Annotated in this window: 52 protein-coding genes and 1 tRNA gene (1 of these 53 cut by a window edge); 33 read left to right on the top strand and 20 right to left on the bottom strand. The window is 63.8% G+C overall.

What is annotated here, in order from left to right; translation table 11 throughout:
- The 8 genes from ING15_RS02990 to ING15_RS02955 form a co-directional block, all read left to right on the top strand.
- Positions 1-562, top strand: the final stretch of a protein-coding gene (locus ING15_RS02990; RefSeq protein ID WP_332873757.1) for a mannose-1-phosphate guanylyltransferase/mannose-6-phosphate isomerase. Its footprint begins 869 nt before the window's first position; the window shows 562 of its 1,431 coding nt (coding positions 870-1,431); the start codon falls outside the window, past its left edge; its stop codon occupies positions 560-562.
- Positions 563-762: 200 nt separating this feature from the next.
- On the top strand, positions 763-1,422 hold the full coding sequence (locus tag ING15_RS19915) for a cell wall hydrolase (protein WP_408628668.1): 660 nt from the start codon (positions 763-765) through the stop codon (positions 1,420-1,422).
- 159 nt (positions 1,423-1,581) lie between these two features.
- Positions 1,582-3,399, top strand: a complete 1,818-nt coding sequence (locus ING15_RS02980; protein WP_206453298.1) for an IlvD/Edd family dehydratase — start codon at positions 1,582-1,584, stop codon at positions 3,397-3,399.
- Between the two features lie 38 nt (positions 3,400-3,437).
- Entirely contained in the window at positions 3,438-4,190 is a 753-nt protein-coding gene (locus ING15_RS02975) for an SDR family oxidoreductase (protein ID WP_206453297.1), read from the top strand.
- 23 nt (positions 4,191-4,213) lie between these two features.
- Positions 4,214-5,200: a D-erythronate dehydrogenase gene (denD, locus tag ING15_RS02970; RefSeq protein ID WP_206453296.1), complete on the top strand. Its 987-nt coding sequence runs from the start codon at positions 4,214-4,216 to the stop codon at positions 5,198-5,200.
- 28 nt (positions 5,201-5,228) lie between these two features.
- Positions 5,229-6,134: an NAD(P)-dependent oxidoreductase gene (locus tag ING15_RS02965; protein WP_206453295.1), complete on the top strand. Its 906-nt coding sequence runs from the start codon at positions 5,229-5,231 to the stop codon at positions 6,132-6,134.
- 151 nt (positions 6,135-6,285) lie between these two features.
- Positions 6,286-6,960, top strand: coding sequence for a GntR family transcriptional regulator (locus tag ING15_RS02960; RefSeq protein ID WP_206453294.1), 675 nt, complete (start codon positions 6,286-6,288; stop codon positions 6,958-6,960).
- Positions 6,961-7,034: 74 nt separating this feature from the next.
- The gene (locus ING15_RS02955; RefSeq protein WP_206453293.1) at positions 7,035-7,958 is read left to right on the top strand and encodes an NAD(P)-dependent oxidoreductase; all 924 of its coding nucleotides are present in this window, start codon (positions 7,035-7,037) and stop codon (positions 7,956-7,958) included.
- Between the two features lie 39 nt (positions 7,959-7,997).
- On the opposite strand, the gene galE is transcribed toward ING15_RS02955, so the two are convergent.
- Entirely contained in the window at positions 7,998-8,987 is a 990-nt protein-coding gene (gene galE / locus ING15_RS02950; protein ID WP_206453292.1) for a UDP-glucose 4-epimerase GalE, read from the bottom strand.
- Positions 8,988-9,291: 304 nt separating this feature from the next.
- Here galE and ING15_RS02945 point away from each other — a divergent pair, with 304 nt between their 5' ends.
- From ING15_RS02945 to ING15_RS02910, 8 genes are all read left to right on the top strand, one after another.
- Positions 9,292-9,981 (top strand): 50S ribosomal protein L21, encoded by a 690-nt coding sequence (locus ING15_RS02945; protein ID WP_206453291.1) that lies wholly within the window; start codon positions 9,292-9,294, stop codon positions 9,979-9,981.
- A 61-nt stretch (positions 9,982-10,042) separates the two neighbouring features.
- Complete coding sequence (rpmA, locus tag ING15_RS02940; protein WP_206453290.1) at positions 10,043-10,312, top strand: 50S ribosomal protein L27; 270 nt, start codon at positions 10,043-10,045, stop codon at positions 10,310-10,312.
- Between the two features lie 131 nt (positions 10,313-10,443).
- Entirely contained in the window at positions 10,444-11,022 is a 579-nt protein-coding gene (locus ING15_RS02935) for a GNAT family N-acetyltransferase (RefSeq protein WP_232845534.1), read from the top strand.
- Positions 11,019-11,603 carry a DUF3833 family protein gene (locus ING15_RS02930; protein WP_206453289.1) on the top strand — a complete coding sequence of 195 codons (585 nt, stop codon included), beginning with the start codon at positions 11,019-11,021 and terminating at the stop codon, positions 11,601-11,603. The genes ING15_RS02935 and ING15_RS02930 overlap by 4 nt, the downstream gene beginning before the upstream one ends.
- A 95-nt stretch (positions 11,604-11,698) precedes the next feature.
- Positions 11,699-12,754, top strand: a complete 1,056-nt coding sequence (obgE, locus tag ING15_RS02925; protein ID WP_206453288.1) for a GTPase ObgE — start codon at positions 11,699-11,701, stop codon at positions 12,752-12,754.
- Positions 12,751-13,905, top strand: a complete 1,155-nt coding sequence (gene proB / locus ING15_RS02920) for a glutamate 5-kinase (RefSeq protein ID WP_206453287.1) — start codon at positions 12,751-12,753, stop codon at positions 13,903-13,905. The genes obgE and proB overlap by 4 nt, the downstream gene beginning before the upstream one ends.
- 26 nt (positions 13,906-13,931) lie before the next feature.
- Positions 13,932-15,218 carry a glutamate-5-semialdehyde dehydrogenase gene (locus ING15_RS02915; RefSeq protein ID WP_206453286.1) on the top strand — a complete coding sequence of 429 codons (1,287 nt, stop codon included), beginning with the start codon at positions 13,932-13,934 and terminating at the stop codon, positions 15,216-15,218.
- Positions 15,219-15,229: 11 nt separating this feature from the next.
- Positions 15,230-15,865 carry a nicotinate-nucleotide adenylyltransferase gene (locus ING15_RS02910; protein ID WP_232845533.1) on the top strand — a complete coding sequence of 212 codons (636 nt, stop codon included), beginning with the start codon at positions 15,230-15,232 and terminating at the stop codon, positions 15,863-15,865.
- A 71-nt stretch (positions 15,866-15,936) separates the two neighbouring features.
- Here the strand turns inward: ING15_RS02910 and ING15_RS02905 are convergent, their stop codons facing one another.
- Entirely contained in the window at positions 15,937-16,665 is a 729-nt protein-coding gene (locus tag ING15_RS02905) for a FadR/GntR family transcriptional regulator (RefSeq protein WP_206453553.1), read from the bottom strand.
- A 153-nt stretch (positions 16,666-16,818) separates the two neighbouring features.
- Between ING15_RS02905 and ING15_RS02900 the strand changes: the two genes are divergently transcribed.
- Genes ING15_RS02900 through ING15_RS02880 form a run of 5 tightly spaced genes read left to right on the top strand, consistent with a single transcriptional unit; the run spans position 16,819 to position 20,960 of the window.
- On the top strand, positions 16,819-17,808 hold the full coding sequence (locus tag ING15_RS02900) for an ABC transporter substrate-binding protein (protein ID WP_206453285.1): 990 nt from the start codon (positions 16,819-16,821) through the stop codon (positions 17,806-17,808).
- A complete protein-coding gene (locus tag ING15_RS02895; protein WP_332873756.1) occupies positions 17,801-18,679 on the top strand; it encodes an ABC transporter permease in 879 nt (292 codons plus the stop codon). Before ING15_RS02900 ends, ING15_RS02895 begins: the two co-directional genes overlap by 8 nt.
- A complete protein-coding gene (locus tag ING15_RS02890) occupies positions 18,676-19,479 on the top strand; it encodes an ABC transporter ATP-binding protein (RefSeq protein WP_206453284.1) in 804 nt (267 codons plus the stop codon). Before ING15_RS02895 ends, ING15_RS02890 begins: the two co-directional genes overlap by 4 nt.
- Before the next feature lie 8 nt (positions 19,480-19,487).
- A complete protein-coding gene (locus ING15_RS02885; protein WP_206453283.1) occupies positions 19,488-20,243 on the top strand; it encodes an ABC transporter permease in 756 nt (251 codons plus the stop codon).
- A gap of 33 nt (positions 20,244-20,276) precedes the next feature.
- A complete protein-coding gene (locus ING15_RS02880) occupies positions 20,277-20,960 on the top strand; it encodes a fumarylacetoacetate hydrolase family protein (RefSeq protein WP_206453282.1) in 684 nt (227 codons plus the stop codon).
- 57 nt (positions 20,961-21,017) lie between these two features.
- Here ING15_RS02880 and ING15_RS02875 read toward each other — a convergent pair whose 3' ends face one another.
- Positions 21,018-21,443, bottom strand: coding sequence for a hypothetical protein (locus ING15_RS02875; RefSeq protein WP_206453281.1), 426 nt, complete (start codon positions 21,441-21,443; stop codon positions 21,018-21,020).
- Between the two features lie 237 nt (positions 21,444-21,680).
- Between ING15_RS02875 and ING15_RS19685 the strand changes: the two genes are divergently transcribed.
- Together ING15_RS19685 and ING15_RS02870 are read left to right on the top strand one after the other, a co-directional pair.
- Positions 21,681-21,809, top strand: a complete 129-nt coding sequence (locus ING15_RS19685; protein ID WP_269812722.1) for a hypothetical protein — start codon at positions 21,681-21,683, stop codon at positions 21,807-21,809.
- 6 nt (positions 21,810-21,815) lie between these two features.
- Positions 21,816-22,418, top strand: coding sequence for an outer membrane protein (locus ING15_RS02870; RefSeq protein ID WP_206453551.1), 603 nt, complete (start codon positions 21,816-21,818; stop codon positions 22,416-22,418).
- Positions 22,419-22,601: 183 nt separating this feature from the next.
- Here ING15_RS02870 and ING15_RS02865 read toward each other — a convergent pair whose 3' ends face one another.
- From ING15_RS02865 to ING15_RS02840, 7 genes are all read right to left on the bottom strand, one after another.
- Positions 22,602-22,790, bottom strand: coding sequence for a hypothetical protein (locus ING15_RS02865; protein WP_206453280.1), 189 nt, complete (start codon positions 22,788-22,790; stop codon positions 22,602-22,604).
- A gap of 124 nt (positions 22,791-22,914) precedes the next feature.
- On the bottom strand, positions 22,915-23,043 hold the full coding sequence (locus ING15_RS19680; protein ID WP_269812721.1) for a hypothetical protein: 129 nt from the start codon (positions 23,041-23,043) through the stop codon (positions 22,915-22,917).
- Complete coding sequence (locus tag ING15_RS02860; protein WP_232845549.1) at positions 23,040-24,254, bottom strand: formate dehydrogenase subunit gamma; 1,215 nt, start codon at positions 24,252-24,254, stop codon at positions 23,040-23,042. Before ING15_RS02860 ends, ING15_RS19680 begins: the two co-directional genes overlap by 4 nt.
- Before the next feature lie 20 nt (positions 24,255-24,274).
- Positions 24,275-24,871, bottom strand: coding sequence for a formate dehydrogenase FDH3 subunit beta (gene fdh3B, locus ING15_RS02855; RefSeq protein WP_206453278.1), 597 nt, complete (start codon positions 24,869-24,871; stop codon positions 24,275-24,277).
- A 10-nt stretch (positions 24,872-24,881) separates the two neighbouring features.
- A complete protein-coding gene (locus ING15_RS02850) occupies positions 24,882-28,088 on the bottom strand; it encodes a formate dehydrogenase subunit alpha (RefSeq protein WP_408628667.1) in 3,207 nt (1,068 codons plus the stop codon).
- Positions 28,089-28,112: 24 nt separating this feature from the next.
- Complete coding sequence (locus ING15_RS02845) at positions 28,113-28,352, bottom strand: hypothetical protein (protein WP_206453277.1); 240 nt, start codon at positions 28,350-28,352, stop codon at positions 28,113-28,115.
- 729 nt (positions 28,353-29,081) lie between these two features.
- Entirely contained in the window at positions 29,082-33,023 is a 3,942-nt protein-coding gene (locus ING15_RS02840) for a vitamin B12-dependent ribonucleotide reductase (RefSeq protein WP_206453550.1), read from the bottom strand.
- A 549-nt stretch (positions 33,024-33,572) separates the two neighbouring features.
- Here ING15_RS02840 and ING15_RS02835 point away from each other — a divergent pair.
- Positions 33,573-34,757 (top strand): sensor histidine kinase, encoded by a 1,185-nt coding sequence (locus ING15_RS02835; RefSeq protein ID WP_206453276.1) that lies wholly within the window; start codon positions 33,573-33,575, stop codon positions 34,755-34,757.
- 47 nt (positions 34,758-34,804) lie between these two features.
- Here the strand turns inward: ING15_RS02835 and gpt are convergent, their stop codons facing one another.
- From gpt to ING15_RS02810, 5 genes are all read right to left on the bottom strand, one after another.
- Positions 34,805-35,302 carry a xanthine phosphoribosyltransferase gene (gene gpt / locus ING15_RS02830; protein ID WP_206453275.1) on the bottom strand — a complete coding sequence of 166 codons (498 nt, stop codon included), beginning with the start codon at positions 35,300-35,302 and terminating at the stop codon, positions 34,805-34,807.
- 212 nt (positions 35,303-35,514) lie between these two features.
- Positions 35,515-36,438 (bottom strand): multicopper oxidase domain-containing protein, encoded by a 924-nt coding sequence (locus ING15_RS02825; protein WP_206453274.1) that lies wholly within the window; start codon positions 36,436-36,438, stop codon positions 35,515-35,517.
- A 13-nt stretch (positions 36,439-36,451) separates the two neighbouring features.
- On the bottom strand, positions 36,452-38,023 hold the full coding sequence (locus ING15_RS02820; RefSeq protein WP_206453273.1) for a cytochrome c oxidase subunit I: 1,572 nt from the start codon (positions 38,021-38,023) through the stop codon (positions 36,452-36,454).
- A 16-nt stretch (positions 38,024-38,039) separates the two neighbouring features.
- Positions 38,040-38,642: a cupredoxin domain-containing protein gene (locus ING15_RS02815; protein ID WP_206453272.1), complete on the bottom strand. Its 603-nt coding sequence runs from the start codon at positions 38,640-38,642 to the stop codon at positions 38,040-38,042.
- Between the two features lie 277 nt (positions 38,643-38,919).
- Positions 38,920-39,675, bottom strand: coding sequence for a competence/damage-inducible protein A (locus tag ING15_RS02810; protein WP_232845531.1), 756 nt, complete (start codon positions 39,673-39,675; stop codon positions 38,920-38,922).
- Positions 39,676-39,903: 228 nt separating this feature from the next.
- Between ING15_RS02810 and wrbA the strand changes: the two genes are divergently transcribed.
- Positions 39,904-40,503 carry an NAD(P)H:quinone oxidoreductase gene (gene wrbA / locus ING15_RS02805; protein WP_206453271.1) on the top strand — a complete coding sequence of 200 codons (600 nt, stop codon included), beginning with the start codon at positions 39,904-39,906 and terminating at the stop codon, positions 40,501-40,503.
- 120 nt (positions 40,504-40,623) lie between these two features.
- Here wrbA and ING15_RS02800 read toward each other — a convergent pair whose 3' ends face one another.
- On the bottom strand, positions 40,624-41,118 hold the full coding sequence (locus ING15_RS02800; RefSeq protein WP_206453270.1) for a 6-pyruvoyl trahydropterin synthase family protein: 495 nt from the start codon (positions 41,116-41,118) through the stop codon (positions 40,624-40,626).
- Between the two features lie 40 nt (positions 41,119-41,158).
- A complete protein-coding gene (folE, locus tag ING15_RS02795) occupies positions 41,159-41,830 on the bottom strand; it encodes a GTP cyclohydrolase I (protein WP_206453269.1) in 672 nt (223 codons plus the stop codon).
- A gap of 212 nt (positions 41,831-42,042) precedes the next feature.
- On the opposite strand from folE, the gene ING15_RS02790 reads away from it, so the two are divergent.
- Positions 42,043-42,528 (top strand): oxidoreductase, encoded by a 486-nt coding sequence (locus ING15_RS02790; RefSeq protein ID WP_206453548.1) that lies wholly within the window; start codon positions 42,043-42,045, stop codon positions 42,526-42,528.
- 25 nt (positions 42,529-42,553) lie between these two features.
- Positions 42,554-44,893, top strand: a complete 2,340-nt coding sequence (locus ING15_RS02785) for a putative bifunctional diguanylate cyclase/phosphodiesterase (RefSeq protein WP_206453268.1) — start codon at positions 42,554-42,556, stop codon at positions 44,891-44,893.
- A gap of 68 nt (positions 44,894-44,961) precedes the next feature.
- On the opposite strand, the gene ING15_RS02780 is transcribed toward ING15_RS02785, so the two are convergent.
- Positions 44,962-45,174 carry a hypothetical protein gene (locus ING15_RS02780; protein ID WP_206453267.1) on the bottom strand — a complete coding sequence of 71 codons (213 nt, stop codon included), beginning with the start codon at positions 45,172-45,174 and terminating at the stop codon, positions 44,962-44,964.
- 157 nt (positions 45,175-45,331) lie between these two features.
- Between ING15_RS02780 and ING15_RS02775 the strand changes: the two genes are divergently transcribed.
- A tRNA-Leu gene (locus ING15_RS02775) sits at positions 45,332-45,417 on the top strand.
- Between the two features lie 156 nt (positions 45,418-45,573).
- Positions 45,574-47,376, top strand: coding sequence for an adenine deaminase (gene ade, locus ING15_RS02770; RefSeq protein ID WP_206453266.1), 1,803 nt, complete (start codon positions 45,574-45,576; stop codon positions 47,374-47,376).
- Between the two features lie 40 nt (positions 47,377-47,416).
- Here ade and ING15_RS02765 read toward each other — a convergent pair whose 3' ends face one another.
- Positions 47,417-48,292: a GIY-YIG nuclease family protein gene (locus tag ING15_RS02765; RefSeq protein WP_206453265.1), complete on the bottom strand. Its 876-nt coding sequence runs from the start codon at positions 48,290-48,292 to the stop codon at positions 47,417-47,419.
- A gap of 468 nt (positions 48,293-48,760) precedes the next feature.
- On the opposite strand from ING15_RS02765, the gene ilvA reads away from it, so the two are divergent.
- The 4 genes from ilvA (at position 48,761) to fdhF (ending at position 56,215) form a co-directional block, all read left to right on the top strand.
- Positions 48,761-50,014 (top strand): threonine ammonia-lyase IlvA, encoded by a 1,254-nt coding sequence (ilvA, locus tag ING15_RS02760; protein ID WP_206453264.1) that lies wholly within the window; start codon positions 48,761-48,763, stop codon positions 50,012-50,014.
- Positions 50,015-50,059: 45 nt separating this feature from the next.
- On the top strand, positions 50,060-51,253 hold the full coding sequence (locus tag ING15_RS02755) for an MFS transporter (RefSeq protein WP_206453263.1): 1,194 nt from the start codon (positions 50,060-50,062) through the stop codon (positions 51,251-51,253).
- A 277-nt stretch (positions 51,254-51,530) separates the two neighbouring features.
- Positions 51,531-53,222, top strand: a complete 1,692-nt coding sequence (locus tag ING15_RS02750) for an NADH-ubiquinone oxidoreductase-F iron-sulfur binding region domain-containing protein (protein WP_206453262.1) — start codon at positions 51,531-51,533, stop codon at positions 53,220-53,222.
- Complete coding sequence (fdhF, locus tag ING15_RS02745) at positions 53,219-56,215, top strand: formate dehydrogenase subunit alpha (protein WP_206453261.1); 2,997 nt, start codon at positions 53,219-53,221, stop codon at positions 56,213-56,215. The genes ING15_RS02750 and fdhF overlap by 4 nt, the downstream gene beginning before the upstream one ends.
- Before the next feature lie 106 nt (positions 56,216-56,321).
- On the opposite strand, the gene ING15_RS02740 is transcribed toward fdhF, so the two are convergent.
- On the bottom strand, positions 56,322-57,302 hold the full coding sequence (locus ING15_RS02740) for an NAD(P)H-quinone oxidoreductase (RefSeq protein ID WP_232845530.1): 981 nt from the start codon (positions 57,300-57,302) through the stop codon (positions 56,322-56,324).
- Positions 57,303-57,541: the final 239 nt, after the last annotated feature.

Raw genomic sequence — 57,541 nt, 5'->3', positions numbered from 1 at the left:
CAACCGTCTCGAAGGCCACGTCGCCGTCCTCGACACGACGAACAGCTTCATCCGCAGCGAGGAGATGCTGACGGCCGCGGTCGGCCTCGACGGCGTGATCGTTGTGGCGACGCAGGACGCGGTCCTGGTCGCCGCCAAGAGCGAAGCCGGCCGCGTCAAGGATCTGGTCGCCGATATGAAGCGCGACGGCCGGCGCGAGGCGAGCGAGCATCTAAGGATCTATCGGCCTTGGGGCTGGTATCAGCGCATCGATATCGGCGAGCGCTTTCAGGTCAAGCATATCTGCGTCAAGCCCGGCGGGCTGTTGAGCCTGCAGCGCCACCACCATCGCGCCGAGCATTGGGTCGTGGTTCATGGCACGGCCGAGGTGACGATCGACGGCACGGTCTCGCTGTTCCACGAGAACGAATCGGCCTATCTGCCGATCGGCTGCGTCCACCGCCTGCACAATCCGGGCAAGATCGACCTCAAGCTGATCGAAATTCAGGTCGGCAGCTACACCGGTGAAGACGACATCGTGCGCATTGAGGACGTCTACGCCCGCGCCGATTCCGCCGTCTGATCCCGTGCGCGGACGGCTTGCGTTTGCGCGGGGCCGCTCCGGCGGAGCCGTGCGTCCGTTTCCCTCAAATTTTAGTCGATCCTTAACGGTGTTCGATCTTTTCGGCGCTCGCCGAGCGGGAGCGCACCACCCGTTAAGGCTTATTCCGCAGGCTCAGCCGATGCGAACGTGCCCGACGTTCCGACGCCAGAGACCCCGCGATGACTTTGACGACATCAACGATTCTTCGCCGCAACGCCTTGCTGCTGTCCATACTCGCTCTGTTCGGAGCCTGCGCCAGCGGCCCGCGCCTGCGCCCGATGACCGCCCATGAATGCATGACGCGGGTGATGTATTTCGAATCCAACCGTTCGAGCCCGGACGGCATGCTGGCGGTCGGCACCGTGGTGATGAACCGCCTCCAGAGCGGCCTTTATCCAAAGTCCGTCTGCGGCGTTGTTGGCCAGAAGAACCAGTTCGCGCCCGGCGTCCTTTCGAAGCCGATGCACAAGGGGCGCGATCTCGCCGCGAAAATGGCCACGCGGGTTCTCAGGGGCGAGCGGCATCCCGGCGTCAGCAAGGCGATGTTCTTCCATACCGCCGGCATGACCTTCCCTTACACCAACATGCACTACCTGGTCGAAGCGGGCGGCAACGTGTTCTACGAAAAGCGCAAAAATGCCCGCCGGATCGGCGATCCGCCGTTCCGCAATCCGTCATCGCGGACGGCGCAGACCAAACCGCATTTGATCCGCATCGCGGAGGAGCCGCGCTTTGCCAAGCCTGTGTCGGTATCACATCGGACCGCCGCGCCGGCCACCCATGGCGGGGCTCTCGCGCAGATGACCGTGGCTGATCTCATCGCCGCAAACGGTAACTGACCCGAACACCGGATTTCCCCCTTTCCCGTTCTCATCGCTCTCGCCTCTCACTGGAAGGCGGGATAAGAGTTTGAATGCCGAGCGGACTAATGTATACGTTATGCGGCGTGTCGTTGCGAAGGTGCAACGGCGGCGCATAGGGATGCATCCGGAGACTCGATGACAAACGACCTCAAGGCCGGCCAGCTACGCTCCCGCGCGTGGTTCGACAATCCGTCCAATCCGGACATGACGGCGCTCTATCTAGAACGCTACCTCAATTTCGGTCTCAGCCAGGAAGAGCTGCAGTCAGGCAAGCCGATCATCGGCATCGCCCAGACCGGCTCGGACCTCAGTCCCTGCAACCGGCATCATCTCGAACTCGCCAAGCGGGTGCGCGAGGGCATCCGGGAGGCGGGCGGCATCGCCATCGAGTTTCCGGTCCATCCGATTCAGGAAACCGGCAAGCGGCCCACCGCCGCGCTCGACCGCAATCTTGCCTATCTCGGGCTGGTCGAAGTGCTCTATGGCTACCCGCTCGACGGGGTGGTGCTGACCATCGGCTGCGACAAGACCACGCCCGCCTGCCTTATGGCGGCGGCGACCGTGAACCTCCCGGCGATCGCGTTGTCGGTCGGCCCGATGCTCAATGGCTGGTTCCGTGGCGAGCGCACCGGCTCCGGCACGATCGTTTGGAAAGCGCGGGAGATGATGGCGGCCGGCGAGATCGACTATGCCGGCTTCGTCAAGCTGGTCGCCTCGTCGGCGCCCTCCACCGGCTATTGCAACACGATGGGCACCGCGACGACGATGAATTCGCTCGCCGAGGCGCTCGGCATGCAATTGCCGGGCTCGGCGGCCATTCCCGCGCCCTATCGCGACCGGCAGGAGATTTCGTATCTCACAGGCAAGCGTATCGTCGAGATGGTGCATGAGGATCTCAAACCCACCGACATCATGACGCGCGACGCCTTCATCAATGCCATCCGTGTCAACTCGGCCATCGGCGGCTCGACCAATGCGCCGATCCATTTAAACGGTCTTGCGCGGCATCTTGGTGTCGATCTGTCGATCGACGATTGGCAGACCTACGGCGAGGAAATCCCGCTGCTGGTCAACCTGCAGCCGGCGGGCGAATATCTCGGCGAGGACTATTACCATGCCGGCGGCGTGCCAGCGGTGGTCAACCAGCTGATGAACCAGGGCCTGATCGCCGAGGACGCAATGACGGTGAATGGCCGGACGATCGGCGACAATTGCCGCGGCGCCGTCATCGAGGACGAGAACGTCATCCGGCCCATCGAGCGGCCGCTGCTGCCGCATGCCGGCTTCCGGGTGTTGAAGGGCAATCTGTTCGATTCGGCGATCATGAAGCTGTCGGTGATTTCGCCGGAGTTCCGCGACCGCTATCTGTCGAATCCGGACGATCCGATGGCTTTCGAGGGCAGGGCGGTGGTCTTCGACGGACCCGAGGATTACCACGCGCGGATCGACGATCCGGCGCTCGGCATCGACGAACACTGCATCCTGTTTATGCGCGGCGCCGGTCCGATCGGCTATCCGGGCGGCGCGGAAGTCGTAAACATGCGGGCGCCAGACTATCTGCTGAAGCGCGGCATCCACTCGCTGCCATGCGTCGGCGACGGGCGCCAGTCGGGCACCTCCGGCAGCCCCTCGATCCTCAACGCCTCGCCAGAGGCCGCAGCTGGCGGCGGACTGGCGGTGCTGGTTACCGGCGACCGCGTGCGGATCGATATGGGGCAGGGCAGCGCGAACATCCTCATTGCCGACCACGAGCTCCAGGCGCGTTTCGCGGCCCTTGCCGAAGCCGGCGGCTACGCCTATCCGGCGCATCAGACGCCCTGGCAGGAAATCCAGCGCGGCATGATCTCGCAGCTGGAGACCGGCATGGTGCTCGAGCCGGCCGTCTCCTATCGGCGACTGGCGCAGGGTGGGGTGGACGGCACCGGCGCCCGTGTGCCACGCGACAATCATTGAACAACCGTCCGACGGCGGACAGGGAGCAGGGAGTGAGCATGACGAAGCGTCTCGACGGCAAGGTGGCCGTCTGTACGGCGGCCGGGCAGGGGATCGGCCGCAAGGTCGCCGAAGCGTTTCTCGAGGCCGGCGCCAAGGTTTATGCGTCCGACCGCGACGCGGCGAAGCTGGACGGGCTGAAGGCCTTCGGTATCGTGGACACCGCCGGGCTGGACGTCACCGATTCCGCTGCTGTCGCGGCCTATCTGAAGCGGATCGACACGCCGGATATCCTGTTCAACTGCGCCGGTTTCGTCCACCACGGCACGGTGCTCGACTGCGACGAGGATGCCTGGGACTTTTCCTTCGACCTCAACGTCAAGGCGATGCATCGCACGATCTCAGGCCTGTTGCCGCGCATGGTGGAGGCCGGCGGTGGCTCGATCATCAACATGGCCTCAGCCGCGTCCTCGATCAAAGCTGCGCCGAATCGCTATGTCTACATGGCGACCAAGGCGGCGGTGATCGGCCTCACCCGCTCGGTGGCGATTGATTTCATCAAAAGCGGTATCCGCTGCAACGCGATCTGCCCCGGCACGATCGAATCGCCCTCGTTGGAGGGCCGGATCGAGGAACTCGGCAAGAGCGTCGGCGGCACCGAGAAGGCCAAGACGATGTTCATCGAGCGCCAGCCGATGGGCCGGCTCGGCACCCCCGAGGAGATTGCCCATCTTGCCGTCTATCTCGCCTCGGACGAAAGCCGTTTCACCACCGGCACCACCCAAGTGATCGACGGCGGCTGGTCGCTCTGACCCGTCCGCAGGGAGACTGATTGATGCGAATTCTGATTCTGGGTGCCGGCGGGATGGTCGGCCGGCGGCTCATCGACAAGCTTCTCGCCGACGGCAACCTTGCCGGCCAGCCAATCGAGGCGGTCGACGCCTTCGACGTCGTGGAACCGCGTTTCGACAACGCGTCCGGCACCGTTGCGATCGAATCGAGCGCGGGAGACATCGCCGATGCCGCCACCGTCGCGGCGCTGGTCGCCAGGCGACCGGAGATGATCTTCCATCTGGCGGCGATCGTTTCCGGCGAGGCCGAGGCCGATTTCGAGAAGGGCTATCGGATCAATCTCGACGGGATGTATCATCTTCTGGAGGCAATCCGCGCGCAGGGGGATGCCTATCGTCCCCGCCTCGTCTTCACTTCCTCGATCGCCGTCTTCGGTGCGCCCTTCGAGGATCCGATTTCCGACACCTTCCAGCAGGCGCCGCTGACCAGCTACGGGACCCAGAAAGCGATCTGCGAGTTGCTGCTGGCCGACTACACCCGCAAGGGCTTCGTCGATGGCGTCGGCATCCGCCTGCCGACAATCGTGGTGCGTCCCGGCAAGCCGAACAAGGCGGCATCGGGGTTCTTCTCCGGGATCATCCGCGAACCTCTGGCCGGCCACGAAGCCATCCTTCCGGTCGACGACGAGGTGCGCCACTGGGTCGCGAGCCCGGCGGCGGCGGTCGGCTTCCTACTCCATGCGGCGACGATGGACACCGAAATCCTGGGGCACCGCCGTTCGCTGACGATGCCGGGACTGTCGATCACCATCCGCGAGATGATCGAAGCGTTGCGCGAGGTGGCCGGTGACGAGGTAGCCGGCCGTATCCGCCGCGAGCCGGACGCCACGATCGAGAAGATCGTTTCGGGCTGGCCGCGCGACTTCAAGGCGGATCGGGCCATCGAGGCTGGTTTCGTCGCCGACACCGACTTCGCCGCGATCATTCGCGCCCACATCGCCGACGAGGCTGCCCGCCAGGGCGTCCAGTGACCGTCCTGTACCTGAAGAGGAACACACCATGACAGATCGTCCGCGCATCGGCTTCATCGGGGTCGGCCTGATGGGCCACGGCATGGCCAAGAATATCGTCGAAGGGGGCTACGCCCTGACGGTTCTCGCCCACCGCAATCGCAAGCCGGTCGACGATCTGACGTCGCGGGGAGCCGAGGAGGCCGCGAACGCCGCCGAGATGGCCGAAAAGGCGGAGATCGTCTTCCTGTGCCTGCCGGGCAGTCCGGAGGTCGAGGCGACCGTTGGCGAGATTCTCGACGCCAAGGGCGCCACGACGACGATCATCGACAGCTCCACCAGCAATCCGGTTTCCACGCGCACCCTGGCGGAGCGTTGCCGCGAGGCCGGTGTGACGCTGATCGACGCGCCGCTGTCGCGAACGCCGAAGGAAGCCTGGGAGGGCACGCTCGACACGATGGTGGGCGCCTCGGCCGGGGATTTCGAGCGTGTTCGTCCCATCCTCGACTGTTGGGCCGGCAAGGTCGTGCGCGTCGGCGAGACCGGCGCCGGTCACACGATGAAGCTCCTCAACAACTTCCTGTCGCTCGGCTATGCCTCGCTTTATTCCGAGGCGCTGGCGATCGGCGCGAAGAACGGCATCGACGCCAAGACGTTTCATGGCGTGATCAGCGGCGGTCGGATGGACTGCGGGTTCTACCAGACCTTCATGCAGTATGTCGTCCAACGCGACCGCGATGCCCATAAGTTCACCTTGCGCAATGCCCACAAGGACATGCGCTACGTCGTCTCGATGGCCAATGAAAGCGGCATCGCTTCGCATGTCTCGTCGAGCGTGAAAAATGGCCTGGCGACGGCCGAGGCCATCGGCCGCGGCGACGATTACCTGCCGATGCTATCCGACGTCGTGGCGGAATTGAACGGCATCGGGGCAGGGCGTCGCTCGAAAGAATGAGAAGATCACCGACGCCACAAAGGCGCCAACCCCAAGGGGAAATGAGCTGAGCAAGGCAGACGCCCCGAACGATATCGGCCGCAAACCGGCGGCACCCAGCACTGTGCCGGGCGGCTCGCGGCCACGGCCGACGCTACAGGGCGTCGCCAAGATGCCGGCGCGTGAGCGGGCCTATCACGAACTGAAGTTCCGGATCCTCGAGGGCCGTCTGCCGCCTGGCACGACGCTGTTGGAAACCGAGGTCGCCAATCTTTTGTCGCTCAGCCGCACGCCGATCCGCGAGGCGCTGATCCGGCTCGAGGAGGAGGGCCTTGTCGCGGTGCGGCCGCGCCACGGCATTACCGTGAAGGCCCAATCGCTCGACGATCTCGCCGATATCTACGAGGTTTTTTCCACCCTCGAGGTCAAGGCCGCGCAATTGGCCGCTCGCCGTGGTCTTTCAAAGTCCGAAGCCGATCGGCTGCGCACGCTCATGGGGCAGCTGGAGCGCGCGACACAGCGCGACGACATCGAGCAATGGTCCCGGCTGGACGACATCTTTCATGCCGAGATCGTCTCGTTCTGCGGCAATGCCAGACTGCAGGGGACGCTCCGGCAATATTGGGACCAACAATACCGCGCCCGCATGGCGATCATGCCGCTCCGTCCGCGCCCGACGCAATCGGACGAGGAGCACCAGGCGATCGTCGCGGCAATTTTGAGCGGCAACGAGGCTGAAACCAGGCGCCTGCATCAAGAGCATCGCGATCGCGCCGACCGGCAGGCGCTCGATCTCCTGCGTAGTCAGGCCGGCGGTTTGTCGGCCGGCGAAGCCAAGGGTCTCTAACGGCCATCTCATCCTGTTTGGGCATTGGCCGAAGTGGCCGGCTACCTTCCCCAAGACGTCAAGGAGTCCCTTCCATGAGCCTTAACAATATCACGCTGATCGGCACCGGCATCATGGGAGCGCCGATGGCGCGGAACATCGCCAAGGCCGGCTTCCGCGTGACGGTATGGAATCGGACGCGAGCCAAGGCCGAGGCGCTCGCCGACGTGGCGGCCGTCGCCGCCGATCCGCGAGAGGCCGTGGCCGGGGCCGACGCTGTCATCACCATGGTCGACAATTCGCCGATCGTGACGGAAATCTACTTCGGCGAAAGCGGAGTCGTCGCCGCCGCGCCGGAAAAAGCGCTGTTCATCGACATGTCGTCGATCCAGCCCAGCGTCGCGCGTGACCACGCTGTCGCTATCGAGAAGGCCGGGCGGCGCCATATCGATGCGCCGGTTTCGGGCGGCGAGAAGGGCGCGATCGAGGCGACGCTCGCCATCATGGCCGGCGGCCGGGCGGAGGATTTCGCCGAGGCGGAGCCGGTTTTGAAAGCGATGGGGCGGCCGACCCATGTCGGCGTCCATGGCGCCGGCCAGGTCGCCAAGCTCGCCAACCAGGCCATCGTCGCCGTCACCATCGGCGCCGTCGCCGAGGCGATGCTGCTCGCCCAGGAAGGCGGCTGCGACCCCGCCGCACTGCGCGACGCTCTGATGGGCGGCTTTGCCACCTCACGTATTCTCGACCTTCACGGCGAGCGGATGACCGAGCGCAACTGGGTTCCAGGCGGTCCGCTGGAACTGCAATTGAAGGATCTGGAAAACGCTCTGGAAGTGGCACGGGAGACAGGGCTGACCCTGCCGCTGACCGAAAAGGCGCGCGACGCCTTCCACGCCCTCGCCAAGGAGATGGAGATGGGCCGTCACGACCACGCCGCCTATCTGCGCTGGCTGGAAGCGATCAATCCCGGCAAGCGGCTCGGCGCCGGGCCCGATCGCGATCCGGGCGCCAACGCCTGACATCTGGCGTCCATGACGACGCCACCTCGCCGGTCGCGATCACCGATGATTGCGGCGGGCGAGGGCGCGTTCCCAGTCGAGCGCATGGTGGACGATTTTGCGCAAATCGTCGTATTCGGCGCGCCAGCCGAGCTCCTTTTGCGCGCGAGATGGATCGGCGACGATCGCGGCAGGGTCGCCCGGCCTGCGGCCCTCTATGCGGATATCGAAGTCCTTGCCGACGACGTCCTTGACGGCGTTCAGAACCTCCAGAACCGAATAGCCGCGCCCGTAGCCGCAATTGGCGACCATGCTGCCCCCTCCGCCGCGCAGCCGTTCGAGCGCCAGATAGTGGGCTTTGACGAGGTCGGTGACATGGATGTAGTCGCGCACGCAGGTGCCGTCGGGTGTCGGATAATCGGTGCCGTAGAGTTCGAGGAAGGCGCGTCTGCCGAGAGCGGTTTCGGACGCGACCTTGATCAGATGCGTTGCGCCCCTGGTCGACTCGCCGGTACGTCCCAACGGGTCGGCGCCCGCCACGTTGAAGTAGCGCAGCGCGGTATAGCAAAAATCATGCGCGGCGGCCGTGTCCCGCAGCATTATCTCGGTCATCAGCTTGGATGAGCCATAGGGCGATTCCGGACGCGTGGCGGCGTCTTCCGTGACCGGGATCGTGGCCGGAGAGCCGTAGACCGCCGCGGTCGAGGAAAAGATGAAATGCTTGACGCCGTTGCGGATCGCCGCCGCGATCAGCGCACGCGACCTGACCGTGTTGTTCTCGTAATAGCTTAGCGGATCGGCGACGGATTCCGGCACGATGATCGAGCCGGCGAAATGGATGATGGCATCGATGTCATGCGCCGCGATGGTGCGATCGAGGAGGTCGGCATCGCCGACATCGCCGACCACCAGTGGCGCCTCGGGCGGCACCGCCCAGTCGAAACCGGTCGATAGCCGGTCGAGGACGACGACGGTCTCGCCGCGATCCAGGAGTTCCCAGGCCATGTGACTGCCGATATAGCCGGCGCCGCCGGTGACGAGTATCGCCATGATCGGGTCCTGTTCTCCTGCTGTCTGCGCGGCACGACAGACTGCGACAATGCCGCATGTGCCGAGGTGACGGGGTCATGACCATTGTCGATCCCATATTCGGCGCGTGGAAGGCAAGCAAACGATCGACCTCAAGGCCGTCAAAGTTGACTTGACCTTGAGGACCCGGCCCGCTAGTGACGGGCATCAAATTGGGGCGTGGCTTGACCGCGCCCGTTTGTTTTCGCCCACTTCGCAACCGACTGACAAGAAGATGGCCCGGACCTTTCAGGGTGCGAGAGCCGATCGAACGAACGGAGATAAAATGTTCGCAGTCATCAAGACCGGTGGCAAGCAGTACCGCGTTGTCCCCGAAGACCAGTTCACCATCGAGCGTTTGCCTGGCGAGGCCGGCGATCTCGTGACCTTCAAGGAAGTGCTGATGGTCGGCTCGACCATCGGCGCGCCGTTCGTCGCGGGCGCCTCCGTCACCGCCGAGATCATCGGCCAGACGCGCGGCAAGAAGGTCATCTCCTTCAAGAAGCGCCGCCGGCAGAACTCCAAGCGTTCGCGCGGCCATCGCCAGGATCTGACGCTGATCCGCGTCGCCGAGATCCTGACCGACGGCAAGGCGCCGTCGAAGATGTCGGCCGCCCGGACGAAGCCTGCCAAGGCCGCGAAGCCTGTCGAGGAAAAGGCTAAGCCAGCCAAGGCGACCGAGGAAGCCGCGAAGCCGGTGAAGGTCGCCGAGACGGCGGCGGAGCCGAAGCAGGCAGCCGCATCCCCGTCGGCGACCCTGTTCACCGCGCCGAAGGGCGATGCCGACAAGCTGACCACGATCAAGGGCATCGGTCCGGTCGCCGAGAAGCAGCTCAACGAGCAGGGCATCACCACCTTTGCCCAGATCGCCAAGCTGAGCGACAAGGACGTGGCGCAGATCGACGAGCATATGCCGTTCAGTGCCGCCCAGATCGAAGATTGGCGCGAGCAGGCTAAAGAGCTGGCGAAGAAATAAGACCGGGGCGGATTTTTACCGCGAACCCGATCCGGTAGCCTGACAGGCAAGGAGACAGACGATGGCACATAAGAAAGCAGGCGGCTCTTCGCGCAACGGTCGCGATTCCGAATCCAAGCGCCTCGGCGTGAAGAAGTTCGGCGGCGAAGCCGTGATTCCCGGCAACATTCTCATCCGGCAGCGCGGCACGCGCTGGCATCCGGGCGCGAATGTCGGCATCGGCAAGGATCACACGCTCTTCGCCAAGGCCGAGGGTAACGTCGCGTTCCAGCACAAGGCGAACGGGCGAACCTACGTAGCCGTACTGCCGAAAGCAGAAGCCGCCGAGTGACCGGAGCTTCAGAGCGCCGGCGTTCCAACGACCCGGCCCTCTGATCCCTCCGAGACGCATCGGACCTCAGAGCGACAAAAGGGGAGATGGACCGCCATCTCCCCTTTTCGCGTCTCAGGAAGGACGATGCGATGACCGAGGACAGTCTGGACACGAGTCCCTTCGAAAACGACGAACGTCGGATCAGAACCACCCGGCTGGTGATGCGCAAGGTGATCGCGGCGGATGCTGCCGAAATCGCCCGGCAGGCCGGTGACAAGCAGATCGCGATGATGACTGCGCGGATTCCCCATCCCTATTCGCTCGCCGACGCCAAAGCCTTTATCGCCAAGCCCGGCGACGAGTTCGTCCGCGCCGTAACTCTCGTCTCGAACGGGTGTCTGGTCGGTGTGGCCGGACTGAAGCCCCACCGGGATGGTCGCGCCGTCGAGTTGGGATACTGGTTCGGCGCCGACCATTGGGGCAGGGGCTACGGCACCGAAGCGGCCCAGGCCTTCGTCGATTTCGCCTTCGTCTCGTCGGACATCGAATGCGTCTGGGCGCGGTGCCGGGTGATCAACGCTGCTTCGCGCCGCGTTCTGGAGAAATGCGGATTCCAGATGCGTCGGATGGGCATTTTGGATTCCGTTTGCGCGGGCCGCGTATCGACCGAGGATTATCATCTCGATCGGGGCGCCTGGACCGCTCTGAAGGCGTGGGGCGGCAAATGATCCGCACTCGTAGACGGCGAGGGAAAACGGCGCGGACTATTCTCGTCGTGCCGCTGCTTGGTCTTACCGTCCTCGGCGGCTGCGGCGTGCTTCCCGAACCCGATCCGGACGGCCTGTCGCTGCCGGATTTCTTCGAAGGCAAGTCGGTCTCGAAGGGCACGGTGACCACGGCCCTGGTTTTCACCGAGGCTTTCACGGCCGAATTCGACGGCGAGCAGACGGGCGACCGGTTCCGGCTCGACGAGCGTTTTGCCTTTGCCGATGGCAAGCGCCTGCAGCGCTGGGATCTGGTGCGGATCGGGCCAGGCCTTTACGGCGGAACCGTCACAACGGAGCTGAAGACGGGCAAGCTCGGGCGGCCGATGCCGGTGGTCGGCGTTCAGACGAAGAATGGCGCCGTTCTCGACTATGATGGCTATGCGCCCGGCGGCGGGAGCACGCTTCTGCATTTTCGCCACGAAATGACCGGTCGCGCGGATGGCACGATCGCCAACCACGTCATTGTCTCGAAATTCGGGATTCCGCTTGCTAACTCGAATGTGACCTTCGCCAAGAGCCGGGCTGGCCTCGCGCCATATTGAACCGATGACACGGGGTCGTTCCCATTGAGGGCCCGGACCGCTATGACAGGCTAGCCCGCTTTGCCGCGGCCCAAGAAGACGAAAGAACGCATACCATGAAGTTTCTCGACCAGGCCAAGGTCTATATCCGCTCCGGCGATGGCGGTGCCGGCTCGGTTTCGTTCCGCCGCGAGAAATTCATCGAATTCGGCGGTCCGGACGGCGGCGACGGGGGCAGGGGCGGCGATATCTTCATCGAGGCGGTGGCTGGCCTCAACACCCTGATCGACTATCGCTACCAGCAGCATTTCAAGGCCAAGACCGGCGGGCATGGCATGGGCCGCAACCGCACCGGTGCCAAGAGCCCCGACGTGACGCTGAAGGTGCCGGCCGGAACCCAGGTCTTTGCCGAAGACAACGAGACGCTGCTTTGCGATCTCACCCATGTCGGCGAGCGCCATCGGCTGGCCGCGGGCGGCAATGGCGGTTTCGGCAACGCGCATTTCAAGACCTCGGTGAACCAGGCGCCGCGCCGCGCCAATCCCGGTTTGGAGGGCGAGGAGCTGACGATCTGGCTGCGGCTGAAGCTGATCGCCGACGCCGGTCTGGTCGGGCTTCCCAACGCCGGCAAGTCGACGTTTCTCGCATCCGTCACGCGGGCGCGACCGAAGATCGCCGATTATCCGTTCACGACGCTGCATCCCGGCCTCGGAGTTGCGAAGATCGACGACGCCGAATTCGTCATCGCCGATATTCCCGGCCTGATCGAGGGCGCGCACGAGGGCGTCGGCATCGGCGACCGCTTCCTCGGCCATGTCGAGCGCACCAGCGTCCTGTTGCATCTTGTCTCCGCCAGCGAGGACGATGTCGCCGGCGCCTATCGCACCGTGCGGCGCGAGTTGGAGGCCTATGAGCACGGGCTGGCGGAAAAGCCCGAGATCGTGGCGCTGTCCAAGGTCGACACCCTGACCGACGAGGCGCGGGCGGAAAAGCTCGCCGAACTGGAGGCCGAGGTCGGAAGGCCGCCGCTGGCGCTCTCGGCGGTCAGCCGCGAGGGCATGACCGAGGCGCTGCGCCAGATGAAGAGTCGCATCGCCAGCCTCGCCCCCGCTACCGACGCGGACGAGCCGGATCGTTTCGCCGAGGCCCAGGCCGCCAGGGAGGAGCGATGACGAACCTCCTCGACGGCTACGCCCGCATCGTCGTCAAGATCGGCTCCTCGCTTCTCGTCGACCGTGAGAGCGGACTGAAGCGCACCTGGCTGGAATCGCTCGGCGAGGACGTTGCCCGTCTGAGCGGCGAGGGGCGGCAGATCCTCGTGGTCTCCTCCGGCGCGATCGCGCTCGGCCGCAAGCTCCTCAAGATGCCCGCCGGCCCGCTGCGGCTGGAGGAAAGCCAGGCGGCCGCGGCCGTCGGGCAGATCGCCCTGTCGCGCACCTATTCGGAGATTCTCGGCCGGCACGGCATTGAGACCGGACAGATTCTGCTCACCCTCGGCGACACCGAGGAGCGGCGGCGTTATCTGAACGCCCGCGCGACGATCTCGACCTTGCTGGGCTTCGGCGCGCTGCCGGTCATCAATGAGAACGACACGGTTGCGACGTCCGAAATCCGCTATGGCGACAATGATCGTCTGGCGGCCCGCGTCGCAACGATGATGGGTGCCGATCTGCTTGTTCTTTTGTCCGATGTCGACGGGCTTTACACGGCGCCGCCGGCACTCGATCCGTTGGCGCGGCATATTCCGCTGGTCGAGCGGATTTCGCCGGAGATCGAGGCGATGGCGGGAGCGGCCGGCTCGGAACTGTCGCGCGGCGGCATGAAGACCAAGATCGATGCCGGCAAGATCGCCACCGGTTCGGGCGCGGCGATGATCATCACGGCGGGCGACCGGCTGTTTCCGTTGAGCGCCATCGAGCGCGGCGAACGCGCGACATTGTTCAGAGCCGCCGGCAATCCGGTGACGGCGCGCAAGCGCTGGATCGCCGGACATCTCGGCTCCGCCGGCGGGCTCGTCGTAGACGCGGGCGCGGTCAAGGCGCTGTGCGCCGGCAAGAGCCTTTTGCCAGCCGGAATCGTTTCCGTCGATGGCGAATTCCGGCGCGGCGATACGATCGCCGTGCTGGACATTGCGGGCCGCCAGATCGCACGCGGCCTTGTCGCCTACGATTGTGATGACGCGCGTCGGATTGCCGGATTGCGCTCGGCGGAGGTGGCGACGGTGCTCGGCTATGAGGGGCGCACGGCGATGATCCATCGCGACGATCTGGTGATGGAGGCGGCGGCGGTGAATCCGGCTGACGAATCCCTTCCCATCGCGTGAACAGGACGAAGAGCGAAGAGGTGGACATGCTCGACAGGAGTGCAACGGAGGCGGGCTCGATCGAAGCGTTGATGGCCATGATCGGCCAGCGCGCGCGCCGTGCCGCGCGTAGCCTTGCCACGGCGCCGACGGAAGCAAAGAACGCCGCGCTGGAGGCGATGGCGGATTCGATCCTGCAGTCGCGGGAGACGATCCTGAGCGAAAACCGCGCCGATATCGAGCGGGCGAAGGAAAGCGGCATGGCCGCCTCCTTCATCGACCGGCTGACGCTGGACAAGGCGCGTCTCGGCGCGATCGCCGACGGTATTCGCGCGGTCGCCGCGCTGCCGGACCCCGTCGGTGCGACGACCGCCGCCTGGGAACGGCCCAACGGTCTCCAGATCGAGCGGGTGCGGACGCCGCTTGGCGTCGTCGGCGTCATCTATGAGAGCCGGCCGAACGTCACCGCCGATGCCGGCGCGCTTTGTCTGAAGTCCGGCAATTCGGTGATCCTGCGTGGCGGCTCTGATTCGGCCAGGTCCTCGGCCGCGGTCCGCGCCGCGCTGGCCGCCGGGCTTGCTCGCGCCGGTCTGCCGGAGGACGCGATCCAGATCGTGCCCTCGACCGACCGCGCCGCCGTCGGCGCGATGCTGAAAGGCCTCGACGGTGCCATCGACGTGATCGTGCCGCGCGGCGGCCGCTCGCTCGTCGCCCGCGTCCAGGACGAGGCGCGGGTGCCGGTCTTCGCGCATCTGGAAGGTCTGTGTCACGTCTATGTCGACGGTGCCGCCGACCTCGGCATGGCGATCGATGTCGTCGTCAATTCGAAGATGCGGCGGACAGGCATCTGCGGCGCGGCCGAAACGCTGCTGGTGGACCGGGCGGCGGCGAACACCCATCTCCTGCCGATTCTCGAGGCGCTGCGCACGGCGGGATGCGAAATCCGGGCCACCGACGAGGTGCGCCAGCGCTATCCGACCGCCGAGCCCGCTAGCGAGGAGGATTTCGACACCGAGTATCTCGACGCGATCATTTCGGTCGCCCTGGTCGACGGCGTGGACGGGGCGGTCGCCCATATCGAGCGGCATTCGTCCCACCACACCGAGGCGATCGTGACCGCCGACGCGGCCGTGGCGGCGGCGTTCTTCGCCGGCGTCGATTCGGCGATCCTTCTGCACAACGCCTCGACTCAGTTCGCCGATGGCGGCGAGTTCGGCATGGGCGCGGAAATCGGCATCGCCACCGGCAAGATGCACGCGCGCGGCCCGGTCGGCGTCGAGCAGCTGACGAGCTTCAACTACCGCGTCCGTGGGACCGGCCAGACCCGCCCGTGACGCAGCCCGACATGAGCGCCGGTTGGCCTGATGGCGTCGATCCGGCGGCGCTCGCCATGCCGCACACCGAGCCCGGCATGGTCATCGGGCTGTTCGGCGGTTCGTTCAATCCGCCGCATCAGGGCCATCGCATGGTTGCCGAGATCGCCCGGCGTCGCCTTCGGCTCGACCGCATCTGGTGGATGGTCACGCCCGGAAATCCGCTGAAGGACCACGGCCATTTGCGCCCGCTGAGCGAGAGGTTGGCGGCGGTCGAGGCGCTGGCCGGCGGGCCTCGGATCCATGTCACGGCCTTCGAGGCGGCGCATCGCATCCGCTATACGGCCGACACTCTGGCGCTTCTGCACAGAAAGCGTCCCGGCGTTCACTTCGTCTGGATCATGGGCGCCGACAGCTTTGCTTCCTTCCACCGCTGGCAGGATTGGCGGCGGATCGCCGAGACGTTCCCGATCGCCGTGGTCGACCGGCCGGGATCGACGCTCTCGGTCCTGTCGGCGCCGATGGCGCAGGCCTTCGCCCGCGCACGACTGACGGAGCGGGAGGCAGCGGCGCTGCCGTTCAGAAAGCCGCCGGCCTGGGTGTTCCTGCACGGTCCTCGCTCGCCGGTCTCCTCGACGCTCCTGAGGAATGGCGGCCAGGCAGGGTAGACCGCTGGATGGTGTAAACCAAAAGAGGATTGGTTAGAGCTTCGGTTCCGAGAGTCGATCGCTTCTCACGGTCACTCCGCCGCTGATTGGTGGCGGGCGATCAGGTCTGTCTGGACGTGCTGAAGATGCAGCCGCATGCCGGTGGCAGCGGCCACGAGATTGCGTTCCTCGATCGCATCCACGATCAATTCGTGCTCGGCGAAACTGTGGTGGTCGGCGGGCGGGTGCGGGAGATCGGTCCGCAGGCGACCCCATACCACCGTGCGCCGGACGAGGTTAATCGTGTCGAAAACGGCGAGAAGCAGGGCATTCTTGCCGGCCTCCGCGATCGTGCGGTGCAGCCGGTTGTCCCAGTTTTCGTATTGCCGCCAGGTCTCGGCCCGGCGCGCGCCGGAAACGCAGAGCCGCAGGGCGCGGATGTCGTCGGTGGTGGCGTGCAACGCGGCCTCGCGCGCGAGTTCCGGCTCGATGACCAGGCGCGCCCGCATCACCTCGGCGGGGCTCGTCTGATCGGCGATCATCGCGACGGAGGCCAGTTCGGCGACCGGGCGAGCACCGACGAACGTGCCCTTGCCGACGTGGCGCCAGAGTTCGCCCTGCTCCTCCAGCACGGCCAGCGCCTTGCGGAGGTCTCCGCGCGACACACCGACCAGTTCCGCCAGTTCGCGTTCCGGCGGCAGCCGCGCATTGAGGGCGAACTCCTTCTGCGCGAGGTAGGCGCGTAGCTGCACCAACGCGCTCTGCCCACCGTTGCGATCGGTCGCTGGCGGCGGGAAGACTCCCGGCTCGGACACTATCATTTCGCCCGGTTTGCGAGTTCTGTCAGTTGATTTTGTCTTGATCATTCATGCCTTATGCCTTAACCAATCGTGTATTGGCAAGAGATTGGCCCGTCAGCGGCCGGTGCGGCACTTAGAAGGCAGCAACCGAAACAAGCCAATTGGGAGGACATCATGAGAATTTGGACGAAGATGACCGGCACACTCGTCGCAGGGGCTGTTGCCGCGACGATTGGTTTCGGCATTCCGGCGGCCAGCGCCCAGGAAAAGGTCCGCGTCGCGCTCGGCGATGTGGTGTCGGTGGAAACGCTGGCGTTCCTCGTCGCGCTCGACCGGGCCAAGGAAAAAGGCCTCGACTACGAACTGACGTCCTTCGCGGAGGAGGAACTGGCGATCCAGGCGCTGGTCAGCGGCCAGGCCGACATCGGCGTCGGCACGCCCTACACGATCATCCAGAAGGCCAAGGTGCCGCTACGCGCCGTCTTCCAGATGTCGCGGCTGGTGTTCTTCCCGGTCGCGTCGAATGAATACCAGAGCTGGAAGGATCTCGACGGCGAGCCGTTCACCTTCCATGCGCGCGGCACGGGCACCGAGGCGATCGGTAACATCATCGCCGACCGCGAAGGGATCGAATTCGGTCAGCGCAATTACGTCCCCGGATCGGAGAACCGCATCATCGCGATGATGAACGGTACGATCAACGCGACAATCGTCGATCTCGCCAACAAGAACATTCTGATGGCGAAAGCCGGCGACAAGTTCCACGTTCTGCCCGGCCTCGACGCCAAGCCGAGCGACGAACTGATCTTCGCCTCTCAGCAATGGCTGACCGACAATCCGGAACAGGCGGATCTCCTGGTCGAGGAGTTGCTGGGACTGTGGAAGGAGATGAATGCGGATCCTTCCGTCATCGAAACCGAAAGAGCCAAGCGCGACCTGCTCTCCGACCAGCCGCAGGAAATTCTCGACGAGGTTACGCCCTTCTATACCGAGGGCGTGGAGAACGGCCTGTTCGACCCCCAGGGCGGCATGGACACCGCGAAGGCCGATTTCGAGTTCTATACCAAGGCAGGCCAGCTCGACGGTCCGGCCGACAGCCTGAAGGTCGAGGATTTCTGGGACCTCGGGCCGCTGCAGCGCGCGGAGCAGAAGCTCGGTGGCTGAGCATCGCGACATGGGGATGGAGCCTGCCGGGCTCCGCCTCTCCCGGTTCCTGCCCGTCGCAATGGGCGGGCAACCGTCCGCTCTCCGAGACCGGCAGCCCAATGCGGCATATACTTTCCTGACCCATCCGCTGACCCTGCGGATTCTTTCGGTGATCGTGTTCTGTGTCGCGTGGCAATGGGCCGGCCTTGTTCCGATCAGTCCGGCCTTTCCGACCTTCACCGAAACGATGGCCGCGCTCTGGGAGATGCTGGCCGACGGCTCGCTGATCACCGCCTTCTCGATCACGTTGCAGCCGCTGATACTCGGTCTTGTCATTTCCGCCATCTTCGGCGTTGCGGTCGGGGTCGCCATGGGTCTCAACTCCAAGGCTGAATGGGTGGCCTCGCCGATCTTCATCGTCGCGCAGGCAGCGCCGCTCGCCGCGCTCATCCCGCTGATCGTGTTCTCCTACGGCATCGGACTGACGTCGAAGACCATCGTCGTCTGCATCATGGCGATGCCAGTGATCGCGCTGAACTCCTATGCCGCGGTCCGTCATACGCCCGCGTCGCTGGTCGAGATGGGACGCTCGTTTCTCGCCCCGCGCTGGAAGGTGATCACGCGGATCATCCTGCCGGCGGCCAGCCCGGTGATCTTCGCCGGTCTTCGGCTCGGCGCCGCGTCGGGCTTCATCGGCGCAATCCTCGCTGAACTCTTGATCACCCCGACCGGTGTCGGCGACCTGATCACCTACAACCGCTCCATCGCGAACTATCCCGGCATGTATGCCGCCATCCTGTCCATCATCGTGTTTTCCGTGCTGTTCATCGAACTGATCGAGCGCGTCGAGGTCACGATCTTCAGACCCGAGAAGCGAGCCATTTCGTGAACGCCATCGCTCCACTTGCCTTTGCGACTCCGTCACCCGTCACCGATTCCGTCGTCGCCGTCCGCAATGTCAGCAAACTCTATGCTGGCGGGGTCCAGGCGCTGAAAGATGTCAGCGTCGACTTTCCCCGCGGCCAACTCACCTCGCTGCTTGGCCCGTCCGGTTGCGGGAAGACGACGCTTTTGAAGATCATCGCCGGGCTTCTACCGGCGACCGCGGGCGAGGTTCTGGTGAACGATCGGCCCGTCTCCGGCCCCGGTCCAGAACGCGCCTTCGTGTTCCAGGATTTCGCGCTGATGCCGTGGGCAACGGTACTGCGCAATGTCGCCTTCGGCCTCGAATTGCGCGGCATGTCGAAGGCCGATCGCGAGGAGGTTTCCCGCAAATACATCACCCAGGTTGGCCTCGGCGGCTTCGAGGAGCGCTATCCGCATGAGCTGTCCGGTGGTATGCGCCAGCGGGTCGGCCTCGCGCGGGCGCTGTCGGTCGATGCGGACGTCCTAATGATGGACGAGCCGTTCTCGGCCGTCGACGAGCAGACGCGCCGCAAGTTCCAGGAGGATCTGCTGACGCTGGTCGCCAACGAGAACAAGACCTTCATCTTCGTCACCCATTCGATCGAGGAGGCGGTCTACGTCTCCGACCGCATCGTGCTTCTGTCGCCACGGCCGGGCCGGATCGCCGAGATCATCGAGCCGGATATCAATCGCGACGGCGATGCCGACGCGATCCGCCGGCATCCAGTCTATCTCGATACGGTTGACGCCATCTGGCAGTCGCTCAAGACCTATCTGGACTGAGGCGCGGCATGATCATCTTCGGACATCGCATCCCTATGGTCGGCTCGCTCATCCTCTGGGCGATCCTGTGGGAAATCGTCGGCCAACTCGAGGTCACCATCCTGCTGCCGCCGCTGTCGGCCGTTCTCGTCACGCTCGTGGAAATCGTGCCCACCCGCAGCTTCATGTCGGCGCTCGGCGTCACCGCCTATGCCTTCGTCGTCGGCAATCTCATCGCGATCACTGTCGGGGTGCCGCTCGGCATCCTGATGGGCCGCTCGGTCATCGCCGACCGGATCTTCCTGCCCTGGGTCAACCTCTTCCTGTCGGCGCCGCTAACCGCGCTGGTGCCCGTGATCATGGTGCTGTTCGGTCTTGGCCAGACGACCATCATCCTCACCGTCGTCTTGTTCGCGATCTGGATCATCGTTCTCGATTCGCGGGCCGGCGTGCGCTCGATCTCGCCCTCCCTCGTCGAGATGGCCCATGTCTTCGGCGCCAGCCGCTGGCAGGCGTTCCGGCGCATCTACATCTGGGCGGCGCTGCCGGAGATCCTCGCCGGAATCCGTCTCGGCGTCATCCGCGCGGTCAAGGGCGTGATCATCGGCCAACTGCTGGTCTCGATCGTCGGATTCGGCGCGCTGTTCAAGCTCTACGGTTCGCGCTTCCTGATGGAGCATTTCTGGGCCGCGCTGCTGGTCCTGTTCGCGCTCGCCTTCATCCTGGCCGAAAGCCTCGCCTGGCTGGAACGGCGCGTCGACTTCTATGCCGCCAGCCGCGGCTAACCCAACCCCCATATCAAGCAAGGAAAATCGCTCATGTCCCACGTCTTCACGCCCGCCGCGATGCCGGCGCTGCCGGTCCGCGGCTCTACCCAGACGTTCCCGGTCCGGCGGGTCTATTGCGTCGGCCGCAACTATGCCGACCATGCGATCGAGATGGGGCACGACCCCAACAAGGAAGAACCGTTCTTCTTCCAGAAGAACCCGGATAATCTGACGACAAGCGGGACGTTTCCCTATCCCGGCAAGAGCGACGACGTGCATCACGAGATCGAGCTCGTCGTCTGTCTTGGCAAGGGCGGCGAGAATATCCCGCTCGAGGACGCGCTGTCCTGCGTCTATGGCTACGCGGTCGGTCTCGACATGACCCGGCGCGATTTACAGGGCGTCGCCAAGAAGCTGGGCCGGCCGTGGGAAGTCGGCAAGGCGTTCGAGGAATCCGCGCCGGTTTCCGAGATCGTTCCCGCATCGGAAATCGGTCATCCGGATTCTGGCGCGATCTGGCTCAAGATCAATGGCGAAACCCGCCAGAACGGCGACCTCAACCAGATGATCTGGAAGGTGGCGGAATCGATCTCCTACCTGTCCGGCCTGTTCCGGCTGGCGCCCGGCGACGTCATCATGACTGGCACGCCGGCGGGCGTCGGCGCGGTGCAGCGCGGCGACCGGCTCGAAGGCCATATCGACGGGATCGGCGATCTCAAGGTGACGGTGGCCTGAGACCGTAAGAGGGGCGAAGCGAGGGGGATTACCTCGCTCCTCAACGGACGGCCGCGCCTATTCGAAGGCGCGGCCGTTCCATTTCACCGAGCCCCGGCTGCCGCCATGCGCGTTCATCGAAATCGCCGGGACATTGCCGGCACCAACCGTGACGCCGCCGCCGAGCATTTCGTGGACGAGTTTCAGCAGCGGGCCGCGCCGCAGGTAGAACATCACCGAGCAGACCTGCATGCCGCAAAAAGTGCTGCGTCCGAACTGGCCGCCGCTCGCACAGGAAATCCACTCATGCGCGATGATCAAGTCGTCGCGCCCGTCGCCGTCGAGATCGCGCTCGACGATACCGGCCGGATCGATCGAGCCGCGCCCCCCGTCGCAGGCGCTGGCAATCTGCTCCTTGACCAGATAGGCGGCCGCCTTGGAGCGAGCGTCCGCGGGGGCGGCGAGCGCGAGAAGGACGAGGCACGTCAGGAGTCGGATCGACACGGGAGGAATTCTTCCGCTGCGGAACATCTTCTGAAGATGCGGCAGAGAGCAGGGGAAGGCAACAGCGAGTGACGACAGGTCAACGCTCTCATATCGAGCAGCACGGTCCCCGTCCAGAAATGTGGCGCTATCGCCACAATTGCTGATAACATGGAACTTTCAAATGCAACGGCTTGGTGTATCTCCTTGTTGCGCTGACGATTCGCGGCAAATCATTGACACCGAAGGGGATGAATTATGGGTGTGAAGTTGGTTGCTGCGCTGGCCACGGCCACGTTGATCGCGTCGGCAGCCAATGCGGCGGACGTCGTCACTGTGACCGATACGGCCCCGGTGTTCGAACCGGCTTCCACCTACAGCTTCTAGCTCGGGCTGAAGGGCGGTGCCGGGCCGATCATCGGTGATAACGACTTTACATCCGAGCCGACCGCTTTCCGAACGCAACGGATCGACGGCACGATCGATTACGACACCGGCTATGCAATCGCGGTCGAGGCGGGCGTCTATCTGACCCCTAATTGGCGCGCCGGCCTCGAACTAGCCTATGCGAAGATGGAGTCAGAAACACTGAACCAAGGGGTTTTCGCGCCCTACCGCGATAGTTTGAACGGCGATATCGAGGCTTATAACGTCTTCGCCGAGACAGCCTACGAGTTTGGGCCATCCGGCGTGTTCCGTCCCTATGTAAAGGCCGGTGTCGGCGCCGTCCACATCTCGCTCGACAACGTTACCTCGAGCGCGACCTTCCTCGGTGTCGCCGACGATTCCGATACCGTTTTCGCCGGCCGTATCGGCGCGGGCGCGGCGCTGGCGCTGTCGGAGCGGTTCGATCTGATCGCCGAATACGACTTCACCTACGGTGAGGACGCCGAGTTCGAGTTCAGGTTCCCGACGTTTCCGGGGACTGGCACGGCTCCATTCGAGGTGGAGGTCGCCGCGCATCGGGTTCTGGCAGGTATCCGCGCCCGATTCTAAGCGCCTGGAGACCGTACGCCGTAGGTGGGGGCGGACTTGTCGGCAATGGGCCTTTGGAATGACCCATCGACTCGCCCTCATCAGGGCGCCGTGTCGGAAGGGCAACGCTTGCAGCGGTCCGTTGAGCCGTATTTCCAGCCATGATCGCCGAAGCGAGAGCGTGGTCGAACGGTACCGGCGGCGTCAGGCGTTCTTGGTGTCGCGGCCGTCCGGCTCCCTGGCGACGCCCTTGAACTTGCCGTCGGACTGTTTGACCTCCATGAACTCGCCGGTCCGCTCGTCCCGCTTTTGGTGGGTGCCGTCCTCGCGTTCCACCTGAGTGCGGCCGGTGACGGAACCCTTGCGATAGCCTTCGCCGGTGTTGGTCGCCATATCGATCTCCCTTGATCCGGCAGGAAGCCGGATGGATTGCCAGATTGCGTCGATGGCAGACAACGCCGGGGGAGCGGTTTTGTTGCGCGCTGCACTGGTTTTGCCTGCTGCGGGCCGCCCGCGATCAGCGGGGTTCGTCAAGACGAACGTAGAAACTTTCCTCGGCGCTCGGCTGCTCGGCCACCGTAAACAACGCCATCGACAGTCCCGCCAGCACGAGCATAAGCGTGGCTCCGGCGAAAAAAGCCTTCATGTCGTCCGCTCCTCGGGCAATTGAGTGTCAGCGTCATGGTCGCCGGTAACCTTGCGATACCAGATGCTGTGATGCTCCTTCGCCCAGTTGCGGTCCACCTTGCCGGACCACATGGCCGAGAACGCTCCGACCATACCAATCGTGCCGATGTAGATGTGACCGAAAATGAGTGCGATCATGATCAAGGCGATGATCACATGCGAAATCTGTGCGGTCTGCATGGTGTCATAACCGAAGAACAGGAAGGGATACATCAGCACAAGGCCTGACACGAGCAGGGCGATCCCCCCGACGACAACGCCCCAGAAGACGATTTTCTGGCCGGCATTGAACTTGCGGGCCGGCGGATTTTCGCCGTCGTCGCGAAGCATTCCGCCGCCGCGCTTGAGCCATTCCCAGTCGAGGCGGGTAGGCAGATTATGGAGTAGCCAGAATACCACCATCAAGCTCACACCGATCACGAACGGAACGGCGGAGCCCATGTGAAGCCAGGCGCTTCCCCAGGCGAGATCGCTCAGGGCCGCTTCGCCGATCAGCGGCAGCAACACGGGCTTGCCGTAAAGGATGACGAGACCCGTCAGCGCCATGATCACGAAAGCGGAGGCCGTCATCCAGTGATTGGCGCGCTCGGTTGCAGAAAAGCGCTCGATCGTGATGCCGGCTTCTCCTTCGGCAATCTTGACGCGGCCGCGCGCGAAGAGAAACAACCCCAGCGCGGCGAGCACGCCGAAGATGATCCAGCCGCCGCCATAACGCACCGGATCATTGTGTAAGCTGCGCCATGTGCGTCCGCCCGGTTGTTCAAAGGAGGCGGCGTTGCGATAGGGCAGGGACGAGATGCCCTTGATTCGCTTGGCCTCGGGCAGGATTGGCGCTTCGCTTCCTCCAATCTGGAGCCACGAGGAAGCGAGCTGGCGCGGCGCCGCCACCCCGTTGCTAAATACCAGGTCGGCCCCGCCGCCGCCCCCATCGGTATCGACCGGCTCGCCCCGGGTGCTGCCCGCCTGGATGCGGTCTCCCAACAGGTTCGATCGCGCGATCAACGTTTCGGCGGCGACGAGCCGGCTTTCCACCCCATCGCGCGAACTCCCCGCGACGGAGACGTTCGGCTGAACCAGATTCTCACCGGTGAAGCTGATCACCACCACCACCGCGAGAAGCAGGCCGGCGATGAGGGCCACGATGCCGCCCGCTATGCGTGCTGCTGACATGTTCTGCACTCTCCCTGCGTTCAGGTGGCATCGGACGCATGGTAGGCCGTCGTCCACCCCCATGCGCCAGAGCCATATCCCCGGTGATCGGCACGCTCACGGTAGATATCGGAAATGACGTCGCCGTCGCCGGCCAGCAACGCCCGCGTCGAGCAAACCTCGGCGCAAAGCGGCAGCTTGCCTTCGGCAATCCGGTTGCGTCCGTATTTCTCGAACTCGGCCTGAGAGCCGGTCTCTTCCGGCCCGCCCGCGCAATAAGTGCACTTGTCCATCTTGCCGCGTGAGCCGAAATTGGTGTCGCGGGGATATTGCGGTGCGCCGAACGGGCAGGCGTAGAAGCAATAGCCACACCCGATGCACGTGTCCTTGTCGTGAAGGACGATGCCGATGTCGTTCTGATAGAGCGTCGAGACCGGGCAGACCGCGATGCACGGCGCGTCCGTACAGTGCATGCAGGAGATCGCGATCGACTTTTCGCCGGGGTTGCCGTCATTGAGGGTCACGACCCGGCGGCGCACCATTCCCCACGGCACTTCATTCTCGTTCTTGCAGGCCGTCGCGCAGGCGTTGCACTCGATGCAGCGCTCTGAATCGCAAAGAAATTTCATGCGAGCCATGGGATGCTCCTCAAGCGGGTTCGATCCGGCAAAGCGACGCCTTCGATTCCTGCATGAAGGTGACGACATCGTAGCCGTAGGTCATCGCCGTGTTGGCGGCTTCGCCGATGACATAGGGCACGGTGCCCTCCGGATAGCGCTCGGCGATGCTTTCGCCCATCCACATGCCGGCGAAATGGAAAGGCAGAAAGACCGTCCCTTCGTCGACGCGATTGGTCAGCATCGCGGCGACGCGGATGCGGGCACCCTCGGGTGTCGCGACCCAGACCGCGGCACCATCGGAAATCCCGGCGCGCGACGCATCGGCATGGTTGATCTCGGCGAACATCTCCTGCTGGAATTCGGCGAGCCACTTGTTCGCGCGGGTCTCGTCGCCGCCCCCCTCGAACTCGACCAGCCGGCCGCTTGTCAGTACCAGCGGAAACTGGACGCTGTGGTCGTTCTTCTGGACCGACCAATAGGCCGTCGGCAGCCGGAAATCGGTGCGATCCTCATAGGTCCGGTATTTCGGGATGAGGTCGCGGCGTGGCGTGTAGAGCGGCTCTCTGTGAATCGGGATCTGATCCGGGAAGTTCCAGACGATGGCCCGGGCCTTGCCGTTGCCGAACGGGGCGAGGCCATTCTTGATCGCGACACGCTGTATGCCGCCCGACAGATCGGTCTTCCAGTTGATGCGGAGAATCTTTTCGCGTAACGCGCCGCTTTCCGCCAGATCCTTCTGGTCCTTCCCGGCGGCCTTGCCTCCGCTGAACTCGGCTTCACCGATTTCCGCGTTCTTGTCACCGGATGGAGCCGCTCGCCGCCCTGCGCCCTTGCCGCCGGCGTTGTCATCCTTCTTGTGAGCGAGGTAGCCGGCGATCGCCCGCTGGGCCTTTTGCGACATATTCGGGAACTGTCGCCGGACGTTTTGAGCAGTGGCCTGCTCTTCCTTCGCCGTTTCCGACGACGTTGGCTCATCCATCTGCGCGAGAAGGCCCCGCGCCTCATCATCGCTCACTTCCAGTAAAGACGGATGATAGTTACCCATTCCGACCGCGACGACGATCAGTTGCTCGCGAGGCGTGAGCTGGTTCAGGTAGCCCAACTGCTCGAGAACAGCGATGGTCATCTCCGGATAGCCGTCCGGGATCGGTGATCCCTTCGGATAGCTATCCTCGGCCAGGAGGTTCCGGCCTTCGTGCTCGACGCCCCACCGGGCGCGGAACGGCAGCCCGCCCTCGGCGATGGTTTTCGACTGGTCATAGAGGATCGGCGTGCCCGGGTGCTTCATCTCGGGCGGGCCCCAGCAGGGCCACGGAAGGCCGTAATATTCACCCTTCACCGGGCCGCTCATCCCCATCAGGGTGGTCGGGTGGAACAGCTCCTGGTTCTGCATGTGCAGTTTGAGCCGCTCGGGGCTCTGGCCGGTGTAGCCGATGGTCCACATGCCGCGGTTGATCTCGCGAAGGATGTCTTCGGCAACCGGCTCGCCATTCTGGACGCTGATGTGCTTCAGCAATTGATCGGCATAACCCAGCTTTTCGGCGAACAGCCGCGCGATTTCATAGTCGGACTTCGCCTCGAACAGCGGCTCCACGACCTTTTCGCGCCATTGCAGCGACCGGTTGGAATTGGTCACCGAACCGGCACCTTCCATCGTGGATGCGGCGGGCAGAAGATAGATGCCGTCGGTGCGATCGCCCATGACGGCAGTGACCGTCGGCACCGGATCGACGATCACCACAAGATCGAGCTTTTCCAACCCCTTTTTCAGGTCGGGCCCGCGTGTCTGGGAGTTGGGCGCATGGCCCCAGAAGATCATGGCGCCGATGGCATTTGGCTGCTCGACATTTGCCATATCTTCCAGCACGCCGTCGAACCAACGAGAGACAGGAATGCCCTTCTGCTCCATCAGATCCTTCGAGGCGAACCGGTCGCGGACCCACTCATAATCGAGATCCCAGACCCTGGACCAGTGTTTCCAGGCGTTTTCACTGAGACCGTAATACCCAGGAAGGTTATCGCAGACGACGCCGAGGTCGGTTGCCCCCTGGACGTTGTCATGGCCGCGGAAGATGTTGGCGCCGCCGCCCGATTTGCCGATGTTGCCAAGCGCCAACTGGAAAATCGACGCGGCACGGGTCTTGTTGTTGCCGATGGTCGACTGGGTGAGCCCCATGCACCAGATCAAGGTCCCCGGACGGTCCTGCGCAACGATTTCTGCGACGCGCCGGATCTGGTCCTGCGGAATGCCGGTGATGTCGGCGACGATATCGAGCGGGTAGTTGGCAACTTCCTTGCGGATGTCCTCGAATCCGAACACGCGCTGCTTGATATACTCGGCGTCCTCCCATCCCTGCTCGAGGATATAATTCAGGACGCCCCACAGAAATGCCACGTCCGTTCCGGGACGAATGCGCACATACTCGTCGGCGTGGGCGGCTGTCCGGGTAAACCGCGGATCGACGACGATGAACTTCGCGCCGTTCTCTTTGGCGCGCAGGAGATGCTGCATGGAGACGGGGTGCGCCTCGGCGGGATTGCCGCCCAGCAGAAAGATGGATTTGGAATTGTGGATATCATTGAAGGTATTGGTCATCGCGCCGTAACCGTAGGTATTGGCGACGCCAGCCACGGTGGTGGAGTGACAGATCCGGGCTTGATGGTCGGTATTGTTGGAGCCCCACAAGGCGGTAAACTTGCGGTGCAGATAGGCCATTTCGTTGGAAAACTTCGCCGATCCGAGCCAATAGACGGAGTCTGGCCCCTTGCTTTTTCGAATTTCAAGCAGTTGGTCGCCGATCTCGTTGATCGCCTGTTCCCAGGTTATGCGCACCCATTTGCCGTTTTCGAGCTTGGTCGGGTATTTCAGACGCCGAGCGCCGATGGCCAGCTCTCGAGTAGCCGCGCCCTTCGCGCAATGGGTGCCGAGATTGATCGGGCTTTCGAAGGCAGGCTCCTGTCCGATCCAGACGCCGTTCTGGACTTCCGCCCAGATGGAGCAGCCCACCGCGCAAAACGGGCAGATGGTCTTCTTGACCTGCGTACCCGTTTCAGGAGCAGGTTGATTGTCAGTCTGCGCGCTTACCATCCCACTGCGCAGAGCGCTTGCTCCGGCAAGGCCTACAACGGCCAGCCCGGAGTTCCGCAGGAAGCTGCGACGGGAAACCGTCCCAGAGCCAGACCTCGGTGTGGTGCGGCAGGGGCTGCTTGCGGCGGAAGTTTTTTTCTGTAGCACGGTAACGATCCCTGGACTGGCGCCTCAAAAGCGCGACAGCTCGTAATAGCGGCGGATATGGCCGTTCTCCCGATACCCCTCCTGGCTTTCGACGCTGCGAGACTCCTCCGCATCCGCGTCCGCGCTGACGAGGAGACCGCCCACGACCAAGCCGCTCCCCGAGATGCCGCGCAAGAAGGCGCGGCGACTTCTCGAAACAGGAGCGATTTGTCTGCTGTGATCGTCAGCCGGATTTTTCATCCTGACCTCCACTTTCTCCGTCAACCCCGCCAGACATATCGCTTCTCAATCGTCCGTCTAGGTTACCTTTCGAGATGGTAATCGAAATTCGAGGCTGCGCAGGAGCCCCCATCTTTGACCATGCCGATCGACGACGAAAACCATCGCGGCCGGGAACTTTGCGGCTCGCACGATGGGCTTTGCAACCGCTTTTTCCGGGTCGACTAGTTAGCCAGCACCACAAATACCTTGCCCCATGTCCCAGGAGGGCCAAAGATCAACCGATCAACCGATCAACCGATCAGCCGGTCAGCCGGTCAGGCGGTAGGACAGTTTTTCACCGCCAATGTCGATGAAGCCAAGCATGTCCTGCCAGTCGCCGATCACCACAGATCCGCCACCCGGCGTGCTCATGCCGCTGAATTCTCCTGGAACTTTGCCTTGGGCATCAACCAGGGTGGCACCTCTGTAGACGTTCGACACCGGCACCGGGCGGAGTTCCGACGTCTTGGCCGCCGCGAATCTGACACGGACGTCATCGAGGCGCTGCCGTGCCTCGTCCGCCCGGCCATTCTGGAGCAGGCGGCGAACGTCCTTGACGGCGCCTCGCCAGTAAGGAGAGCAGCGGGCTCCTCGGGGAGGGGCGCCCCGCGGACTCTCTCAGGTTCTCCGACTTTTTCATCGAGGTGAGCCAGCTCCATACGAAATCGAGCCAACCTTACGACGTAGAGCCAGATTCGGTGACGCGTCAGGTGACGCGTCAGGCCGACCCCTTCAGCTACAGCCGCTCGTCGACCCGCAGGTGTCGCATTTCAGGCAGGTGCCGTTGCGGACCATCGAGTAGTTGCCGCATTCGGCGCAGCTGTCGCCGGTATAGCCCTTCATCATTGCCATCGCCCGCCGCTCGGCGGTCGATGCCTTCGGCGCGGCCTTGTCCGCGATGTTGGCCGCGTCCTTGTCGCTCGCCGGATAGGCAAGCGGCTGGTCGAACAGCCCTTGCGCCGGAGTGACGTCAGCGGTCCGGGCGGGAGTGGCGACTGGCGCCTCCTCGTAGTTGCGCTTGAAAGCGATGGCCGAGGCCGTTGCCGGTGTTGCCGAGGCCGCCGCCGCGACCACACTGCCGCCCCGGCCGGAATTTGCGGCCGCAGCGACGTTGCCGCCGGGGCCGCTGGTGTTGGCGGCGGCGCGGGCCGAGGCCTTCACCGTCGCCGCGCCTTTCGCGGGCTCGCCGCCGCCGCGATCGCCGGGACCGGTAAGAGTGCCGCCGGCCGGTGATCCTGCCAGCGCGCCGGCCGGGTCATTCGAGACCAAACGGAACTTCGCGGTCTGGCCGCGCACCATGCCGTGCGAGACCGGCGAAACCGGCTGCGGCTTGTCACCATCGACGCCGCGGCCGAGACCCGAAGTGCCGAACTCCTCCGGCTGGACATGAGCGAGATCGTGCCGACCGAGATAGGAGACGGCTAGCTCCCGGAAGATGTAGTCGAGGATACTCGTGGCGTTCTTGATCGCCTCGTTGCCCTGGACCATGCCGGCCGGTTCGAACCGCGTGAAGGTGAACGCCTCGACATACTCTTCCAACGGCACGCCGAACTGCAGGCCGAGCGAGATGGCGATGGCGAAATTGTTCATCATCGCGCGGAAGGCGGCGCCCTCCTTGTGCATGTCGATGAAGATCTCGCCGATGCGCCCGTCGTCGAATTCGCCGGTGCGAAGATAGACCTTGTGGCCGCCGACGATCGCCTTCTGGGTGTAGCCCTTGCGCCGGTTCGGCAGTTTCTCGCGGTCGCGCACCACCCGTTCGACGATGCGCTCCACGATCCGCTCGGCGACCTCGGCCGCGCGGGCGGGCGCCGAGGCGGCAATCAGCGCCGCCGTCGCCTCCTCGACGATGTCCTCGTCCTCGTCGTCATCGGCGATCAGCGAGGCGTTGAGCGGCTGCGAGAGCTTGGAGCCGTCGCGGTAGAGCGCGTTGGCCTTCAGCGCCAGCTTCCAAGACAGCATGTAGGCGGCGTTGCAATCCTCGACCGTCGCCTCGTTCGGCATGTTGATGGTCTTGGAGATGGCGCCGGAGATGAACGGCTGCGCCGCCGCCATCATCTTGATGTGGGATTCAACCGACAGATAGCGCTTGCCGATCCGCCCGCAGGGATTGGCGCAGTCGAACACCGGCAGATGCGCGTCTTTGAGGAACGGTGCGCCTTCCAGGGTCATCGCCCCGCAGACATGGACATTGGCGGCATCGATGTCCTTCTTCGAGAAACCCAGATGCAACAGCAGGTCGAAGGCCGGATCGGAGAGCTTTTCCTCCGGCACCATCAGGGCCGACATCTGCTCGTCGCCGATGGTCCAGCGGTTGAACACGAACTTGATGTCGAAGGCGCTCTTCAGCGACGCGTTGATCTTCTCGATCGTCGCATCGGCAAAGCCCTTGGCCTTCAGCGAGGAGGGATTGATCGCCGGCGCCTGGTCGAGATTGCCGTGGCCGACGGCGTAGGCCTCGATCTCGGCGATCTCGTGCGGGGCGTAGCCGAGCGAGGTGAGGGCCTCCGGCACGGCGCGATTGATGATCTTGAAATAGCCGCCGCCGGCGAGCTTCTTGAACTTGACCAGCGCGAAGTCGGGCTCGATGCCGGTGGTGTCGCAGTCCATCACCAGGCCGATCGTGCCGGTGGGCGCGATGACCGAGACCTGGGCGTTGCGGTAGCCGTTCTCGGAGCCGAGTTCGACGGCCTCGGTCCAGGCCGCCTTGGCGCGGCCGGAGAGGCGCTTGTCGTCGAGCGAGGCGTGATCGAGCGGCACCGGGTCGACCGACAGCGCCTCGTAGCCGTCGGGTAGGCCGTGAGCGGCGCGGGCATGATTGCGCATGACGCGCAGCATGGCGTCGGCGTTGCGCTCGTAGTCGGGGAAGGCGCCGAGATGACCGGCCATTTCGGCCGAGGTCCGGTAGGCGACGCCGGTCATCAGCGCCGAAATGGCGCCGCAGATCGACCGGCCCTCGTCGGAATCATACGGAATGCCGGCGGTCATCAACAGGCCGCCGATATTGGCGAAGCCGAGGCCGAGCGTGCGGTAGTCGTAAGAGAGCTGGGCGATCTCCTTCGACGGGAACTGCGCCATCATGACGGAGATTTCGAGGACGATGGTCCACAGCCGTGTCGCGTGTTCGAAGGCCGCCGTGTCGAAGCGCTTGATGCCGTCCGGTCCGTCCAGCCCTTCCTCGCGGAACTGGATGAGGTTGAGCGAGGCGAGATTGCACGCCGTATCGTCGAGGAACATGTACTCCGAGCACGGGTTCGACGCGCGGATCGGGCCAGCCGCCGGGCAGGTGTGCCAGTCGTTCATCGTCGTGTTGAAGTGCAGGCCCGGATCCGCAGAGGCCCAGGCGGCATAGCCGATCTGCTCCCAAAGCTCGCGGGCCTTGAGGGTCTTCGATACCTTGCCGTCGGTGCGGCGGATGAGATCCCAATCGCCGTCCTGTTCGACCGCGCGCAAAAAGTCGTCCCTGAGAGAGACTGAGTTGTTGGAGTTCTGGCCGGAGACGGTGAGATAGGCCTCCGAATCCCAATCGGTGTCGAAGACCGGGAATTCCAGGTCGGTGTAGCCCTGGCGCGCGAACTGGATGATGCGCTTGGCGTAGTTTTCCGGCACCTGGGCGCGCTTGGCGTCCTTGACGGCGCGCTTCAGCGCCGGGTTCTTCATCGGGTCGAAGCAGTCGCCGTCCGGTCCCTCGCAATTGACGCAGGCCGACAGGATCGCCTTGAGGTGTTTGGAGACGGTCTTGGAGCCGGTGACGAGGGCGGCGACCTTTTCCTCCTCGCGCACCTTCCAGGAAATATACTTCTCGATGTCCGGATGGTCGATGTCGACGACGACCATCTTGGCGGCGCGCCGGGTGGTGCCGCCGGACTTGATCGCGCCGGCCGCGCGGTCGCCGATCTTGAGGAAGCTCATCAGGCCGGACGATTTGCCGCCGCCGGCGAGCGTTTCGCCTTCGCCGCGCAGATAGGAGAAGTTAGAGCCAGTGCCCGAGCCGTATTTGAACAGCCGCGCCTCGCGCACCCACAGATCCATGATGCCGCCGTCATTGACGAGGTCGTCGGCGACGGACTGGATGAAGCAGGCATGCGGCTGCGGGTGCTCGTAGGACGAGGTCGAACGGGTCAGTTCGCCGGAGCGATAGTCGACATAGTAGTGGCCCTGGCCGGGACCGTCGATGCCGTAGGCCCAGAAAAGGCCGGTGTTGAACCATTGCGGCGAGTTGGGCGCGACCTTCTGGGTTGCGAGCATGTAGGCGAGTTCGTCGCGAAAGGCGGCCGCGTCCTTTTCCGAGGCGAAATAGCCGCCCTTCCAGCCCCAATAGGTCCAGGTGCCGGCGAGTCGGTCGAAGACCTGCCGGGCGTCCATCTCGGAGCCATAGCGCTCGGCCTCGGGCAGCTTCGCAAGTGCCGCCTCGTCCGCGACCGAACGCCACAGGAACGAGGGAACGTCGTTCTCCTCGATCTTTTTCAGGCGGGCGGGAACGCCGGCCTTGCGGAAATATTTCTGCGCCAGAATATCGGACGCCACCTGACTGAACTGCGCCGGCACGTCGATATCGGCGAGGCGGAACACCACCGAGCCATCCGGGTTGCGGATCTCGCTCGTCGCCTTGCGAAAGGGGATCGCGTCATAGGCGCCCTTGCCGGCCTCGGTGTATCGGCGATCGATCTTCATGCCCATGACGGTCCCATCCTCGTTTAAAATTTTGCCACAAAGAATCGCCCCGCCGGCGAAGTTCCCCCTCCACCCGGTGCATATCCCGCGATTGTCCGTGATCGCCCATCTTGTGTGAGGGGCATTCAACGATACTATATATAGTGTATTTCGACTGGTTAAGCGACCGTTAATTTCGGATCGCTCGACCGGATCGCGGGCTTTTTCCCGCTTTTCCCTCCGCCTGTGGGCGGAAGGACACGCCTGCCTCCGGTCCCGTCAGGCAGGTGCGCGCCAGCAAGCTAGAGTGAGTCCCGTGGGGTGGTCAACGCAGCCGAAAGTACACTCCGCGAATCTCGCCCCCCGGCTTCGCTTTCACGAGGATAGCGGGGATAAGTCCCGATACTCGTTCCCGTTGTGTCGACGAGGCCGAATCGGCAGCCCGTCTTGCCAGTGTGGTTCAAATATCGCATCAGCGGAGCGACATCGAAGATCGCATTCAGTTTCGGGTGGCGCATGCACCAATCTAAGGGCGACCGCACTGATTTGCGTTCAGGGGCAGCGCGAGTCATGACTGATTTGATGGAGGCAACGGCCAATGAGGGAGTTCGGGTGAAAGACGCGGTGGCTTCACCGGGCGATTCGCGCGCCGGATTGACCGCCGCTGACCTTCTGGACACGGAACCGGAAGTCGCTTTCGACCGGATTACGCGTCTCGCCTCGCGAATCATCGGCGTCCCGGTTTCCCTGATATCGATTCTGGATACCGATCGGCAATTTTTCAAAAGCCAGGTTGGCCTGCCGGACGTTTGGGCCGAGCGTCGGGAAACCCCGCTGAGCCATTCCTTCTGCCAGCATGTCGTGGCCAGCGGCGAGCCGCTGGTCGTCGACGATGCGCGATCGCATCCGCTGGTGCGGGATAATCTCGCAATTCCCGACCTCGGCGTTGCGGCCTATCTCGGGGTGCCGATTCGAACCCCGGACGGCGCCGTCATCGGGTCCCTCTGCGCGATCGATCACGTGCCGCGCGATTGGACAGCGGAGGATCGTCGAGCGATCGAGGATCTGGTGGCGATGCTCGGAACGGAACTGGTGCTGCGCGAAGAGGTGCGATTCCGTCGCGAAGCGGAGGAGCAGGCGCAACTCCTGTCCCGCGAAATGGCCCATCGGGTGAAGAATTCGCTGGCAACGGTCCAGGCGATCGTGTCGCTTTCGCTGCGCTCCAAGCAATCGGCGGAAGCAATCCGCCCGGTGCTTCTCGAGCGCCTCGGCTCACTGGCCAAGACGCAATCTCTGGTAATGACGGCCGACGGAAGGGGCGCGTCGTTCGCCGCGATCGTGGCATCGGAAACCGAACATTACGACGTTGGAACCCGAATCCGCGCGGCAGGTCCCGAGGTCTGGATCAACCCCGGTGATGCGGTGACCATCGGAATGATCCTGCATGAGTTAGCGACGAACGCGGCGAAATACGGCGCGTTGGCGCCGGGCAGGGAAGGGACCATCGATATCGATTGGCAGGAATCGCGGCCGGACGGGGAGGGACGAAGGCTGCTCTTCACCTGGCGGGAGACGGGTCGATCCGATATGTCTGCGGCGCCGAGCTCCGACGATGCCGAGCCGTCAGGCTTCGGCGGTGAGCTTCTCGACAAGCTGATCGTCAGACAACTCGCTGGAACCATCGATCGAGATTGGTCGGATCGCGGGCTCATTTTTATAACGGAGTTTGCCATCGCGGAGCCGGCCTTGGGTTAGGGCGGGTCAGCAGGGACAGTGCGGTTTGCCGCCTTGGTGAGAGGGGTTCAGCCCTTGGTGGTTTTGCCGATCGGCGCCTGAAAGGTCAGGCCGAGATCCCAGGGAAAGAAGATCCAGGTGTCCTGACTGACCTCGGTAATGAACGTATCCACCATCGGCCGGCCTTTCGGCTTGGCGTAGACGGTGGCGAAATGGGCCTTCGGCAGCATCGCCCGAACGAGACCGGCGGTTTTCCCGGTATCAGTTAGGTCGTCGACGATCAGGATACCCTCGCCATCGTCCTCGAGAAGGACCGGCGAGACCTCCTTGAGGACCTTCAACTCACCCTGTTCACTATAGTCATGATACGAGGCGATGCAGACCGTCTCGATCAGCCGTGTGCCGATCTCGCGGGCGATGATGGCCGCCGGCACGAGGCCGCCGCGGGTGATGCAGACGATCGCCTTCCAGTCCGACCGCATTCCGGCGAGCCGCCAGGCCAGGGCCCTGGCATCGCGGTGGAACTGGTCCCAGGAGACGGGGAAGGATTTGTCGACCGTGGACATGATGGCGGCTCTCCGGCTGGGGCGGCAAAGCGGATGCGATAGAGGTATGCGAAAGGCAAGGCAAGCAGTCTGAAGGCAGCGCGGATGAACCGTTGTCACCGGGCCGAACGCCGCCGCGGTAACGATCCTCGAAACGTGCGGAAAATCGCCAAGTGTCAGAGGGCTCACACGGACACCGCTGAAGGGTCTGGCGTGACCTGCTGACGCAGAGCCTACATCGCCATGCTCAGGCCGGGTGTCGCCATCTGCCCCATCATGCCGAACTGCATGTGATACGGGAACATGCACATGAACATCCATGCGCCAGGTTTCGCGATGCGCATGGTCACCTCGAAGCTTTGGCCGGGCAGGATGAGCGAGCGCTCATAGGGCGCCTCGTGTTCCAGAAGGTTCCAGTCCGCCCGCTCGAGCCGATAGCCGATCGCCTGCATGTTCGCCATCGGCATGAACATGAACTCATGGGGGATCTCGCCGGCATTGCGGATTTTCAACCGGATGCGCTCGCCCGGCTGCACATCCAGCTCGCCAATCGAATAGCCCCATTCCCGCATCGTCATTTCGATTTCGCGATCGACAGAGGCATCGGCAGCCAGGACGACCAGCCCGTCACCGCCAGCATTGTCTGGGACTTCGCCGGACATTCCCGGCATGTCCGCCACGCCGTCGTCGGCGGGCTGGGCCGTCTGTTCGGTCGCCATCTCCATCGGCGCGTCGGTGGAAGTCGAGCCACTGTCGGCAGCCTCGTCGTTCATGCCCGGCATAGCCGCCATATCGTCATTGGTGGGCTGCGTCGTTTGCTCCTCGTTCACTAAAGCGGCGCCGTCTCCGGCCATGTCCATTGGCGCCGCACCATCCATCTGCATGCCGCTCATTCCCGGCATGGCGCCCATCGCCTCCCGGGCGGCGGCGATTCTTGCCTCGTCCTCGGCGGGCTCCTCGAAGACGCCATGGCCGACATCGTCGTTTTCCGACAGGCTGTCCGGATCGGGGAACAGGCCCGCCTCGACGTAGCCAGCCAGCGCCGACTGATCCGGAACGGCCTGGAACGCCGCCGGCCCGATGCCTTGCGGGAGCACAAGATAAAGCGCCCCGGCGATCGCGACCACACCGACCAGCGTGAACAATCTGAGGATCATTGCCGGGGCCTCCTTATTCGGCCGGAACTGTGGCCGGGCGAACCCGTGCCTCGTCGCTGACGAGCCACGGATCGCCGGCCGCCAATGGCCCGCGCGTGGCGCTCCAGACGATGTTGAAGACGAAGACCAGGAAGCCGAGGCCGATCAGATAGGCCGCGCCGGTCAGCATCATCTGCGCGCCCGTCCACTCGGCCAGCGGCAGGTAGTCGACGACCCATCGGGGGAAGTAGGCATAGCCGAGCGCATACATCAGCATGACTTTGGCGAAGATGCCGACCTGCCAGATCCAGAAATGGATGTCCGCGAGCGCCCGATTGACCATTCGGCCGGTGAAGTAGGGATACAGGAAATAGACGCCGGCGATCGCCATCTGCCCGGCGAAGCCGAGGAACATGGCGTGGAAATGCGCCGGCACCCAGTAGGTGTTGTGAATGAAGTCGCTGTCGATGGAAATCTGGGCGTTCAGGAATCCGGTGACGCCGCCGATGATCAAAAAGAAGATCGCGCCCATCATGAAGCGGAACGGCGCCGCCGCCATCGCCGAGGCCGGAATCCGATCACTCCAGAGCGTCGCGATCCAGTTGAATACATGCAGGGTGCTGGGAATGAAGATCAGCAGTGTCAGCACCTGGGTCGCCCGCTGCAGGAAGCCATGCACGGTGGATGCTGGCTGGAAATGATGCGGGAACACCACGAAGGACAGTACGGCCAGTAACAGAAAGGCGACAACGCCCGAGGTGTAGCTCCACATCGGCCGGCCCAGTAGCCGCGGCAGCAGCGTGTAGATGATGGCGATCGCCGGCACTAGCGGAAGATAGACGGCCGGATGACCATAGAACCAGAACACGTACATGAAGGTCATCACGTCACCGCCCCGGCCTGGGTCGAACAGCGCGGTGGCGCCCAGCCAGTCTGTCAGCAGGACAGCCCCGGTCAGGCCCAGAAGAGGCGTCGAGAGCATCAGGAGGCTGGCCTCCGATATCATCGCCCAGGCTAGAAGCGGCTTGCGGGTCCAAGGCGCCGGGGACGCGAGCGCGTTGCGCAGCAGCACCATCCCGGCCAGAAATTCCGAGACGGCGACCAGAACCACGGCGAGATAGCCCATCCAGACCAAATCGCCGCCGACCCGCAGCGACATTGGCGGATAGAGCGTCCAGGTGAAATCGGGTCGGCCGATGATCAAGAGTGCCGCCGCGGCGATCAAGGTCCAGTAGCTCGCCTGGGCCGTCCCGGCCCACAGAAGCCGGCCCGTTCCCAGAACCTTGGGCATCAGGAAATAGCAGATCGAGATGACGATCGGGATGACGAAGCCGAAGACCATCAGCATGCCGTGTAGCGTCATCAGCGTCATGTAGGGCTGCGCCCCCATGAACTGGATATCCGGGGCCGCCAGTTCCGTGCGGAACGCCAGAGCGAAGGCCCCGCCCAGCGCCAGCATCAGAAACGATGTCAGGATGCCCTTGACCGCGATGATTCTGTAGTCGTTGGAGAACAGAAAGTCGCGGAGCCCCATCCCGCCGATCAGGTTCTCGGGCCGCCAATGCGGCTTTTCGCCCATGCGTTCGATGTCCAGTGTGCTGGCCATGTCGTGCCGCCTCCGCTCAGGCCATGTCGGCGTCGGCGTCGCCGACGACTAGCCATGCCTTCATCTGCGCGTGGCCGACGCCGCAATAATTCACGCACTGGATGAGGTATTTGCCGGGTTTGGTCGGTGCCCGGATCCAGACCTCTCGATCGGTGCCGGGATCGAATTCGGTGGTCAGGCCGGCGACCGGAATGTTGAAGCCGTGGATCACGTCGTTGCTGAGGATGCGGAACAGCACTTTCTGATCCGGTTCGACGCGTACCGCGTTGCGGCTGATCTTGCCGCCCTCGGTCGTGAAGGCGAAGCCCCACTGAAAGGCCAGGACGGTGATCTGCTGATCGAACGCTGCCCGCGCGGCGGGATCGACGGTCTGGCCGGAAACTCCCCTGTTGCGAAGGTCGGTCTCATAAGCCTGGAAGGTCGCGGTGCTTCGCTGATCGGCAAAAAATACCAGGCTGACCAGAAGAATGACGAAGCCGATCTCCATCCGATACTTCATCCGCCAGCGTCGCGGCCAGAACAGCGCGAGAAACAGTGCGGTGATACCGGCGACGCCCAACGTGAGCGCTATGGCGACCATCAGCGCCTGGTCGCCCATCAGACCCAACGCATTCTGCATGATCGTCCCTCCCACGCCACGGACGACGGGAGTTCGATACTCAATTTGCCCTCAAACTCCGTAGCCGACGAACATTTGAGTGCGACAAATTGGCGCGGTCAAGTTAATTTGCGGCAATAATGTGCCGAATGTCCATTGTCGTCCGATTTGAAGAATCATGTCTCGCACCTGCGAGAATTCGAAAAGTTGTCTCCAAGAAATCGCCTTGATGGCGGTCGATCGGGACCGCGCGGATGCCCTTGACCGGCGCGAACCATTTCGACTCTTGAACGGGAAATCAGCGAGCCTGGAACGCTCCGCTTTCCATCTCGCCCAGCATTGCCTTGACCGCCTCAGCCGCCGCGTCGAGAGCCGCGCGGTCACGCGAGCGGATGACGATTTCGGTCGAGTAGCTGTTGCCGTCGAATTTGGGGTAGGAGCCGATTGCGACGCCCGGATGGTCCTTCGCCAATGCGCGCAGCGGATCGCCGATGTCGCCTTCGCCATACGGGCAGGCGAAGGCGGCGGATTCGATCGCCTGACCAGCCGGTAGCGTATCGACAATCTGGCCGAGCATCGCTTGGAACACTGACGGCACGCCGGCCATGACGAAGACATTGTCGAGACGAAAGCCGGGCGCGACGGAGACGGGGTTGTCGATCAGGCTGGCGCCGTCCGGTGTCCGCGCCATGCGTCGCCGCGCCTCGGTGAACTCCATGCCGCGGCGGGCGTAGTTCTCCGCCAGCCGGCGGAGCGCTTCCGGATGCTCGCCGACGGTCAGACCGAACGCCGCGCCAACGGCATCGGCGGTGATGTCGTCATGGGTCGGACCGATGCCGCCGGACGTGAAGACGTAGTCGTAGCTGCGGCGGAGCGTGTTGAGCGTGTCGGCGATGATGTGCGGTTCGTCGCCGACGATGCGCACCTCCTTCAGATCGATGCCCGCGACCGTCAGGACTTCGGCGAGATGCGCGATGTTGCGGTCCTTCGTCCGCCCGGACAGGAGTTCGTCGCCGATCGCCAGCATCGCGGCGGTGGCTGGCATGGCGATCATGGAGGCACTCCAGGGCGAACGATGGGAAGCAGATAAGAAGGGGCGCTCCGTGACGATGGCAAGGGCGACTCGGACTTCCGATCGCTTGAAAACATCGGCCTGAGCCTGTGTCGCCATTGCGGCGACGGTCCGTCGCGGGATTGCCGCGATCCTTCCCGCCCCCTTTTGCGTTATCTCCCCCAAGGCCCAACAGCCGACAATCGTTCAATCAAAGCGAAGGAGATGAGAATGGCGAAGGTCCTGATCCTCTATTATTCCAGCTACGGTCATATCGAGGCGATGGCCAAGGCTGTCGCGGAAGGCGCCGAAAGCGCCGGCGCCAGCGTCGACATCAAGCGGGCGCCGGAGACCGCGCCGCAGGAGGTCGTCGAGGCGGCGGGATTCAAGACCGATCATCCCTATCCCGAATGCGATCCGATGGAATTGCCGAACTACGACGCGATCATCATCGGCGTGCCGACCCGCTACGGCAACATGTGCTCGCAGATGCAGGCTTTCTGGGATCGCACCGGCCCGCTCTGGGCGAAGGGCGCTCTGGTCGGCAAGGTCGGCGGTGCTTTTGCGTCCTCCGCGACCCAGCACGGCGGCAACGAGGCCACGCTTTTGTCGGCCCACAAGACGTTGCTGCATCAGGGCCTGATCGTGGTCGGCCTGCCCTATGCTTTTGCCGGCCAGATGAACATGGACGAGATCGTTGGCGGCTCGCCCTATGGCGCGACGACCATAGCCAAGGGCGATGGGTCGCGCATGCCGAGCGAGATCGAACTCGACGGAGCCCGCTTCCAGGGCAAACATATCGCCGAGATCGCAGCGAAAGTCGCGGCCTGAGCACAAGGTCGAATGTGTCCGGGCAAGGTCCGGATGCCGGGGGGCGGGTGGTGGCGATGCCGCTGCCCGCCGCTCCGGGCGAGCATTCAAGGAACGCCGCTTCGTCGCGCGGTCGGCGTCTCAGCGGATGGCGTAGATCGCCGAGTTGCCGCCATGTTCGCAGACTTCGACGCTTTCGAGCCAGACACGGTCGCCGCTCTCCGCTTGGAGGAATTTCGAGACATAGTCGAAAACGAATTTCGCCGTTGCCTCGCAGCCCACCGCCGGCAGCACGCGCAAATCGACGAGATCCGCGGCGGCGAGTGACTCGAAGCGCGACAGTTCCGGATCATCCTCGGCGACGATCATCGTATGGTCGAACATCTCCTTCAGCCACGTCTTGACCGGTTTCAGCCCGCCGAAGTCGAAGCACCAATTGTGCCGGTCGAGTTCGAAGGTGGCGAAAACGAAGCGAAAGGCGAGCGCGTATCCGTGGATCAATCGGCAATGGGAGTGTGTGGCCCGCCACTGGCGAAAGCAGCACGAGAGTCCCTCGCTGTGATCATAGGCTTTGGTCGAACGGTAGATCGCCCGCGGCTCGATCGTCGAGGAGGCTGCGCGGACTTGCTGGTTCATCGAAATCTCCTGGAACGGGTCGTCGAGGCAGCGGGCAGACTCAGTCGCCTGCGCCGCGTTCCAACGCAAGGCATTCCTGCAGGAACTCGGCTTTGAGGGATCGATCGCTGTCCATTTCTCCAAAATAGCAACAGCTGACCATGCGGCTTCGGTGGGATGCCTTGATCCCGCGATGGGTCTTGCACATGTGCACGGCGCTCATCCGGACGGCCAGACCGCGAGGTTTGGTCCGCTCGCAGATGAATCGCCCGATCTGATTGACCAGTTCTTCCTGGATCTGCAGGCGCGCGGAAAAATAATCGACGATTCGATCGTATTTGGACAGACCGATGAGCTTGCCGCCGGTGGCTGGCAGAATGCCGATATAGGCGTGGCCATAGATCGGCATCAGGTGATGGGCGCATGTCGAGCGCACATCGATCGGTCCCGTCACGATGAGCTGGTCGTAGCCTTCGGCATTGTCGAATTCGGTGATCTCCGGCGGTGCCGTATAACGGCCGCGCAGAATCTCCTCCACGTACATCTTGGCGACCCGCTCCGGGGTGTCGCGGGTGTTGTGGTCGCTTTGGTGATCAATCTGGAGGATGTCGAAGAGTTCGCCGAGCTTGGCGGCAACCAAGACCCTCATCGCCTCCCGCCCGGCTTGATCAATATCCTCGACCCGTTCGTTGCACAGTTGCTGGTGAAGCGATTTTGCGGGATGAAAGTTCATGGGCGTCCAACCTCCCCAATTGGCTCGGTGACGTTTAATACGCATACTTTATGGTTTTATTAAAATTCGATCGGGGCCATAACGCCGCCGATCTTTCTGCCGCGTTGGTCGCCTTCATCAACGGTTAGCATTCGCTGCGCATAATCCCGCGTCTGCAAATGGAAGGAAGTGACATGCTTCGACCACGAGCAAAGCTTGCCCCAAGCGCTGCCATGGCGGGATTTTGTCTCCTGTTCGCGGGGGCGGTCGCCTATGCCGAAGGTCTCCAAAGCCCCGCTGGAAAGCCGATTTTGACGGTGTCCGGCAAGATTGAGGTGACCAATGCCGGCGACAGCGCTGAATTCGATCGGGAGATGCTGGAAGCGCTCGGGACTGTCACTTTCGAGACCATGACGCCGTGGTACGACAATCCGGTGAAATTCGAAGGCGTCCGGCTGGACAAGCTGATGACACTGCTCGGCGCTCGTGGCACACGGGTGAAAGCCGTGGCACTGAATGACTACAGCACCGAGATCCCGATCGAGGATTTTGCGAGGCACGGCACCATCATCGCCCTCAAGCGGGACAGCGAATATATGCCTGTTCGGGACAAGGGACCGCTCTTCATCGTCTATCCGTATGACAGTGACGTAGCGCTGCAGAGCCAGACTTTTTACGGCCGCTCGGCGTGGCAACTCTCCAAGCTGATCGTTGAATAACCTTTCCGCTCGCGAGAAACCCACAATGGCGATGCGACTCGTCCAACTGCTGCTGGCGGTTACTGTGGGCTGCTTCGTCCTGGCGACGGCTTACATTTCCAACCTGATCGTCGACCGCCAACAGGCGCTTCGACAAGTGGCCAGCTACAACACGACATGGGCGGTGACCCAAGCGCTGGTGGAATTCACGCGCTTGCAGCAGCGTGTTTCCGCCATCGCTGTCCCCGGCAGCGGCGTGGACGGCGACGAGGTCATGCTTCGCTTCGATATCCTGCTGAATCGGGTCAACATCCTGAAGCAGGGCGAGGCGGCCGAATTCATCGAGAAGGATTCGCATGCTCGCCGGATCGTTCAGCGTCTGGAAGACGTGCTCACCTCGGTTGAGCCGCTGTTGGCGCGTGCCGGCGAACCGGTCATTGCTCGCCAAACCGAGCGGTTGCTGTCACCCTTCGAATCGGAACTCGCCTCGCTTGCATCCTTCGCGACTCAACTGGGGGCGGAGCGCGTCGCGGAGGATCAGAAGGCACTGCTGCGCCTCCATTACATCTTCACGGGACTGGCTGCCGGCCTGATCGTTTGTGGCATTGCGCTGATCCTGCTGCTGGTCTGGAACAACCGGCTGCTGGGCCGGGCACACGACGACCTTCACGACCTGGCCGACGACCTCAGAGCGACCTCGGCGGCGCTGCAGACCCAAAATCATCGGTTCAGGGCGGCCTTGAGCAACATGTCTCAGGGCCTGTGCATGTTCGACACGCAAGGGCACCTGGTCGTGTGGAACGAGCGATTTGGCGAGATGTTCGGTCTATCCTACACGGCGCTGCAGCCGGGCGTTCCGCTCGATCGGTTGGTGAGGGAAGCCGACGAAGCGGATTGCTCGGCGGCCCTGAGGCAGATCCACGCGCAGCAACAAGGACTGATTTACGATCACCGGAGTTCGGTTTTTGTCCAGGAGTGCTTCGACGGGCGCTCCATTTCGGTCACGCACGCCGCGCTCGGGGACGGCGGTTGGATCGCGACATACGAGGACATCACCGACCTGCGCCGGGTGGAACACCAGATCGTTCACATGGCGCATTTCGACTCGTTGACCGACTTGGCCAACCGGGTCCTGTTCGGCGAGAGATTGGATCAAGCTCTGTCCCGCGCCCTGCAAGACCAGAGTTTCCTCGCCATCATGTGTCTCGATCTCGACCGGTTCAAGGACGTCAACGACACCCTAGGCCATCAGCGGGGCGACGAGTTGTTGAAATGCGTGGCCGACCGATTGCGCCGCAACGTCCGCGAGAAGGATCTCGTTGCGCGCGTCGGGGGCGACGAGTTCACGCTGCTTCTCCTGCCGTCTGACGAGCCTCGCGACCTCGCCGCAATTGCTTCCCGGCTGATCGAGGCGGTCGGCGCGCCCTACGAAATCGACGGACAGGAAGTCCTGATTGGGCTGAGCATCGGTATCGCCGAGTTCAAGGGGACGGCGGATAACGCGGGTGTCCTTCTCAAGCAGGCCGATCTCGCACTCTATGAAGCCAAGACCAGCGGAAAACGAACGTTCCGCTTCTTCGAACCTCAGATGGATGACCAACTCCAAGCTCGCAAGGGACTGGAGGCCGACCTTCGCAAGGCGCTTCCGAATAACGAACTGGATGTCTTCTATCAGCCGATCATCAATGCCGAGCGTGAGGAAATCTGTGGCTTCGAAGCGTTGGTCCGCTGGCGCCATCCGACCCGGGGAATGATCCCCCCATCCGAATTCATTCCGGTCGCTGAGGATATCGGGCTGATCGTCAGTCTGGGCGACTGGGTCTTGCGGCAGGCCTGCGAGCGAGCGAGCAGATGGCCGGCGGCGATCAGGATCGCTGTCAATCTTTCCCCGGCGCAGTTCCGCAGCCAGGCGCTCGTGCAAGCAGTGGTCAACGCCTTGGCCGCTTCCGGCCTTTCCGCCGATCGCCTGGAACTGGAAATCACCGAATCGGTGCTGCTGGAAGACAGTGAGCACACCTTGACGATCCTTCACCAGCTGCGCGAGTTGGGCGTTAGGGTCGCCCTGGACGATTTCGGAACGGGGTATTCGTCGCTGAGCTATCTGCGCAGCTTTCCCTTCGACAAGATCAAGATCGATCAGTCCTTCATCCGCGACATGTCCGACAATTCGGACCATCTGCCGATCGTCGAACTCGTCATCGCGCTCGGCAGGGATCTCGGTGTGACGACCACCGCCGAGGGAGTGGAGACGGAAGAGCAGTTCTGCAAGTTGCAGGCACTCGGTTGTACCGAGTTGCAGGGTTATTTTTTCGGCCGTCCCAAACCGGCGTCGGAGATTCGCTTGCCCGCAGGGAGAACCAAAAGGCGCAGCCGGACGGCTGCGTGAAATCTGGATCGCCCTCAGTTCCAGACAAGGCTCGCGGTCGGCTACCGGGCCATGCGAAGCTTCGGGAGTCAGGCCTTGAAGCGTAGGTGACTCCGACGTGGGAATCCGCGGGCCGGCAGCGCCAGTTCGTTTTCCAAGGCATGCCGCAGGCGATCCAGCGCCAGGTTTTGTCGCTTCAGGCATGTGAGCAGGCCGGAGGCGTAAAGGCCCTCGAACGTGTCGAAAACAGGCGTTCCGCAAGAATGGGTGGAGGTGTCGGGACGGTCCAGATATTTCCTCATGCCAGCCCCCATTTCTGCCGCACCTGCAACGAAAACATCATCGCAAGCGAGACGGTACGCCTTTTTTAGCGGGAACGTCAGTGGATTTTTCGTGAACTGTGGCAATTGTGCACAAAACTTGACACCGCTCGCGGCTTGGAGTTGTGCTCCGCCAGGAGCGGGCGTGGCGGAATGGTAGACGCAAGGGACTTAAAATCCCTCGGGCTTCGTCCCGTGCGGGTTCGAGTCCCGCCGCCCGCACCAGCTATCGGAAGAGGTTGCGGGCCTTTCTTCGACCGTTGTTTTGCACGCAAATCGCAACAGTTGTAATGCGAGATCAGTGTAGCATAGCTGTCTGGGCCATCACGCTTTCTTGTTCGATTCGACTTCCGGAAAACGGCGCAAGGGTGTGGATAAGTCATGAGCACGTACCGTCCAGAGCCCTTCGATACCGTGGCGTCGCAACTTGTCGATGTCGCCATGGGGCGCGCCGCCGCTGACCTTGTGGTGCGCGATGCGCGCTGGGTGAACGTGCACTCCGGCGAGATCATTCCCGCCACCGACATCGCGGTGAAGGCCGGGCGCTTCGCCTATTGCGGTCCTGATGCGGCTCATACGATCGGCGACGAAACCTGTGTCGTCGACGCCGCCGGACGTTATGTGATGCCGGGGCTCTGCGACGCGCATATGCATGTCGAAAGCGGCATGGTGACGGTGACCGAATTCTGCCGCGCGGTGATTCCGCATGGCACGACCTCGATGTTCATCGATCCGCACGAGATCGCCAACGTGCTCGGCCTTCCCGGCATCCGGCTGATGCATGACGAGGCGCTCGAACAGCCCGTGAATGTCTGGGTGCAGATGCCGTCCTGCGTGCCCTCGGCGCCGGGACTGGAAGAGGGCGGGGCGATCCTCGGACCGGCGGAGGTCGCCGAGGCGATGGGCTGGCCGGCGATCATCGGGCTCGGCGAGGTGATGAATTTTCCCGGCGTCGCGGCGAACGACGCCACGATGGTCGGCGAGATCGCGGCGACCCGGCGAGCCGGCAAGACCGTCGGCGGGCACTATGCCTCGCCGGATCTCGGCCGGGCTTTCCACGGCTATGTGGCCGGTGGTCCGGAAGACGACCACGAGGGCACCCGCATGGAGGACGCGGCGGCGCGCGTGCGCCAGGGCATGAAGGCGATGCTGCGGCTGGGCTCGGCCTGGTACGACGTCGCCGCCCAGGTCCGAGCGATCACCGAAATGGGTCTCGATTCACGGCACTTCATCCTGTGCACCGACGACTGCCATTCCGGCACGCTGGTGCGCGACGGCCATATGGACCGGGTCGTCCGCCACGCGATCAGCCAGGGTTTGAAGCCGATGACGGCGATCCAGATGGCGACGATCAACACCGCCGAGCATTTCAAGCTGGAGCGCGAGATCGGCTCGGTGACGCCGGGCCGGCGGGCCGATTTCCTGATCGTTTCCGATCTGGCGGAACTGACGATCGACGAAGTCTATGGCCGCGGCGTGCGTCTGGCGGCGGACGGAGGGCTTGAAGCCGATATGCCGGCCTATGCCTATCCGGCCACGGCCAAGGATACGGTCAAGCTCGGCCGGCCGCTAGTGCCTGAGGATTTTCGCGTCGCGGTGCCGGCCGGGGCGGGCGACACAGCGAAGGTTCGCGTCATCGGCGTGGTCGAGAACCAGGCGCCGACCAGGGCGCTGACGGCGACCGTGTCCGTCGCGGGCGGTGTGGCGATGCCGGATGTCGCCGGTGACGTCTGCCGCATCGCATTGGTGGAGCGTCACCGCGCGAGCGGCGAGGTGGTCAACGGCTTCGTCTCGGGCTTTGGCTATAAGGGGCGCTGCGCCATGGCCTCGACGGTGGCGCACGACAGTCACCACATGATCGTCGTCGGCACGTCCGAGGAAGACATGGCGCTGGCCGCCAACCGGCTGGGCGAGGTTGGCGGCGGCGTGACCTTCTTCGCAGACGGCGAGGAGAAGGCGCTGATAGAGATGCCGATCGCGGGGCTGATGTCGGACGAGCGGGCCGAGATCGTCGCGGCCAAGGCCGACCGGCTGATCGAAGCGATGCGCGAGGCCAGCTGCACGCTGAACAACGCCTATATGCAGCACTCGCTGCTGGCGCTGGTGGTGATCCCGGCGCTGCGTATCTCCGACAAGGGCATCGTCGACGTGGACAAGTTCGAACTGGTGGATTTGTTTGTGTGAAGGGGGCGGCGCGATACGTAGCCTGAAGAAGGTGCTCAGCTCACCGGAGTCGAACCGTGGCCAATCTGGATAAAACAGTCATTGGGTCGAGGCCGACGTAAACCTCGTTATTGTTGGGCTCTGTACGATAGTTAGCAAACGCCTCGCCGAGTTGCTTTTCCACGTCAATGGCATCGTGAATTGAGCCGATGGCTTGGTCCGTGTGAAGTACCCATTGCGGCTCACCGGATAGGCGGAATTTGTTGAATTCGCTCACGCGCTGTTTTGCATCCTGTGCGTGGCCGATCTTCAGGACACGGCCGCCTCTCCCCAGGGTAGCAACGTAGATGCTGTTTGTGGCCTCAGTGTTCGGTTCGATCTTATAGCCGTTCAGAGCGAAAGGGTGCTTCTGACGAAGCTGTTGAACGCGGGCCGCCATGGTCTGGTAGTGCGGGCTCATCACCTCCAACTCTTCGCCATTGGAAGCGAGCAGATCCTTAAGCGTGGCGGCCAGCTCTTCATCCACTTCCTGGAGGGTGGTAATGGCGCGCTGGGTGTGGGTCGTAGATGTATACCCAGTCAGGTCGCGAAACTCCGGAGCATCTCGGATGATCCACGTACGGATCGGCTGAAGGGCGTAAGGCCAGCGATAGCTGCCGCTTTTGAGCCTGTCCCAGGCATTAATTGCCTCGATCCCGAATTCGGCAGTATCTGCTGTGCTGTGGCTTATCTGCCAGACATTGATGACGCGCCCCTTCAATTCGTCGGGGATTTGTACGGTAGAATCGCCGGGAGTGCGACTTACAACGCCAAAGACCAGATTGCCTTCCTGAGTGCTGCGGATGGCGACCGTGCGATTCTGTTTGCTGGCAAAGGTCAGTGGGCCTCCCCGGCTCCCGGAGCTGCCCCATACGTAGGTATAAAATACTTCTGTCATTATACCCCCCGCCCCCATTGCGCCATCCTTCTACAGCTTAACATCGAAATCGAACGCTCCGTAAGGATGCACCGTCGACTTCATTGAAATCGCACTACGAGATTGGGACGTATCCAAGGCGTCGCCGGCAGTCACAATGGTTCGGATGATGGCGGGTCTCCGGCCCAGAGAGGCCCCGCCTTTACAAATCCCCCTCGATGGCCGATGGCTGAGGGCAACGGCAACCGGATGCGGGAAAGGGGCGTGCGATGGTATCGGATATCTCGATCGGCGGAGCCGCGATCCTGATTATCGGCGCCGGCGCGTCTGATCCCCATGCCGCCTCGCGGTATGGTGTGGAACGGACCCGTCCGGCTCGCGGTGGTCGGCCCGCCAGCGCCATCGCCTCCTGATCGCCGGGACACCCCGTCGATCCGCACATCTCCCGGGAACGCCACGCCGCGCGCCCCAAAATCCAAGAACCGTTTCATGACCACTTCCGATTTCCGTACCCGCGTCGCCAGCGCGGAGGACGCGCTCCGCGCGCTGTTTCCCGAAACACCGCTGCAGCTCAACGAGCATCTGTCCGCGCAATACGGCGCCCGCGTTTTCCTCAAGCGCGAGGACCTGACGCCGGTCCGCTCCTACAAGATCCGCGGCGCCTTCAACTTCATGCGCAAGCGCATCGCGGCCGGCTCGGCGACGGATAAGTTCTGCTGCGCCTCGGCCGGCAATCACGCGCAAGGGTTCGCTTTCGCCTGCCGGCATTTCGGGCTCGAGGGTCGCATCTTCATGCCGGTGACGACGCCGCAGCAGAAGATCGACAAGACGCGAATCTTCGGCGGCGACGCGGTCGAGATCGAACTCGTCGGCGACTTTTTCGACGACTGCTACGCCGCGGCCAAGGCCTATTCCGCCGAAACCGGCGCGTCGATGGTGCCGCCCTTCGACCATGAGGACATCGTCGAGGGCCAGGCCAGCGTCGGGCTCGAGATCGAGCGCCAGCTCGACGGCGAGGCGCCGGACATGGTGATCCTGCCGGTGGGGGGAGGCGGGCTTGCCTCGGGGCTCACGCGCTATTTCAACGGCGACGGGGCGCCCGAATTTCACTTCGTCGAACCACTCGGCGCGCCGAGCCTGCGCACCAGCCTCGCCGAGGGAAAACTGGTTCGCCTGCCGCAGCTCGACGGCTTCGTCGACGGTGCGGCGGTCGCCGAGATCGGCCAATTGCCCTTCGAGACGCTGCGCGGTTTCGGGGCGGAGCGGGTGATCCTGTCACCCGAGGGACGCCTCTGCCAGACCATGCTGGAGATGCTGAACGTCGAGGGCATCGTGCTGGAGCCGGCCGGGGCGCTGGCGATCGATGCGCTGCGCAGCCTGGGCGAGAGCGTGCGCGGCAAGACCGTCGTGCTGGTCGTCTCCGGCGGCAATTTCGACTTCGAGCGGTTGCCGGACGTCAAGGAGCGGGCGCTGCGCTTCGAGGGCCTGAAGAAATACTTCATCCTGCGGCTCGCCCAGCGCCCCGGCGCGCTGAAGGATTTTCTCGACTATCTTGGACCCGATGACGATATCGCGCGCTTTGAGTATCTGAAGAAATCGGCGCGCGATTTCGCCTCGATCCTGATCGGCATCGAGACCAAGGATTCGGCGAATTTCGCCGGGCTCCTGAAGCGGTTCGAGGAAGGGGGCGTCAGCTACCAGGACATCACCGACAACCACATTCTTGCCGATCTCCTGATTTGATCGGGTCGGCGCCGGTCGCCTTTCCAGCATCGAAGGAAACCGCCGATGACCGGCGTCGCCAGTCTCGCCGTCACCTACATCCTCTCGCAGTTTTTCCGCTCGTTTCTCGCGGTTCTGGCGCCCGAACTGACGCGGGATCTGGGGGTTGGCGAGGCGGCGCTGTCGAGCGCGGCGGGGCTATGGTTCATCGCCTTCGCGCTGATGCAGTTTCCGGTCGGCTTCGCCCTCGATCGCTATGGACCGCGCCGCACGGTCGCGCTCTTCCTTCTTGCCGCAGCCGCGGGCTCGACGCTGTTCGCTTTCGCCAACGGGGCGGTTGCGATCATCGTCGCGATGACGCTGATCGGGGCCGGCTGCGCGCCGATCCTGATGGCGGCGTTCTTCATCTTCGCGCGGACCTTTCCGCCGCGAAGGTTCGCCATGTTCGCGTCCTGGTTCGTTGCCTTCGGTCTTGGAGGCGGCGTGCTCGGCTCGGCGCCGCTGGCGCTCGCGGTGGAGGCGATCGGCTGGCGCCAGGTAATGGCCGGGCTTGCCGTGGTGACCGTGCTGCTGGCCTTGATCATCATGTGGGTGGTGCGCGATCCGCCCTTGCCGGCCACTGAAAACACGGCCGATGGCGGCTCGCTTCTCGACCTTCTGCGCATGCGTGAACTCTGGCCCTTGATGGCGATGGCCTTCGTCGCCTATGCGCCGGCGGCAAACCTCCGCGGCCTGTGGGCCGGACCCTATCTCGCCGACGTCTACGGTTTCGACCTGGCGGGGGTGGGCAATGCGACCTTGGGCATGGCCGTCGCCCTGATCCTGGGGACGGTCGCCTACGGGCCGCTTGATGTCATTTTCCGGACCCGCAAATGGATTCCCATCGTCGGCTCGTCGGCGACCGCGCTTTTGCTGGCGGGGCTGGCCATCCTCGGCTCTGGTTCTGCCGTCACGGCTATCATTCTGCTCGCCGCGATCACGCTGTTCGGTGCCAACTACGCCCTGATCATGGCCCATGCGCGTAGCTTCATGCCGCCGCATTTGGTCGGGCGCGGGATTACGTTGCTGAACTTTTTCTCGATCGGCGGCGCCGGCGCCATCCAGTTCCTCTCCGGCGGCGTCTTCGCCCTCGTCGATCCGGCAATGTCGTCGGAAGCGGCCTACGCTACCGTTTTCGCCTTCTACGCCCTGTTGCTGGTGGCGGGCCTGGCTGCCTACGCCTTCAGTCGTGACCGGCCACCGGAAACCGCGGGGCGGTAGACAGGCTCACGCTGACGCAAGCGCTTGGAATTCGATAGCAATCGGATCGGCAATGCATCGATCGACGCCTTGCATCACATGGCTGGCGTGTTAGGGTAATCACCCCGGACAGGGCTCCCGGAGGGATAGCGGGCGTGGCGCCACCTGATCGCCAGCAAACGGATCGCATCCCGGCCATTTCATTTGAGGACCGCAGAGTTTTCGTGGAGATCTCCGCGGAGCTTGAGCGTGGGAATTGATGTTTCGCCGATATCCGCGAAACGGGGGGAGCCGAATTATGCTTGACCAACCGGCCGCGCCAATGCCGCGCAAACGCGACAGCGCCAAGCCAAAAGGACGCCAGCTCGACGAGAGGGCGCACCGCGAGGTTCACGATCTGCTCGGGGATCGGCCGCGGCGGCGCGACCTCCTGATCGAGCATTTGCATCTGATTCAGGATCGATTCGGCTGTCTGCAGGCCAAGCATATTCGTGCATTGGCCGAGGAAATGCGGCTCAGCCAGGTCGAGATCTACGAAGTCGCCTCCTTCTACGACCACTTCGACGTGGTGAAGGAGGGCGAGCCGACGCCCGCGCCGCTGACCATCCGGGTCTGCGATTCGGTGACCTGCATGTGCATGGGCGCCGAGGATGTGATCGCCGGACTGGAGGCGGACGTCGATCCGGCCAACGTGCGTGTCTTGCGCGCGCCCTGCATGGGCGGCTGCGACGTGGCGCCGGCGGCGAGGATCGGCGACCGCGAGGTCGGCCACGCCAGCGCGGCGGGGCTGCTCAAGATGGCCCAGACCGGCGAAACCGGCGTCCTGAAGCCCGACTACGAGGAGCTGGCGGCCTACCGGGCCAAGGGCGGATATGGAATTTGGGAGCAGGTACGCTCCGGTGCGTTGTCGGCCGATGCCGTGATTGAGAAGCTCAACGACGCATCACTGCGCGGGCTTGGCGGCGCCGGCTTCCCGGCTGGTAAGAAGTGGGGCTTCGTGCGCGGCTATTCCGGCCCGCGCCTGATGACGATCAACGGTGACGAGGGCGAACCCGGCACCTTCAAGGATCGCTACTATCTCGAACGCAACCCGCATCCGATGTTCGAGGGCGCCCTGATCGGCGCGCATGTCGTCGAGGCGGAGCGTATCTACCTTTACATGCGCGACGAATATCCGGCGGTGCTGGAAATCCTGCGGACCGAGATCGCCGCTCTGGAAGCGGCCGGACTGGTCGCGCCGGGCTTCATCGAGCTGCGGCGCGGGGCAGGGGCCTATATCTGCGGCGAAGAAAGCGCGATGATCGAGTCGATCGAGGGCAAGCGCGGCCTGCCGCGCCACCGGCCGCCCTACATCGCCGAGGTGGGTGTCTTCGGCCGTCCGACGCTCAACAACAATGTCGAGACGCTCTACTGGGTGCCGAAAATCCTCGAACACGGTGTCGAGTGGTTCCGCGCGCAGGGCAAGCCCGATCATCCTGGCATGCGCTCCTGGTCGGTCTCCGGGCGGGTCAAGCAGCCAGGCGTCAAGGTCGCGCCCGCAGGGGTGACGATCCGCGAGCTGATCGAGGATCACTGCGGCGGGATGGCCGACGGCCACAGCTTCAAGGCCTATCTGCCGGGCGGCGCGTCGGGTGGGATTCTGCCGGCGAACCTCGATGACGTGCCGCTCGATTTCGGCGGCAAGCTCGCGGAACTGGGTTCCTTCGTCGGCAGCCACGCGATCGTGGTGTTTTCCGATGCCGACAACATCAAGGACGTGGCGCTGAACCTCGTCGATTTCTTCACCCATGAAAGCTGCGGCCAATGCACCCCGTGCCGGGGCGGTACGGAGAAGATGGGAAAATTACTAAGGACCGAAGGCAAGCTGGACGAGGCGACGATCCGCGATCTCGAACAGGTCATGCGCGATGCCTCGATCTGCGGGCTCGGGCAGGCGGCACCGAACCCGGTGAACCATCTGCTGCAATATTTCCGGGAGGATTTGTCATGAGCGGTTCCGAAAATATCAACGGCACGGCGAATCCGGCCGACACGCGCAACATCTCGCCCGACAATTCGGCGGGCCGCGCGGCGTCCGCTGACGGTGGTCACGTCCCGGGCGATCACGCCGACCGCCTCGAGACGCAAGCCGAGCGGATTACCTTCACCCTGGACGGCCAGTCGGTTTTCGCCGCCAAGGACGAAACCATCTGGCAGGTCGCCAAGCGCGAGGGCAACCGGATTCCGCATCTGTGCTATCTCGACAAACCGGGATATCGTTCGGACGGCAATTGCCGGGCCTGCATGGTCGAGGTCGAGGGCGAGCGGGTGCTGGCGGCATCCTGTCAGCGCAAGGTTGCCGACGGCATGGTCGTGAAGACGGCGAGCGAGCGTGCGAAAAAATCGCGCGAGATGGTCTTCGAGATGCTGGCCGCCGACATGCGCCCGCCCGAGGAGAGCCCCGACAGCCAGTCGTCCTTCTGGAATTGGGCGGCGGATTTCGGGATCACCGGTTCCAAGCGCCTGCCGTCGAAATTCGACGGCAGGAACCCGTCGTTGAATGGTGATGCCGGGCCGGACGGCGTGGCGGCGTCGACGACGCACGGGATGCCGGACAACACGCCGGGCATTCACGACCTGTCCAATCCGGCGATCGCGGTCAATCTCGATGCCTGCATCGCCTGCAATCTGTGTGTGCGCGCCTGCCGCGAAGTGCAGGTCAACGACGTGCTCGGCATGGCCGACCGCGGCCATCACGCAGTGCCTGTATTCGACATCCACGACCCGATGGGTTTTTCGACCTGCGTGACCTGCGGCGAATGCGTCCAGGCGTGTCCGACCGGCGCGCTGTACGAAAAGACGCTGATGGACACTAACGGGCGCAAGCGCGTCGTCACCGAATTCGACAAGGTGACGGATTCGGTCTGCCCGTTCTGCGGTGTCGGCTGCCAGACGACGGTCTATTCCAAGGACAACAAGATCGTGCTGGTCGACGGCCGCGATGGGCCGTCGAACGAAAACCGGCTTTGCGTCAAGGGCCGCTTCGGCTTCGATTACGCCATGTCGAAGGACCGGCTGACCAAGCCGCTGATCCGCCGCGACGACGCGCCGAAGCACGGTGATATCGACATGCGCTTCATGGACGTCTCCGACGTCTTCCGCGAAGCGACCTGGGAAGAAGCGATGGATCGGGCCGCGTCCGGCCTCACCGAGATCCGAGATTCGGATGGCGGTGGCGCGATTGCAGGTTTCGGTTCCGCCAAAGGCTCCAATGAGGAGGCCTATCTCTTCCAGAAGCTCATCCGACAGGGCTTCGGCACCAACAATGTCGATCACTGCACGCGGCTGTGCCACGCCTCGTCGGTGGCGGCACTGCTGGAGGGCGTCGGCTCGGGCGCCGTTTCCGCGCCGTTCATGGATGCCTTGAAGGCCGATTGCGTCATCGTCATCGGTGCCCGGCCGGGCCAGAACCATCCGGTCGCCGCGACCTATCTCAAGCAGGCGGCGAAAAATGGCACCAAGCTGATCGTGATGGACCCGCGCGGCCAGGAACTGATGCGCCACGCCTCGCACGGGTTGCGCTTCAAGCCCGGCACCGACGTCGCCCTCCTCAACGCAATGCTGCATGTCATCATCGAGGAGAAGCTGTACGACCAGCAGTATATCCAGGCCAATGTCAGCGGCTTCGAGGCGCTGAAGGAGAAGGTGAAGGATTTCGCACCGGAAGCGATGGCCGAGGTCTGCGGCATCGCGGCTGAGGTGATCCGCGACGTGGCACGCATCTACGCCACCTCGGAACGCTCGATCATCTTCTGGGGCATGGGCATTTCCCAGCACACCCACGGCACCGACAACTCGCGCTGCCTGATAGCGCTGGCGCTGATCACCGGCCATGTCGGGCGTCCGGGCACCGGACTGCATCCGCTGCGCGGGCAGAACAACGTGCAGGGCGCGTCGGACGCCGGGCTGATCCCGATGTTCTTCCCGGACTACCGGTCCGTCGAGAATGTCGATATCCGCGGCGAGATGGAGGATTTCTGGGGCCGAACGCTCGATCCCACGAAGGGCCTGACCGTCGTCGAGATCATTGACGCGATCCATGAGGGATCGATCAAGGGCATGTATGTCATGGGCGAGAATCCGGCGATGTCGGATCCGGACCAGATCCATGCGCGCGAGGCTTTGGCCAAGCTCGACCATCTCGTCGTGCAGGACATCTTCCTCACCGAAACCGCATGGCATGCCGACGTCGTTCTGCCGGCATCCGCCCATGCCGAGAAACTCGGGACCTATTCCAACACCAATCGCCAGGTGCAGATCGGGCGGCCCGCGATCGACATGCCGGGCGAGGCGCGGCAGGACTGGGAATTGATCGTCGAGCTCGCCAATCGCTCCGGGCTCGACTGGTCCTATGACGGTGTGCCGGCGGTGTATGAGGAAATGCGGCAGGTCATGGCCTCGCTGAACTACATCTCCTGGGACCGGCTGGAGGCGAATGAGAGCGTCACCTATCCGTCGAAGCCCGACGGCGAGGAACAGTGGGTGGTCTTCAGCGATGGATTCCCGACCGCTGACGGGCGCGGCCGCATCGTGCCGGCCGATCTGCGCGCGCCGGACGAGGTGCCCGACGAGGAGTTCCCGATGGTGCTGACCACCGGGCGGCTGCTGGAGCACTGGCACACCGGGTCGATGACCCGGCGCGCCGAGGTGCTCGACGCGATCGAGCCGGAGGGCATCGCAGCGATGAATCCGCGCGAGATCGCCAGGCATGGTTTGCGTGCCGGCGAAATGATCGCGGTGGAGACCCGCCGTGGCACGATCGAGGCCGTCTTACGGGCCGATCGCGAGGTCGCCGACGGGATGGTGTTCATCCCATTCTGCTTCAACGAATCGCCGGCGAACCGTCTGACCAATCCGATGCTGGACCCCTACGGCAAGATCCCGGAGTTCAAGTTCTGCGCGGCGAAAGTCTCGGCCGCGTCGGTGCAAGAAGCCGCCGAATAGGGCAAGGTTTGGGTCGCCGGGCAGCCCGGCGGCCGAGAACAGCAAAACGCCGACGAAGCGAGCCAGCTTCGTCGGCGTTGTTGTTTCCGGGCGGGTCGGCGGAGCGTTACGGCGTCAGCAGGATCTTGCCGCGATGGCGAGCCGCTTCCATCATCCTATGCGCCTCGGCCGCCTGTTCGAACGGCAACACCGCATGAGTGTTGGTCTTCAGCGCGCCGCCCGCGAACAGCGGCCAGACTTTTTCTTTGAGGTCCGCCGCCACCGCCGCCTTGAACGCGTCGGGACGGCTACGCAGCGTCGAGCCGGCATAGGTCAGACGCTTGAGCATGACGGGCATCAGGTCGATCTCGACCTTCGATCCCGCGTTGAAGGCGAGTTGCACGATGTGGCCGTCGGCCTTGGCGGCCTTGATGTTACGGGCGATGTAAGGCCCGCCGATGATGTCCAGGATCAGGTTCGCACCGCCTGCCGCGCGAACGATCTCGACAAAATCCTCCCTGGTGTAGTCGATCGCGCGTTCCGCGCCATTGGCGAGACAGAATTGCGCGTCGTCGGCATTCGCGCAGGTGGTGAAGACGCGCATGCCGAGCGCCGCGCCCAGTTGTGTCGCGGCGGAGCCGATGCCGCCGGCGCCGCCATGAACCAGAAAGATCTGGCCCTCGGTGGATTCGCGCCCGAGGAAGCAATTGCTCCAGACGGTGAAGAAGGTTTCGCAAAGACCCGCCGCGTCGATGTCGCCGACGCCCTCCGGTATGGGCAGGCAGTGGCCGGCGTCGATCACCACATATTCGGCGTAACCGCCGCCATTGGTCAGCCCGCAGATTCTATCGCCGACAGACCAGGCCGTTACGTCCGCGCCGAGCGCGGCGATTTCGCCCGAGACTTCGAGGCCCAACAGATCGGAGGCGCCCTTGGGCGGCGGGTAGTGGCCGCGCCGCTGCACGAGATCCGGACCGTTGATCCCGGCGGCGGTGACCTTGACCAGCACTTCGTGAGCGGCCGGAACCGGAAGCGGACGCGAGCCGATCTGGAGGACGTCCGGTCCGCCGGCCTCGCACATCTCGATTGTCTTCATGGTGTCTGGCATCGCTTATGTCTCCTTGGCTGCCCCATCACGCATGATGGCCCCGCGCGGGGGCCATCACGACATAGAATGCTTTAAATTGGAAAAGGGTGCGGTTTCAAATCGCCGACACGGCGTTGGCGCGGGAGCCTGTCGCGCCGGTCTTTTTCGTGTGCCGTCGTCAGCCCTTGAGGAGTTCGACGAGAGTCTTGCCGAGCTGGGCGGGGGAGGGCGAGACGCGGATGCCGGCCGCTTCCATCGCC

This window comes from Aurantimonas marina (assembly GCF_017183135.1).
Taxonomy (GTDB): domain Bacteria; phylum Pseudomonadota; class Alphaproteobacteria; order Rhizobiales; family Rhizobiaceae; genus Aurantimonas; species Aurantimonas marina.
This window is presented reverse-complemented; position numbering and strand designations above follow the sequence as displayed.

Bases quoted from the DNA above. Each gene is read 5' to 3' on its own strand.
- folE (WP_206453269.1), bottom strand. From the start codon at position 41,830: ATGAACTTTCATCCCGCAAAATCGCTTCACCAGCAACTGTGCAACGAA.
- ING15_RS02880 (WP_206453282.1), top strand. From the start codon at position 20,277: ATGTCCCACGTCTTCACGCCCGCCGCGATGCCGGCGCTGCCGGTCCGC.
- ING15_RS02810 (WP_232845531.1), bottom strand. From the start codon at position 39,675: ATGATCGCCATGCCAGCCACCGCCGCGATGCTGGCGATCGGCGACGAA.
- ING15_RS02915 (WP_206453286.1), top strand. From the start codon at position 13,932: ATGCTCGACAGGAGTGCAACGGAGGCGGGCTCGATCGAAGCGTTGATG.
- ING15_RS02975 (WP_206453297.1), top strand. From the start codon at position 3,438: ATGACGAAGCGTCTCGACGGCAAGGTGGCCGTCTGTACGGCGGCCGGG.
- ING15_RS02840 (WP_206453550.1), bottom strand. From the start codon at position 33,023: ATGAAGATCGATCGCCGATACACCGAGGCCGGCAAGGGCGCCTATGAC.
- ade (WP_206453266.1), top strand. From the start codon at position 45,574: ATGAGCACGTACCGTCCAGAGCCCTTCGATACCGTGGCGTCGCAACTT.
- ING15_RS02980 (WP_206453298.1), top strand. From the start codon at position 1,582: ATGACAAACGACCTCAAGGCCGGCCAGCTACGCTCCCGCGCGTGGTTC.
- ING15_RS02935 (WP_232845534.1), top strand. From the start codon at position 10,444: ATGACCGAGGACAGTCTGGACACGAGTCCCTTCGAAAACGACGAACGT.
- ilvA (WP_206453264.1), top strand. From the start codon at position 48,761: ATGACCACTTCCGATTTCCGTACCCGCGTCGCCAGCGCGGAGGACGCG.
- proB (WP_206453287.1), top strand. From the start codon at position 12,751: ATGACGAACCTCCTCGACGGCTACGCCCGCATCGTCGTCAAGATCGGC.
- ING15_RS02765 (WP_206453265.1), bottom strand. From the start codon at position 48,292: ATGACAGAAGTATTTTATACCTACGTATGGGGCAGCTCCGGGAGCCGG.
- ING15_RS02930 (WP_206453289.1), top strand. From the start codon at position 11,019: ATGATCCGCACTCGTAGACGGCGAGGGAAAACGGCGCGGACTATTCTC.
- obgE (WP_206453288.1), top strand. From the start codon at position 11,699: ATGAAGTTTCTCGACCAGGCCAAGGTCTATATCCGCTCCGGCGATGGC.
- ING15_RS02815 (WP_206453272.1), bottom strand. From the start codon at position 38,642: ATGCAGAATGCGTTGGGTCTGATGGGCGACCAGGCGCTGATGGTCGCC.
- ING15_RS02960 (WP_206453294.1), top strand. From the start codon at position 6,286: ATGCCGGCGCGTGAGCGGGCCTATCACGAACTGAAGTTCCGGATCCTC.
- ING15_RS02945 (WP_206453291.1), top strand. From the start codon at position 9,292: ATGTTCGCAGTCATCAAGACCGGTGGCAAGCAGTACCGCGTTGTCCCC.
- ING15_RS02740 (WP_232845530.1), bottom strand. From the start codon at position 57,302: ATGCCAGACACCATGAAGACAATCGAGATGTGCGAGGCCGGCGGACCG.
- denD (WP_206453296.1), top strand. From the start codon at position 4,214: ATGCGAATTCTGATTCTGGGTGCCGGCGGGATGGTCGGCCGGCGGCTC.
- ING15_RS02885 (WP_206453283.1), top strand. From the start codon at position 19,488: ATGATCATCTTCGGACATCGCATCCCTATGGTCGGCTCGCTCATCCTC.
- ING15_RS02780 (WP_206453267.1), bottom strand. From the start codon at position 45,174: ATGAGGAAATATCTGGACCGTCCCGACACCTCCACCCATTCTTGCGGA.
- wrbA (WP_206453271.1), top strand. From the start codon at position 39,904: ATGGCGAAGGTCCTGATCCTCTATTATTCCAGCTACGGTCATATCGAG.
- ING15_RS02800 (WP_206453270.1), bottom strand. From the start codon at position 41,118: ATGAACCAGCAAGTCCGCGCAGCCTCCTCGACGATCGAGCCGCGGGCG.
- ING15_RS02905 (WP_206453553.1), bottom strand. From the start codon at position 16,665: ATGATAGTGTCCGAGCCGGGAGTCTTCCCGCCGCCAGCGACCGATCGC.
- ING15_RS02750 (WP_206453262.1), top strand. From the start codon at position 51,531: ATGCTTGACCAACCGGCCGCGCCAATGCCGCGCAAACGCGACAGCGCC.
- fdhF (WP_206453261.1), top strand. From the start codon at position 53,219: ATGAGCGGTTCCGAAAATATCAACGGCACGGCGAATCCGGCCGACACG.
- ING15_RS19915 (WP_408628668.1), top strand. From the start codon at position 763: ATGACTTTGACGACATCAACGATTCTTCGCCGCAACGCCTTGCTGCTG.
- ING15_RS02835 (WP_206453276.1), top strand. From the start codon at position 33,573: ATGACTGATTTGATGGAGGCAACGGCCAATGAGGGAGTTCGGGTGAAA.
- ING15_RS19685 (WP_269812722.1), top strand. From the start codon at position 21,681: ATGGGTGTGAAGTTGGTTGCTGCGCTGGCCACGGCCACGTTGATCGCG.
- ING15_RS02955 (WP_206453293.1), top strand. From the start codon at position 7,035: ATGAGCCTTAACAATATCACGCTGATCGGCACCGGCATCATGGGAGCG.
- ING15_RS02900 (WP_206453285.1), top strand. From the start codon at position 16,819: ATGAGAATTTGGACGAAGATGACCGGCACACTCGTCGCAGGGGCTGTT.
- ING15_RS02910 (WP_232845533.1), top strand. From the start codon at position 15,230: ATGAGCGCCGGTTGGCCTGATGGCGTCGATCCGGCGGCGCTCGCCATG.
- rpmA (WP_206453290.1), top strand. From the start codon at position 10,043: ATGGCACATAAGAAAGCAGGCGGCTCTTCGCGCAACGGTCGCGATTCC.
- ING15_RS02785 (WP_206453268.1), top strand. From the start codon at position 42,554: ATGGCGATGCGACTCGTCCAACTGCTGCTGGCGGTTACTGTGGGCTGC.
- ING15_RS02820 (WP_206453273.1), bottom strand. From the start codon at position 38,023: ATGGCCAGCACACTGGACATCGAACGCATGGGCGAAAAGCCGCATTGG.
- fdh3B (WP_206453278.1), bottom strand. From the start codon at position 24,871: ATGGCTCGCATGAAATTTCTTTGCGATTCAGAGCGCTGCATCGAGTGC.
- ING15_RS02755 (WP_206453263.1), top strand. From the start codon at position 50,060: ATGACCGGCGTCGCCAGTCTCGCCGTCACCTACATCCTCTCGCAGTTT.
- ING15_RS02865 (WP_206453280.1), bottom strand. From the start codon at position 22,790: ATGGCGACCAACACCGGCGAAGGCTATCGCAAGGGTTCCGTCACCGGC.
- galE (WP_206453292.1), bottom strand. From the start codon at position 8,987: ATGGCGATACTCGTCACCGGCGGCGCCGGCTATATCGGCAGTCACATG.
- ING15_RS02790 (WP_206453548.1), top strand. From the start codon at position 42,043: ATGGCGGGATTTTGTCTCCTGTTCGCGGGGGCGGTCGCCTATGCCGAA.
- ING15_RS02860 (WP_232845549.1), bottom strand. From the start codon at position 24,254: ATGTCAGCAGCACGCATAGCGGGCGGCATCGTGGCCCTCATCGCCGGC.
- ING15_RS19680 (WP_269812721.1), bottom strand. From the start codon at position 23,043: ATGAAGGCTTTTTTCGCCGGAGCCACGCTTATGCTCGTGCTGGCGGGA.
- gpt (WP_206453275.1), bottom strand. From the start codon at position 35,302: ATGTCCACGGTCGACAAATCCTTCCCCGTCTCCTGGGACCAGTTCCAC.
- ING15_RS02825 (WP_206453274.1), bottom strand. From the start codon at position 36,438: ATGATCCTCAGATTGTTCACGCTGGTCGGTGTGGTCGCGATCGCCGGG.
- ING15_RS02965 (WP_206453295.1), top strand. From the start codon at position 5,229: ATGACAGATCGTCCGCGCATCGGCTTCATCGGGGTCGGCCTGATGGGC.